Annotated in this window: 61 protein-coding genes (1 of these 61 only partly in view); 40 read left to right on the plus strand and 21 right to left on the minus strand. The window is 71.2% G+C overall.

From position 1 onward, the window contains the following. The first annotated feature begins 70 nt into the window (after nt 1-70). Genes C4U03_RS25245 through C4U03_RS25255 form a run of 3 tightly spaced genes read left to right on the plus strand, consistent with a single transcriptional unit; the run spans nt 71 to nt 1,661 of the window. Nucleotides 71-646 carry a nucleotidyltransferase family protein gene (locus tag C4U03_RS25245; RefSeq protein WP_103940740.1) on the plus strand — a complete coding sequence of 192 codons (576 nt, stop codon included), beginning with the start codon at nt 71-73 and terminating at the stop codon, nt 644-646. Next, nucleotides 643-897 carry a BON domain-containing protein gene (locus C4U03_RS25250; protein WP_103940742.1) on the plus strand — a complete coding sequence of 85 codons (255 nt, stop codon included), beginning with the start codon at nt 643-645 and terminating at the stop codon, nt 895-897. The genes C4U03_RS25245 and C4U03_RS25250 overlap by 4 nt, the downstream gene beginning before the upstream one ends. Next, nucleotides 894-1,661, plus strand: a complete 768-nt coding sequence (locus C4U03_RS25255; protein WP_103940744.1) for a metallophosphoesterase family protein — start codon at nt 894-896, stop codon at nt 1,659-1,661. The genes C4U03_RS25250 and C4U03_RS25255 overlap by 4 nt, the downstream gene beginning before the upstream one ends. A gap of 53 nt (nt 1,662-1,714) precedes the next feature. Here the strand turns inward: C4U03_RS25255 and C4U03_RS25260 are convergent, their stop codons facing one another. After that, nucleotides 1,715-2,746, minus strand: a complete 1,032-nt coding sequence (locus C4U03_RS25260) for a DNA topoisomerase IB (protein WP_103940746.1) — start codon at nt 2,744-2,746, stop codon at nt 1,715-1,717. Between the two features lie 58 nt (nt 2,747-2,804). On the opposite strand from C4U03_RS25260, the gene C4U03_RS25265 reads away from it, so the two are divergent. Continuing rightward, nucleotides 2,805-3,002, plus strand: a complete 198-nt coding sequence (locus tag C4U03_RS25265) for a hypothetical protein (RefSeq protein ID WP_103940748.1) — start codon at nt 2,805-2,807, stop codon at nt 3,000-3,002. Nucleotides 3,003-3,062: 60 nt separating this feature from the next. Here C4U03_RS25265 and C4U03_RS25270 read toward each other — a convergent pair whose 3' ends face one another. Beyond that, a complete protein-coding gene (locus C4U03_RS25270) occupies nt 3,063-3,257 on the minus strand; it encodes a DUF2795 domain-containing protein (protein ID WP_103940750.1) in 195 nt (64 codons plus the stop codon). Nucleotides 3,258-3,376: 119 nt separating this feature from the next. Next, on the minus strand, nt 3,377-4,225 hold the full coding sequence (locus tag C4U03_RS25275; RefSeq protein WP_103940752.1) for an SDR family oxidoreductase: 849 nt from the start codon (nt 4,223-4,225) through the stop codon (nt 3,377-3,379). Between the two features lie 187 nt (nt 4,226-4,412). Between C4U03_RS25275 and C4U03_RS25280 the strand changes: the two genes are divergently transcribed. The 5 genes from C4U03_RS25280 to C4U03_RS25300 all read left to right on the plus strand — a co-directional run bounded on the left by C4U03_RS25280 (nt 4,413) and on the right by C4U03_RS25300 (nt 9,595). Beyond that, the gene (locus C4U03_RS25280; protein ID WP_103940754.1) at nt 4,413-5,186 is read left to right on the plus strand and encodes an SDR family oxidoreductase; all 774 of its coding nucleotides are present in this window, start codon (nt 4,413-4,415) and stop codon (nt 5,184-5,186) included. Nucleotides 5,187-5,200: 14 nt separating this feature from the next. After that, nucleotides 5,201-5,965, plus strand: a complete 765-nt coding sequence (locus C4U03_RS25285) for a crotonase/enoyl-CoA hydratase family protein (RefSeq protein WP_103940756.1) — start codon at nt 5,201-5,203, stop codon at nt 5,963-5,965. Between the two features lie 127 nt (nt 5,966-6,092). Further along, nucleotides 6,093-6,845 (plus strand): response regulator transcription factor, encoded by a 753-nt coding sequence (locus tag C4U03_RS25290; protein WP_235018107.1) that lies wholly within the window; start codon nt 6,093-6,095, stop codon nt 6,843-6,845. Then, the gene (locus tag C4U03_RS25295; protein WP_103940760.1) at nt 6,842-8,338 is read left to right on the plus strand and encodes a sensor histidine kinase; all 1,497 of its coding nucleotides are present in this window, start codon (nt 6,842-6,844) and stop codon (nt 8,336-8,338) included. The genes C4U03_RS25290 and C4U03_RS25295 overlap by 4 nt, the downstream gene beginning before the upstream one ends. Nucleotides 8,339-8,428: 90 nt before the next feature. Next, the gene (locus C4U03_RS25300; protein ID WP_235018108.1) at nt 8,429-9,595 is read left to right on the plus strand and encodes a S1C family serine protease; all 1,167 of its coding nucleotides are present in this window, start codon (nt 8,429-8,431) and stop codon (nt 9,593-9,595) included. A gap of 87 nt (nt 9,596-9,682) precedes the next feature. Here C4U03_RS25300 and C4U03_RS25305 read toward each other — a convergent pair whose 3' ends face one another. Further along, on the minus strand, nt 9,683-10,516 hold the full coding sequence (locus C4U03_RS25305) for an oxygenase MpaB family protein (RefSeq protein ID WP_103940762.1): 834 nt from the start codon (nt 10,514-10,516) through the stop codon (nt 9,683-9,685). A 140-nt stretch (nt 10,517-10,656) separates the two neighbouring features. Between C4U03_RS25305 and arfB the strand changes: the two genes are divergently transcribed. Then, nucleotides 10,657-11,088 (plus strand): alternative ribosome rescue aminoacyl-tRNA hydrolase ArfB, encoded by a 432-nt coding sequence (gene arfB, locus C4U03_RS25310; RefSeq protein WP_103940764.1) that lies wholly within the window; start codon nt 10,657-10,659, stop codon nt 11,086-11,088. A 36-nt stretch (nt 11,089-11,124) separates the two neighbouring features. Here arfB and def read toward each other — a convergent pair whose 3' ends face one another. Both def and C4U03_RS25320 read right to left on the minus strand, forming a co-directional pair. After that, entirely contained in the window at nt 11,125-11,655 is a 531-nt protein-coding gene (gene def / locus C4U03_RS25315) for a peptide deformylase (RefSeq protein WP_103940766.1), read from the minus strand. A gap of 103 nt (nt 11,656-11,758) precedes the next feature. Continuing rightward, nucleotides 11,759-12,961, minus strand: coding sequence for a DivIVA domain-containing protein (locus C4U03_RS25320; RefSeq protein WP_235018109.1), 1,203 nt, complete (start codon nt 12,959-12,961; stop codon nt 11,759-11,761). 549 nt (nt 12,962-13,510) lie between these two features. On the opposite strand from C4U03_RS25320, the gene C4U03_RS25325 reads away from it, so the two are divergent. The 5 genes from C4U03_RS25325 (at nt 13,511) to C4U03_RS25345 (ending at nt 21,008) form a co-directional block, all read left to right on the plus strand. Then, on the plus strand, nt 13,511-14,050 hold the full coding sequence (locus C4U03_RS25325) for a gamma carbonic anhydrase family protein (RefSeq protein WP_407701449.1): 540 nt from the start codon (nt 13,511-13,513) through the stop codon (nt 14,048-14,050). A gap of 324 nt (nt 14,051-14,374) precedes the next feature. Next, nucleotides 14,375-18,328 carry an AAA family ATPase gene (locus tag C4U03_RS25330; RefSeq protein ID WP_146087518.1) on the plus strand — a complete coding sequence of 1,318 codons (3,954 nt, stop codon included), beginning with the start codon at nt 14,375-14,377 and terminating at the stop codon, nt 18,326-18,328. A 177-nt stretch (nt 18,329-18,505) separates the two neighbouring features. Continuing rightward, complete coding sequence (locus C4U03_RS25335) at nt 18,506-18,751, plus strand: hypothetical protein (RefSeq protein WP_235018110.1); 246 nt, start codon at nt 18,506-18,508, stop codon at nt 18,749-18,751. 423 nt (nt 18,752-19,174) lie between these two features. Further along, nucleotides 19,175-19,792, plus strand: a complete 618-nt coding sequence (locus tag C4U03_RS25340; protein WP_103940772.1) for a DUF47 domain-containing protein — start codon at nt 19,175-19,177, stop codon at nt 19,790-19,792. A 55-nt stretch (nt 19,793-19,847) separates the two neighbouring features. After that, the gene (locus tag C4U03_RS25345) at nt 19,848-21,008 is read left to right on the plus strand and encodes an inorganic phosphate transporter (protein ID WP_456119806.1); all 1,161 of its coding nucleotides are present in this window, start codon (nt 19,848-19,850) and stop codon (nt 21,006-21,008) included. Nucleotides 21,009-21,193: 185 nt separating this feature from the next. On the opposite strand, the gene pstB is transcribed toward C4U03_RS25345, so the two are convergent. From pstB to C4U03_RS25375, 6 genes are all read right to left on the minus strand, one after another. Next, nucleotides 21,194-21,970 carry a phosphate ABC transporter ATP-binding protein PstB gene (gene pstB, locus C4U03_RS25350; RefSeq protein ID WP_103940774.1) on the minus strand — a complete coding sequence of 259 codons (777 nt, stop codon included), beginning with the start codon at nt 21,968-21,970 and terminating at the stop codon, nt 21,194-21,196. A gap of 10 nt (nt 21,971-21,980) precedes the next feature. After that, the gene (gene pstA, locus C4U03_RS25355) at nt 21,981-22,880 is read right to left on the minus strand and encodes a phosphate ABC transporter permease PstA (protein ID WP_327373622.1); all 900 of its coding nucleotides are present in this window, start codon (nt 22,878-22,880) and stop codon (nt 21,981-21,983) included. Next, complete coding sequence (gene pstC / locus C4U03_RS25360; RefSeq protein WP_103940776.1) at nt 22,877-23,863, minus strand: phosphate ABC transporter permease subunit PstC; 987 nt, start codon at nt 23,861-23,863, stop codon at nt 22,877-22,879. The genes pstA and pstC overlap by 4 nt, the downstream gene beginning before the upstream one ends. A gap of 98 nt (nt 23,864-23,961) precedes the next feature. Continuing rightward, nucleotides 23,962-25,068, minus strand: a complete 1,107-nt coding sequence (gene pstS, locus C4U03_RS25365) for a phosphate ABC transporter substrate-binding protein PstS (RefSeq protein WP_103940778.1) — start codon at nt 25,066-25,068, stop codon at nt 23,962-23,964. Nucleotides 25,069-25,330: 262 nt separating this feature from the next. Next, nucleotides 25,331-26,230, minus strand: a complete 900-nt coding sequence (gene mshD, locus C4U03_RS25370) for a mycothiol synthase (RefSeq protein ID WP_103940780.1) — start codon at nt 26,228-26,230, stop codon at nt 25,331-25,333. A gap of 103 nt (nt 26,231-26,333) precedes the next feature. After that, nucleotides 26,334-27,047, minus strand: a complete 714-nt coding sequence (locus C4U03_RS25375; protein WP_103940782.1) for a winged helix-turn-helix transcriptional regulator — start codon at nt 27,045-27,047, stop codon at nt 26,334-26,336. A gap of 148 nt (nt 27,048-27,195) precedes the next feature. Here C4U03_RS25375 and C4U03_RS25380 point away from each other — a divergent pair, with 148 nt between their 5' ends. The 9 genes from C4U03_RS25380 (at nt 27,196) to C4U03_RS25415 (ending at nt 32,110) form a co-directional block, all read left to right on the plus strand. Then, entirely contained in the window at nt 27,196-27,450 is a 255-nt protein-coding gene (locus tag C4U03_RS25380) for a MoaD/ThiS family protein (protein ID WP_103940784.1), read from the plus strand. Nucleotides 27,451-27,618: 168 nt separating this feature from the next. Further along, entirely contained in the window at nt 27,619-28,317 is a 699-nt protein-coding gene (locus C4U03_RS25385) for an LmeA family phospholipid-binding protein (RefSeq protein WP_103940786.1), read from the plus strand. Between the two features lie 43 nt (nt 28,318-28,360). Further along, complete coding sequence (locus C4U03_RS25390; RefSeq protein ID WP_327373626.1) at nt 28,361-28,873, plus strand: sigma-70 family RNA polymerase sigma factor; 513 nt, start codon at nt 28,361-28,363, stop codon at nt 28,871-28,873. Beyond that, nucleotides 28,870-29,625, plus strand: coding sequence for an anti-sigma factor family protein (locus C4U03_RS25395; RefSeq protein ID WP_103940788.1), 756 nt, complete (start codon nt 28,870-28,872; stop codon nt 29,623-29,625). Before C4U03_RS25390 ends, C4U03_RS25395 begins: the two co-directional genes overlap by 4 nt. Nucleotides 29,626-29,721: 96 nt before the next feature. Next, on the plus strand, nt 29,722-30,150 hold the full coding sequence (locus C4U03_RS25400; RefSeq protein ID WP_103940790.1) for a thioredoxin family protein: 429 nt from the start codon (nt 29,722-29,724) through the stop codon (nt 30,148-30,150). Nucleotides 30,151-30,289: 139 nt separating this feature from the next. Further along, the gene (locus C4U03_RS43030) at nt 30,290-30,355 is read left to right on the plus strand and encodes a putative leader peptide (protein WP_407701453.1); all 66 of its coding nucleotides are present in this window, start codon (nt 30,290-30,292) and stop codon (nt 30,353-30,355) included. Nucleotides 30,356-30,431: 76 nt separating this feature from the next. Then, on the plus strand, nt 30,432-30,869 hold the full coding sequence (locus C4U03_RS25405) for a DUF4395 domain-containing protein (protein WP_103940792.1): 438 nt from the start codon (nt 30,432-30,434) through the stop codon (nt 30,867-30,869). Continuing rightward, nucleotides 30,866-31,705 carry a sulfurtransferase gene (locus tag C4U03_RS25410; RefSeq protein WP_103940794.1) on the plus strand — a complete coding sequence of 280 codons (840 nt, stop codon included), beginning with the start codon at nt 30,866-30,868 and terminating at the stop codon, nt 31,703-31,705. Before C4U03_RS25405 ends, C4U03_RS25410 begins: the two co-directional genes overlap by 4 nt. A 96-nt stretch (nt 31,706-31,801) precedes the next feature. After that, entirely contained in the window at nt 31,802-32,110 is a 309-nt protein-coding gene (locus C4U03_RS25415; RefSeq protein WP_103940796.1) for a DUF1416 domain-containing protein, read from the plus strand. An 82-nt stretch (nt 32,111-32,192) separates the two neighbouring features. Here the strand turns inward: C4U03_RS25415 and C4U03_RS25420 are convergent, their stop codons facing one another. The 4 genes from C4U03_RS25420 to C4U03_RS25435 are packed head-to-tail and all read right to left on the minus strand — an operon-like array spanning nt 32,193 to nt 34,337. After that, entirely contained in the window at nt 32,193-32,660 is a 468-nt protein-coding gene (locus C4U03_RS25420) for a hypothetical protein (RefSeq protein WP_103940798.1), read from the minus strand. Nucleotides 32,661-32,679: 19 nt separating this feature from the next. After that, on the minus strand, nt 32,680-33,666 hold the full coding sequence (locus C4U03_RS25425; protein WP_103940800.1) for a WXG100-like domain-containing protein: 987 nt from the start codon (nt 33,664-33,666) through the stop codon (nt 32,680-32,682). Beyond that, nucleotides 33,663-33,962, minus strand: a complete 300-nt coding sequence (locus tag C4U03_RS25430; RefSeq protein ID WP_146087519.1) for a hypothetical protein — start codon at nt 33,960-33,962, stop codon at nt 33,663-33,665. Before C4U03_RS25430 ends, C4U03_RS25425 begins: the two co-directional genes overlap by 4 nt. A 30-nt stretch (nt 33,963-33,992) precedes the next feature. Further along, nucleotides 33,993-34,337, minus strand: coding sequence for a YbaB/EbfC family nucleoid-associated protein (locus C4U03_RS25435; RefSeq protein ID WP_103940910.1), 345 nt, complete (start codon nt 34,335-34,337; stop codon nt 33,993-33,995). A gap of 162 nt (nt 34,338-34,499) precedes the next feature. On the opposite strand from C4U03_RS25435, the gene C4U03_RS25440 reads away from it, so the two are divergent. Beyond that, nucleotides 34,500-35,801 (plus strand): S8 family peptidase, encoded by a 1,302-nt coding sequence (locus tag C4U03_RS25440; RefSeq protein WP_103940804.1) that lies wholly within the window; start codon nt 34,500-34,502, stop codon nt 35,799-35,801. A gap of 75 nt (nt 35,802-35,876) precedes the next feature. Here the strand turns inward: C4U03_RS25440 and eccCa are convergent, their stop codons facing one another. Further along, a complete protein-coding gene (gene eccCa / locus C4U03_RS25445; RefSeq protein WP_103940806.1) occupies nt 35,877-39,851 on the minus strand; it encodes a type VII secretion protein EccCa in 3,975 nt (1,324 codons plus the stop codon). A gap of 170 nt (nt 39,852-40,021) precedes the next feature. Between eccCa and eccD the strand changes: the two genes are divergently transcribed. The 12 genes from eccD (at nt 40,022) to C4U03_RS25505 (ending at nt 51,021) form a co-directional block, all read left to right on the plus strand. Further along, complete coding sequence (gene eccD, locus C4U03_RS25450; RefSeq protein ID WP_103940808.1) at nt 40,022-41,422, plus strand: type VII secretion integral membrane protein EccD; 1,401 nt, start codon at nt 40,022-40,024, stop codon at nt 41,420-41,422. Between the two features lie 7 nt (nt 41,423-41,429). Continuing rightward, nucleotides 41,430-42,863, plus strand: coding sequence for a type VII secretion protein EccB (gene eccB, locus C4U03_RS25455; protein ID WP_103940810.1), 1,434 nt, complete (start codon nt 41,430-41,432; stop codon nt 42,861-42,863). Nucleotides 42,864-43,078: 215 nt separating this feature from the next. Next, nucleotides 43,079-43,399 carry a WXG100 family type VII secretion target gene (locus tag C4U03_RS25460; RefSeq protein WP_268817535.1) on the plus strand — a complete coding sequence of 107 codons (321 nt, stop codon included), beginning with the start codon at nt 43,079-43,081 and terminating at the stop codon, nt 43,397-43,399. A gap of 37 nt (nt 43,400-43,436) precedes the next feature. Next, nucleotides 43,437-43,730, plus strand: coding sequence for a WXG100 family type VII secretion target (locus C4U03_RS25465; RefSeq protein ID WP_103940814.1), 294 nt, complete (start codon nt 43,437-43,439; stop codon nt 43,728-43,730). Between the two features lie 104 nt (nt 43,731-43,834). Continuing rightward, nucleotides 43,835-44,374 carry a hypothetical protein gene (locus C4U03_RS25470; RefSeq protein WP_103940816.1) on the plus strand — a complete coding sequence of 180 codons (540 nt, stop codon included), beginning with the start codon at nt 43,835-43,837 and terminating at the stop codon, nt 44,372-44,374. 566 nt (nt 44,375-44,940) lie between these two features. Beyond that, entirely contained in the window at nt 44,941-45,354 is a 414-nt protein-coding gene (locus C4U03_RS40610) for a hypothetical protein (RefSeq protein WP_160147096.1), read from the plus strand. A gap of 101 nt (nt 45,355-45,455) precedes the next feature. After that, nucleotides 45,456-45,593, plus strand: coding sequence for a hypothetical protein (locus C4U03_RS40615; protein WP_160147097.1), 138 nt, complete (start codon nt 45,456-45,458; stop codon nt 45,591-45,593). An 89-nt stretch (nt 45,594-45,682) separates the two neighbouring features. Next, the gene (locus tag C4U03_RS25480; RefSeq protein WP_103940820.1) at nt 45,683-46,993 is read left to right on the plus strand and encodes a S8 family serine peptidase; all 1,311 of its coding nucleotides are present in this window, start codon (nt 45,683-45,685) and stop codon (nt 46,991-46,993) included. Between the two features lie 1,024 nt (nt 46,994-48,017). Further along, complete coding sequence (locus C4U03_RS41255; RefSeq protein WP_200827456.1) at nt 48,018-48,788, plus strand: hypothetical protein; 771 nt, start codon at nt 48,018-48,020, stop codon at nt 48,786-48,788. Between the two features lie 16 nt (nt 48,789-48,804). Next, nucleotides 48,805-49,482 (plus strand): WXG100 family type VII secretion target, encoded by a 678-nt coding sequence (locus C4U03_RS25495; protein WP_103940826.1) that lies wholly within the window; start codon nt 48,805-48,807, stop codon nt 49,480-49,482. An 83-nt stretch (nt 49,483-49,565) separates the two neighbouring features. Continuing rightward, nucleotides 49,566-50,330 (plus strand): FkbM family methyltransferase, encoded by a 765-nt coding sequence (locus C4U03_RS25500; protein WP_103940828.1) that lies wholly within the window; start codon nt 49,566-49,568, stop codon nt 50,328-50,330. Between the two features lie 250 nt (nt 50,331-50,580). Continuing rightward, nucleotides 50,581-51,021: a YbaB/EbfC family nucleoid-associated protein gene (locus C4U03_RS25505; RefSeq protein ID WP_235018111.1), complete on the plus strand. Its 441-nt coding sequence runs from the start codon at nt 50,581-50,583 to the stop codon at nt 51,019-51,021. Between the two features lie 63 nt (nt 51,022-51,084). Here C4U03_RS25505 and C4U03_RS25510 read toward each other — a convergent pair whose 3' ends face one another. After that, nucleotides 51,085-51,525, minus strand: coding sequence for a YbaB/EbfC family nucleoid-associated protein (locus C4U03_RS25510; protein ID WP_103940830.1), 441 nt, complete (start codon nt 51,523-51,525; stop codon nt 51,085-51,087). Between the two features lie 196 nt (nt 51,526-51,721). On the opposite strand from C4U03_RS25510, the gene C4U03_RS25515 reads away from it, so the two are divergent. Continuing rightward, on the plus strand, nt 51,722-52,024 hold the full coding sequence (locus C4U03_RS25515) for a hypothetical protein (protein WP_103940832.1): 303 nt from the start codon (nt 51,722-51,724) through the stop codon (nt 52,022-52,024). Between the two features lie 21 nt (nt 52,025-52,045). Next, nucleotides 52,046-52,792, plus strand: a complete 747-nt coding sequence (locus C4U03_RS25520; RefSeq protein WP_103940834.1) for a hypothetical protein — start codon at nt 52,046-52,048, stop codon at nt 52,790-52,792. Nucleotides 52,793-52,890: 98 nt separating this feature from the next. Here the strand turns inward: C4U03_RS25520 and C4U03_RS25525 are convergent, their stop codons facing one another. After that, a complete protein-coding gene (locus C4U03_RS25525; protein WP_103940836.1) occupies nt 52,891-53,475 on the minus strand; it encodes a YceI family protein in 585 nt (194 codons plus the stop codon). A gap of 139 nt (nt 53,476-53,614) precedes the next feature. Here C4U03_RS25525 and C4U03_RS25530 point away from each other — a divergent pair, with 139 nt between their 5' ends. Next, nucleotides 53,615-54,004 (plus strand): winged helix-turn-helix transcriptional regulator, encoded by a 390-nt coding sequence (locus C4U03_RS25530; RefSeq protein ID WP_103940838.1) that lies wholly within the window; start codon nt 53,615-53,617, stop codon nt 54,002-54,004. A gap of 132 nt (nt 54,005-54,136) precedes the next feature. Here the strand turns inward: C4U03_RS25530 and C4U03_RS25535 are convergent, their stop codons facing one another. Together C4U03_RS25535 and C4U03_RS25540 are read right to left on the minus strand one after the other, a co-directional pair. Continuing rightward, on the minus strand, nt 54,137-55,069 hold the full coding sequence (locus C4U03_RS25535; RefSeq protein ID WP_146087523.1) for a trypsin-like serine peptidase: 933 nt from the start codon (nt 55,067-55,069) through the stop codon (nt 54,137-54,139). Nucleotides 55,070-55,167: 98 nt separating this feature from the next. Then, nucleotides 55,168-55,222, minus strand: the 3' portion of a protein-coding gene (locus C4U03_RS25540) for a DUF6177 family protein (RefSeq protein WP_103940914.1). It continues 884 nt past the right edge of the window; only the last 55 of its 939 coding nucleotides appear in the window; the start codon falls outside the window, past its right edge; the stop codon is at nt 55,168-55,170.

The following is a 55,222-nucleotide window of genomic DNA, read 5'->3' on the forward strand; positions in this document are numbered from 1 at the left end:
AGGTGAATGGGGCGCGGTCATCGGGGTACTGCGTCGGCATTGTCCGTCGCTTGGGAGCGCAGGGGTACGCATGTCGCAAGTCGATTCGCAGTCCGATGACGAGACGCTGCTCACCACACTGAAGCGGGCGGCGAGCGCGCTGAAGGAGGCGGGCGTGGAGTTCGCGCTGGCCGGTGGGTTCGCCGCCTACGCGCGGGGCGCCGCGATCTCCACCCACGACGTGGACTTCATCGTTCGCGAACAGGACGTGGACGCCGCGGTGAACGCGCTGACCGCCGTGGGGATGCGGTATCAGGACTGCCCGGAGGACTGGCTGGCCAAGGTCTACGACGACGACCGGCTGATCGACCTGATCTTCCGGCCGTCCGCGCGGCCGGTGGACGGCGGGCTGCTGGCCAGGGCGGAGGAACTGCCGGTGGCGGCGGTCAACATGCCGGTGCTGCCCGCCGACGACCTGATGATCATGCGGTTGCTGGCGTTCACCGAGACCGCCTGCGACTTCAGTGACTTCCTGCACGTGTGCCGGGCGCTGCGCGAGCAGGTGGACTGGCCGAAGGTGGCCAAGGAGACCGCGCACTCCCCGTACGCGTACGCGTTCCTGACATTGCTGCACCGGCTGGACGTGATCGAGGGGGATTTCCTGTGACCAGAGCTGGGGAGGCGCCGCACTACCTGGTCGAGCGCATCCGCGACCGGGTCGCCGAGCAGGCGCACGAGCTGGGCATCCACGTCGAGGTCTGCGGAGATGTGGTCTACCTGCGCGGCGGGGTGGTCTCCGAGGAACGCCGGCGGGAGGTGGAGGAGGCCGCCCGCGCGGCCGCCGGCGGATGCACCATCCGCAACGAGGTGTCCGTGATCCCGGCGGCGGTCCCGGACGGAGAGGAGCGCCTGACATGATCCGGGTCGCGGCGGTGGGCGACATCCATCTCGGCCCCGACGTGGCGGGACAGTACCGGGAGCGGCTGACCGGGCTGGCGGACCACGCCGACGTGCTGCTGGTCGCCGGGGACCTCACCCGGCACGGCACCCTGGAGGAGGGGCGGATCGTGGCCGACGAGTTGCGGGATGCTCCGGTGCCGGTGATCGCCGTGCTCGGCAACCACGACTACCACTCCGAGGCCGAGAACGAGATCACCGAGATGCTGGGCGAGGCGGGCGTCACCGTGCTCCACAGCGGGGGCACGATGATCGACTGCGGCGGCGTTCGGCTGGGCGTGGCCGGCTGCAAGGGGTTCGGCGGCGGCTTCGCCGGCAGCAGCGGCGACGAGTTCGGCGAGCGGGAGATGAAGGCGTTCATCCGGCACACCAGGGAGCTCAGCGACGGGCTGTACGAGTCGCTGGCCGCGCTGGACGACCAGGGCGCGGACCTGAAGGTCGCGCTGACCCACTACTCGCCGGTCAAGGACACCCTGACCGGGGAGCCGCTGGAGATCTACCCGTTCCTGGGCAGCTACCTGCTGGCGGAGGCGATCGACCGGGCCGGGGCCGACCTGGCCGTGCACGGGCACGCGCACATGGGCAGCGAGAAGGGCGTCACCCCCAACGGCGTCCGCGTCCGCAACGTCGCGCTGCCGGTGATCAAGCAGGCGTACGCGGTCTACGGCCTCGAAAAGCGCGACTCGTCCCGCCCCCCCGCCGAAGCCGGCCGCAGCGCCCGCTGACTCCCACTCACGCCCTTCCTGCAACGCCCGCGGCCTGCACGATGCGCGGGCCGTCAGGGGGAGTCGTTCTGGTGGCGGCGCAGCATCTTCAGCACGGCGGTTTCGGCGCGGCCCTGGGTGGCCAGTTCGCCGAAGTCGGCGTCGTGGCCCAGTTCGGTGAGGGCCGGGGCGATCGTCACGTTCCGTTCGTACAGCTCAATGACCCGCGGGTCGATGTAGGAGGCGCGCGCCACCGCCGGGGTGTTGCCCAGGTAGTCGGCGACCTCCTGCACGACCCGGCTGACGGCGCGCTTGCGGGCGGACTCGGACGTGGCGGCCGGGGTGGACACGGCCAGGCCTACGGCGGCCAGCACGGTGGCGTGCCAGGTGCGGAAGTCCTTGGCGGTGAAGTCGCCGCCGGAGATCTCCCGCAGGTACTCGTTGATGTCCCCGGCGGTCACGTCGTGCCAGCCGCCCGGTGTGCGGTACGCGAGCAGTTCCGGGCCGTCGTCGCGGCGCCGCTTGAGCCCGGAGACGACCTTGCAGACGTCCTCCTCGGCGACCGCCTGGTAGCGGTCCTTGGCGCCCTTGGCCGGATACTCGAAGATCACCTCGCCGCCGCGCCGGCAGGTGACGTGCTCGCGCAGCACGGTGGCCATCCCGTACGTGCCGTTCTCCTCGGCGTACTCCTCGCCGCCGGCGCGGAAGAAGCCCAGGTCGATCAGGCGGACGGCGGCGGCCAGCACCCGTTCCCGGGTGAAGTCGCGCCCGGTCAGGTGCTCGGTGACCTGCTTGCGGACGCGCGGCAGCGCCTCGGCGAAGTCCAGCACCCGGTCGTGTTTCTCGCGGTCCCGCTGCACGCGCCACTGCGGGTGGTACAGGTACTGGCGGCGGCCCGCGGCGTCGGTGCCGGTCGCCTGGATGTGCCCGTCCGGGTCGGGGCAGATCCAGACGTCCTGCCAGGCCGGCGGGATCACCAGGTCCTTGATCCGGGCGACCTCCGCGGGGCCGACCGGCCGGCCGTCCGGGCCCAGATAGCGGAAACCCCGGCCGCACCGACGCCGGCTGATGCCGGGCTCGGCCGGGTCGCTGCGCTGAAGTTCCATTGACAGGGGGATCCCCGGTACCCGGGTTTAAAACCTCGTCAGGGGTCAGATAGCGGGCATGACAGAAGAGCGGAGACCCGAGCAGTCCACGTCGCTGGCGGATCGGCGGGCCGAGGCCGGCGCGCCGGTCGACTCCGGCGCTGAGCCCGACATCGCCGAGGAGTGGGAGCCCGGCCCCACCGACCCGCCCAATGCGGAGGCGGACACCCCCGGCGGTGAGGCGGAGGGCTACACCCCGCACACCCGGGCGCCCTGACGCCCTCGCAACGGCGTGGCCGGGCGACCCGGGGCCGCCCGGCCACCACGGATCCTCCCGTCAGGAGGACTTCGCGACGGCCTGGCTGACCTTGTTCGGGCCGTCGTACTCCTGGTCCGGGAGGGCCTCTAGGGCCTCCATGGCCTGCTTGTCGGCGCCCTTGCTCTTGGCGTGCTGGACGAGCTGTTCCTTGCTGGCCGGGTAGTCGACCCCGGACAGGAACTTCTGGACCTCGATGAAACTGGCCTGTGCCATCGGGCACTCCTTTCCTCACGGGTCCTCACGAGCCCCCACGAGTCCTCACGAGGGCTCCCGCCCGTCCGCCTACCCGGCTGGGCGGGCCGAAACGGACGGCGCCCACCAGACGGGAGAGGTCAGCCGGGGTGGATCTCGCCGCCCGCCGGGACGAGCGTCTGGCCGGTGTAGTACGACGACGTCCGCCCGGCGGCGAAGAACACGTACGACGGCGCGATCTCGTCCGGGTCGGCGGCGCGGCCCATCGGGGCCTGCTGCCCGAAGCTCTCCACCCGTTCCTCGGGCATGGTGGCCGGGATGAGCGGCGTCCAGACCGGGCCGGGGGCCACGGAGTTGACCCGGATGCCGCGATCCATCAGGTTCTGTGCCAGCGACTGGGTGAGGTTCATCGCGGCGGCCTTGCTGGCCGCGTAGTCGATGAGCGTCTTGTTGCCGCGCAGCCCGTTGATGGAGCCGGTGACGACGATGGAGGAGCCCTCGCCCAGGTGGTCCAGCGCGGCCTGCACGACCCAGAACAGGCTGAACACGTTGACGTCGAAGGTACGCCGCAACTGGGCGTCGTCGATCTCCCGCAGGTCCTCGACCGGCTCCTGGGTGCCGTGGTGGAGCACCAGGACGTCCAGCCCGCCGAGGTCGCGGACGGTGTGCTCGACCACCTCGCGGCAGTGCCGCCGCTCGGCCAGGTCGCCGCCGAAGGTGACGCAGCGGCGGCCCTCCTGCTCGACCAGCTTGGCGGTGTGCCGGGCGTCGCCGTCCTCGCTCAGGTAGGTCAGCGCCACGTCGGCGCCCTCCTTGGCGAACGCGACCGAGACCGCCCGGCCGATGCCGGAGTCGCCGCCGGTGACGAGGGCCCGCTTGCCGGCGAGCAGCCCGCTACCGGTGTAGCCGCGCATCTCGTCCTTGGGCTCGGGCGTCATATCCGCGGTCCGTCCCGGGTAGGGCTGGCTCTGGGGCGGTCGTTCGCTCATGGGTCCCCCTGCTGGTGCTCGGGTGGGCGGCAGTGCCCGCCGTGTTCTCCGTCTCCAGGTGGGCGGGTACGGCGGGCCGGGACTGTGGCGCCTGCCCGGTGGATGGGGGGCCAAACATTCCCGGTAATTTGACCTCTGGGTAACATCGACCCGAACCACATTCGGTCCCTGACGTAAGGTGCTGCTTATGGACCTGAACGGAGTCTCCGCCGTCATCTCCGGGGGCGCGAGCGGCCTCGGCGAGGCCACCGCCCGCGACCTCGCCGCCCACGGCGTCAAGGTGGTCATAGCCGACCTCAACGAAGCCAAGGGCAAGGCGCTGGCCGACGAGCTCGGCGGCGTGTTCGTCAAGACCGACGTCTCCGACGAGGCGCAGGTGCAGGCCGCGGTGCAGGCCGCCGTGGACACCGGCGCGCCGCTGCGCATCGTCATCAACAGCGCCGGCATCGGCTGGGCGTCGCGCACCGTCGGCCGCGACGGCAGCCCGCACGACCTGGCCTCCTTCCAGAAGGTCATCGCCATCAACCTGGTCGGCACCTTCAACCTGATGCGGATCGGCGCCGCCGCGATCGCCAAGACCGAGCCCGCCGACGCCGACGGCCTGCGCGGCGTGGTCATCAACACCGCCTCCGTGGCGGCCCTGGAGGGTCAGACCGGCCAGGTCGCCTACTCGGCCTCCAAGGGCGGCATCGTCGGCATGACGCTGCCGGCCGCCCGTGACCTGTCCGCCATCGGCGTGCGGGTCAACACCATCTGCCCGGGCATCATCGACACCCCCATCTACGGCGAGGGCGAGGCCGCCGAGGCGTTCAAGGCCAAGCTGGCCGCGCCGGTGCCCTTCCCCAAGCGGATGGGCAAGGCCTCGGAGTTCGCCCAGCTGGTGCGGGCGCTCGTCGAGAACGACTACATGAACGGCGAGACCATCCGCTTCGACGGCGGCATTCGCTTCCAGCCCAAGTAAAACGGGAGACCGGTATGTCCGACGCCGTACTGACCGAGACCGATGGCGCGGTCCTGGTCATCACCATCAACCGTCCCGAGGCCAAGAACGCGGTGAACGCGTCCGTGGCGCAGGGCATCGGGGCCGCCCTCGACGAGTTCGACGGCCGCAAGGATCTGTCGGTGGCCGTCATCACCGGCGCGGGTGGCACGTTCTGCTCCGGGATGGACCTCAAGGCGTTCCTGAAGGGTGAGTTCCCGTTCGTCGAGGGCCGCGGCTTCGCCGGCATCGTGGAGCGGCCGCCGGCCAAGCCGATCATCGCCGCGATCGAGGGCTACGCGCTGGCCGGCGGCTGTGAGGTGGCGCTGTCCTGCGACATGGTCGTGGCCTCCCGGGAGGCCAAGTTCGGTCTGCCCGAGCCCAAGCGCGGGCTGGTCGCGGCGGCCGGCGGGCTGATGCGGCTGCCGCAGCGGATCCCGTACCACATCGCCATGGAGATCGCCCTGACCGGCGACTTCTACGGTGCGGAGCGGATGGCCGAGCTGGGCTTCGTCAACCGGCTGGTCGAGCCCGGCGGCGCGCTGGCCGGGGCCAAGGAGCTGGCGCTGAAGATCGCCGAGAACGCTCCGCTGGCGCTGGCCGGGACCAAGCAGATCATCGTCGAGTCGCCCAAGTGGCCGGCCGGGGAGATCTGGCAGCGGCAGAACGAGATCTCCGGCCCGATCTTCGCCTCCAAGGACGCCCAGGAGGGCCCGGCGGCCTTCGCCGAGAAGCGCAAGCCGCAGTGGAAGGGCGAGTAGCCCCGACCTGAGGTATCGCATGCCGTACAGGGCGCCCGGCCACCGTGCCGGGCGCCCTGCCGGTCTTCCGGGCGGGTTTCGGTGTCCTTTCAGGTCGCGTTCAGGTTCGCCGGGCACTCTTGCGATGATGGACGGGGGAGCCGAGGCATTGACCGAGCACACCACGCGCAGGCAGGCCCAGGAAGGGGCGGGCACCCGGCTGCTGGTCGTCGAGGACGACGCCAACATCCTGGAACTGCTGGCGGGCAGCCTGCGCTTCGCCGGATTCGACGTGGTCACCGCCACCAGCGGCGCCACGGCGGTGGAGGCCGCCCTGCGGCACCGGCCGGACCTGATCGTGCTGGACGTGATGCTGCCGGACTTCGACGGCTTCGCGGTCGTCCGGCGGCTGCGCTCGGGCGGCACGCACACCCCGGTGCTGTTCCTGACCGCGCGCGACGCCGTCGCCGACCGCGTCACCGGCCTGACCATCGGCGGCGACGACTACGTCACCAAGCCGTTCAGCCTGGAGGAGGTCATCGCCCGCATCCACGCCGTGCTGCGCCGGGCCAGGGGCGGCGTTCCCGAGCCGTCCCCCCGGATGGCGTTCGCCGACATCGAACTGGACGAGGACAGCCACGAGGTGTGGCGCGGCGGCCGGCCGATCGCGCTGTCGCCGACCGAGTTCAAGCTGCTGCGCTACTTCATGGCCAACGCCGGCCGGGTGCTGTCCAAGGCGCAGATCCTCGACCACGTGTGGAACTACGACTTCCGCGGAGACGCCGGCATCGTCGAGTCGTACGTGTCGGCGCTGCGCCGCAAGGTGGATAACACCGAGCCGAGACTGATCCACACTCTGCGCGGGGTCGGGTACGTGCTGCGCCCGCCCCAGGACCCATGATCGCTGCCCCTGCCCGCAAGCCCGGCCCGCTGCGCTCCCTGTCCGACCGCACCCCGCTGCGGGTCAAGCTGATCGCGGCGGTGTTGGTGCTGGTCACGGTGGGCCTGACGGTGATCAGCGTGGCCGGGGTCGGGGTGCTGCGCGGCTATCTGGTGGAGCAGACCGACGAGCAGTTGCGCCAGACCGCCACCCGGATGGCCGAGCAGCTCACCCATCCGCAGTTCGACCGCTCCGGCCGCATCCTGCTGCGCGTTCCCAGCGACGTGTACGGGCAGATCCGCGAGCCGGACGGGACCGTCAGCAGCGACATCCAGGCCCTGGAGGCCAGCGGCAGCCCCCGCGTCCCCGACCACCTGTCGGGCCACTACGGCGAGCCGTTCACCGTGCCGGGCACGGGCCCGTCCTGGCGGGTGCTGGCCATCCCGCTGGACAGTGGCGGCAGCGTGGTCGCCGGGGTGAGCCTGGACGAGGTCGACCGCACCGTCGGCCGGCTGATCGTCATCGACCTGCTGGTGGGCCTGGCGGTGCTGGTGGTGCTGGCCGGGGTGGGCGTGTGGGCGGTACGGGTCAGCCTGCGCCCGCTGACCGCCATCGAGGAGACCGCGGGGGCCATCGCCGCCGGCGACCTGTCGCGCCGGGTGCCGCACGCCGACCCGCGCACCGAGGTGGGCCGGCTCGGCGGCTCGCTGAACGGGATGCTCGCCCAGATCGAGACCGCGTTCCGGGCCCGTGAGGCGTCCGAGAGCACCGCCCGCGAGTCGGAGCGGCGGATGCGCCGGTTCGTCGCCGACGCCGGGCACGAACTGCGCACCCCGCTGACCGCCATCCGCGGCTTCGCCGAGCTCTACCGGCAGGGGGCCGCCGGCGGCCCAGCCGAGGTGGACCGGTTGATCGGCCGGATCGAGAACGCCGCCGCCCGGATGGGCCTGCTGGTGGAGGACCTGCTGCTGCTGGCCCGCCTGGACCGGCAGCGGCCCCTGGATCGGCGCCCGGTGGACCTGCTGGCGGTGGCGGCCGAGTCCGTCCAGGAGGCCCGGGTCGTCGCCCCCGACCGTGAGATCGACCTGGCGGTCGAGGGCGGCATGGCCTACCAGGTGCTGGGGGACGAGGCGCGGCTCCGCCAGGTGCTCGGCAACCTGCTGGGCAACGCGGTGCAGCACACCCCGTCCGGCACTCCCGTGCAGGTACGGCTGCGTCCCGGCACGCCCGCCGAAGTCCGGGCACTGCAGCAGAGGGGAGCCCCGCCCGGCATTCCCACGGTGGTGTGCGAGGTCGCCGACACCGGCCCGGGCCTGACCCCCGAGCAGGCCGAACGGGTTTTTGAGCGCTTCTACCGGGCCGACGAGTCCCGCAACCGCCAGGACGGCGGCACCGGCCTCGGCCTGGCCATCGTGGCGGCCCTGACGGCCGCGCACGGCGGCGCCGTTCAGGTCGAGACGGCACCCGGCCAAGGAGCGGTCTTCCGCGTTGTGCTGCCGCTCGCCCCGGACTGATCCCGCCCCCGCGGTACGGGCTCGCGGACATTCAGCGTACTTTCAGGTTCGTTCCAGGGGCCGTGCAGTCCCCCTGCCGATGCTCAGAGTGTGAGCGAAGGACTGGGGGATCACATGGACGCCATCAACCCGCACCAGGCCACCGGCCACCGGCCGCCGCACGACACCCACGCGGCGAACCCACACCCCCACCAGCCCGGCCCACAGGACGTCGGCGTCGGCTCGGACGCCTCCCAGCACGGCTCGCAGGGCTCTGAGGCGGGTTCGTACACCCATCAGACCCGTCCGGAGGGCTTTGCCGCGGGGCCGTGGCCGCTCCAGAACGGCCCGCAGCCTCAGGCCGGGGTGCCGGGGCAGCAGCAGGGGCAGGGCTGGGCAGGGGTGCCGGGGTTCGGGACGGGCCCGTACGCCCAGCAGGACGGGCGGCAGGGGGCGGCCTGGACGTGGACGGCGCGGCGCAAGCTGATGGCCGCCGGGGCCGCCATGCTGATCGCCGTCGGGGCCGGCGGCGCCGGGGCGCTGGGCACGATGGCGCTGACCGGGAACGAGTCGTCCGCCACCGGTATCGCGGGCACGCCGGTGGCGGCCCCGGGCAAGAGCACGATCGCCCAGATCGCGGCGGCCGTGCAGCCGAGCGTGGTGGCCGTCGCCGTCAGCACGCCGGGCCGCTCCAGCGAGGGTTCGGGGGTGGTGCTGCGCCCGGACGGGACGATCATCACCAACGCCCACGTGGTCTCGAACGCGGCCCGGATCCAGGTGAAGTTCAGCGACGGCCGGACCGCTCCCGCCGAGGTGCTCGGCACCGACACCGGGCACGACATCGCGGTGATCAAGGCCCGGGGGGTCTCCGGGCTGAAGGCCGCCGCGCTGGGCGACAGCGGCCGGCTGGCGGTCGGCGACACGGTGCTGGCGATGGGCAACCCGCTGGGCCTGGACGGCTCGGTCACCGCCGGCATCGTCAGCGCGCTGGGCCGCACCCTGGAGGAGGGCGACTCCCCGGACCAGCAGGGCCTGCCGCCCGGCTTCGGCCGCCAGGTCCGGCAGGAGTCCACGACCATCCGCAACGCCATCCAGACCGACGCCGCGATCAATCCGGGCAACTCCGGGGGCGCGCTGGTCAACGGGTCCGGCCAGGTGGTGGGGATCAACACCGCCATCGCGACCACCGGTCAGGGTGATGGCAGCATCGGGGTCGGCTTCGCCATCCCGATCAACGACGCGGTGAAGGTGGTCAACGAGATCATCTCCGCGTCCTGAGCCCGGTCGCCTCCTGCCGGGGGAGATAAGGACGTCCCGCCCTGCCGGGGGCGGGACGTCCGGCCGTTCACCGGTTCTGGACGCGCGTCAGGCGGCGGTGGAGCGCACCTTCAGGCGGGGCCTGCCGTTGATCTGCCTGCGCAGGATCTTGCGGGTCTGGCGCAGATAGATCTCGCGCGGCAGGGTGCGCACCCGCTCGGGCAGGCGCGGGTAGACCAGCGAGAGCCCCCTCATCAACAGGTGGAACTGGAACTCGCGGAAGGCGTTCCACTTCCAGCCGTACTGCTCGCGGATCGGCGGCGGCATCAGCCCCGAGGTGATCAGCCGGATCGGCACGAGCGCCGGCCGCATGATCAGCGGCAGGTTCGTGGGGTGGAGCACACCGTCGGCGATGTACCGCGAGGCGTCGTTGATCTGCAGCGTGTTGACCATGTGGGCGTAGTACTCGCGGAACTCGCGATAGCCGGCCGGCATGGCGTCCTCGGGGCAGCCGAGGATCGTCGCGTAGATCTTGGACTGCTGGTAGAACTCCTCCAGTTCGTCCTCGGTGAACCTGCGCCGGAACAGCAGCTGGTAGGTCTGGGCCGCCACCGAGAACAGCGTCGCGGCCACCCACACCTGCAGTTCGGGGTCGTTGGCCCGGTAGCCGGGCCCGGTCACCCCGTCGTGCATCCGGGTGACCATGGCACTGAGCTTCTCGGCCTCCTCACGGGTGCCGAACACGACCATGTAGACCCAGCCCATGGTGTTGCGCAGGCGGACCATCGGGTCGTCGAAGGTGTAGCTGTGGTCACGCACCCCTTGCCCGACCTGGGGGTGGGAGGTCTGCAGCAGTGAGGCCACCCCGCCGGCCGCGATCAGCACTCCCTCCTGGCTCACCCGGCGAATGATGTCGTCGTCCCGGAACAGCTCGTCGCTCATGGCGACTAGTGTAAGTAACCACTTGCTTTCGCGCCAGGCAATTGCGGAACCGGATCCCGCGCCGGCGGCGCGCACCCCGGTGAGCCGGCCGTCCGGAAAACGAGACGACATGATCCGCACCCGCCGGGGATAATCGGGACATGCCCGCAACGATCCCCGTCCGCGGCTCGGTCGCCATCCCGGAGACCGAGCTCCGCTGGCGTTTCTCCCGGTCGTCGGGTCCCGGCGGGCAGCACGTGAACACCAGCGCCACCGCCGCCGAGTTGTCCTTCGACGTGGCCGGCTCGCCCTCGCTGCCCGAGCCCTACAAGCGCCGCGCGCTGGAACGGCTGGCGGGCCGGCTGACCGGCGGAGTGCTCACCATCCGGGCCGAGGAGTACCGCTCCCAACTGCGCAACCGGGACGCCGCACGGGCCCGGCTGGCCGCGCTGCTGGCCGAGGCGACCGCCCCGCCGCCCAAGAGCCGCCGTCCCACCAAGCCCAGCCGCCGCGTCCACGAGCGCAGGCTGGAGAGCAAGCGCCGCCGCGGCGCGGTCAAACGCGAACGCTCGGGCCGCTGGCAGTCGGACTGAACGCCCACGGCGCGAGGCCGGGCGGCAGGCAGGGGATCAGGACCAGTCGGCCGAGCGGATGGCGCGCATGGCCTCGCGACGGGTGTCGCCCTTGAGGACGTCGATGTAGACGCCGCCGCGCAGATGGTGGGTCTCGTGCTGCAGGCAGCGGGCGAAGTAACCGGTGCCCTCGACGCGGACCGGCTTGTTGTCGAGGTCCACGCCCTCCACCACGGCGTGCGCGTGCCGGGGGGTGGGGAAGTTCAGGCCGGGCACCGACAGGCAGCCCTCGGCGTCGGTGACGATATCGCCGTCCGCGGCCACCAGCACGGGGTTGATCACGTGCCCGATGTGCCGGCGTCCCTCGTCGTCGTTGCAGTCGTACACGAAGACCTGCAGCGACACCCCGATCTGGTTGGCCGCCAGGCCCACGCCCTCGGCCGCGTACATCGAGGCGAACATGTCGTCCACCAGCCGCCCCAGCGCGGCGTCGAAGGCGCGCACCGGGTCACACTCGGTGCGCAGGACGGGGTCGCCGAGCCGCCGGATCGGGCGTACGGAGCCGTTGCCCTTGGTCGATGAGGCCATGATCGAAGTCTACGCAACGCCGTCGGGCGCCCCCGCCGTGCGCGTCGGCACGGCGGGAGCGCCCGCGAGCGGAGCCCCGACTCCCGGTTCGACCGGTCCCGCCTCAGACGTTGTCCGTCCCGGGGGGCGGTGCCTGCGGCGGCACGGGCCGGACGGGTGCGACGGCGGGCTTGTCCAGGCCCGGCCTGTCGTCGGCGGCCTTGGCCGGAGCGGGCACCGCCGGAGCCGCCGGGGCGACGGGCCGGTCGGCCGGACCCGTGGGCTCGGCGGCGCGCACGGGCTCGGCCCTCCGGACGGAGTCGGCCGCACCGGCGGGCTCCGGTGCGGCCTTGGCCGGGGCGGGCGTCGCCGGGGTCGGCGAGACGGCGTGCTTGGGAGCCGGCGCGGGCTTGGCCGAGACCGGAACGGCCGGCTTGGCGGCCGGGGCCGCGGGCGCGCTCGCGGGCTTGGCGGCGGCCGGGCCCGTGGCCGGGCTCGCGACCGGGCTCGTGGCGGTGGCCGGGCTCGCGGCCGGGGCGGCGGTCGCGGGCTTGGCGGCGGCGGGGGCGGCGGGCTTGGCCGGGGCCGTGGGCTTGCGCGCCGCCGGGGCGGCCTGCCGGACCGCGTCGTCGACCATCTTCTCCAGCGGGCCGGCTTCGTTCTCGGCGCGCAGCAGCGTGTTGAGGGTCTCGCTGATCTCGGTGAGCCGCTGCAGCGCCTGGGTGTGGTTGCGGGTCAGCTGCGTCAGTCGTCGGGTGGCGTCATCGTTGATCACGCCGGCCCGCCGCTCGGCCGCCGTCAGCGTGCGCTCGGCCTCCAGCCGGGCGCTGGTGACGGTCTGCTCGGCCTCCTGCTTGGCGGCCGTCAGCACCGCCTCGGACTCCTTCTTGGCCGTGCCCAGCACCTGGCCGGCCTTGTCCTGGGCCTCGGCGACGTTCTTGGCGGCCGCCTCGCGGGCCTCCTCGATGATCCGCCGGGACTCGTGCTCGGCGTCCTTGCGGATCTGCGCGCCCTTGGACTCGGCCTCGGCGACCTTGTCGCGCGCCTCGTCCTCGGCCAGGTTGATGATCTGGCGGAGCCGGTCGCTCAGGTCGTCGCCGGTGGGCTTGCGGGCCTCGCGGACCTCGGCCATCTCACGGCGGGTGCGCTCGACGTCGTCGAGGGCGCGGGCCAGCCGGGCCTCCAGGTCGCGGATCTGGTTCTGGTAGTCGGACTTGAGCCGGTGGAGGCGGTCCTCCACCTGGCGGCGGTTGTAACCGCGCATCACGATCTCGAACTCCTCCTCCTCGCGGAGAAGGTTCGGCAGGATCTCAGCTTCGTTGCTCATGGGCCTAAGGGGGTCGTTGGCGGGCCGTGCCCGTCAGGGGTCGGAGTCAACGTCGGGCGGGCGGGGTGGGCCCGCTCTGGGACCTGTACTAGCACAGAGACGTCAAGACTCGACTCTTGCCCCGCCGACCCCACTCGCGCAACCGGAATGCCCGTTCTCGCTGCGATTTCTTGGTCCGGCCGTCTCACCCGCGCGTACCCGGCCGTCCGCCTTCCCGAATCGGGGGTTTTTGTCGTCCCGATGTGGATGGTTCGTCTTTCGGCGGGGGCGATCCGTTGTTCCGCCCCGTACGACTCGCCGTTTTCGGTCTGGACGGTTCGCCGGTACGGCCTGGGCGGTGTCCGCGCATCGGTTCGCCGGCGAGCGCAACCCCCGTACGCGCGGACGGCGTCTTTCAAGACGTGAGCCCCGTCGTGCGCCAAGGGTGCGCGTCGGCCGAACCGCCGTCCTTTCCGCACCCTGTCCACTGGGACGGGCATCGGACCGGCACGGCCGCGCGCGACGGGGCTCACTGCCGTCCGTACCGGGCGCCTCCGTACGATCGCCACCATGAGCGACATGAGCTACGTGGGGTCCCTGGGAGCCGATGCGCCGGACATCCACCCGCAGGCGTGGGTCGCGCCGGGCGCGGTGGTCGTCGGCAAGGTCAGGCTCGGCCGGGCGTCCAGCGTCTGGTACGGGTCGGTGCTGCGCGGCGAGGACGAGGAGATCGTCGTCGGCGACGAGTGCAACATCCAGGACCTGAGCTGCCTGCACGCCGACCCTGGGATGCCGGCCGTCCTGGAGGACCGGGTGAGCCTGGGCCACAAGGCGATGGTGCACGGCGCGCACGTGGAGACCGGTTCCCTGATCGGCATCGGCGCGATCGTGCTGAACGGGGCGCGGATCGGGGCCGGCACGCTCGTCGCCGCCGGGGCCGTGGTCGGGCCCGGCAAGCAGATCCCCTCCGGCGTGCTGGTGGCGGGGGTGCCCGGCCGGGTGGTCCGCGAGCTCAACGACGCCGACCGGTTGGTGCTCGCCCACACCTGGGAGGTCTATGTGCACAAGGCCGAGCGGCACCGCGCCGCCGACTGGCGGTCCGCCCCCTGATCCGTTCCGGTGGTCCCGCCGCGCGGCGCGGCGGTCCGGTGGGCGACGTGGATTTCGGGTGTCCTGGGGCGCCGTGAGCTGGACGAACGTGATCCTTCCGGGCAAGTGGGGGAGTGCGCCGGGCCGCGCCGGATCTAACATGACCTCGTGGTGTGGGGACCGGGATACGGCGCTCCGCCCCCGGTAGGGCAGGGTCCGGGACCTCAACCCCCGATGGGCCGGGACCCGTTCACGGCGGCAGAGCAAGACACGAAAGCCATGGTGTCCGCCGGCTGGTGGCCGTCGGCGCCTCCGCAGCAGCGCCAGCACGCGATTGCCGGGCGCATGCTCGCCCTGCCCGACGGCACCTGGTGGCTGTTCGGCGCGTGGGCCCGCTGGTACCGCCTGCATCCATCTGACGGGCAGTGGTACCTGTGCCCGCCGCCGCAGTCCCCGGCCACCCGGATGACGGCGCGGCCCGCCCAGCAGGCGGGGCAGATACCGGTGCTGCCGCCGCACGTGCTGCCCGCCGGCCCGGACTTCGCATTCCAGGCGCCCACCCCGCTGCCGTTCGTCAGGCACGGCTTCTCGCCGGAGGTGACCGCGCGGGTGCGGGCCACCATCGAGCAGGCCGCAGCGCTGCCGGCTGCCGACTACCCGCACTGGTGGGCGCTGTTCGCCTCAGAGACCCCCAGCACCGTCGCCGTGACCTGGGGCGTGATGCTGTGGTGCGCCGCCGCTCCGGTGTTCGACTCCCGGCTCGACGCGCAGATGCTCCAGCTGTGGACCCCGTACCGCGCCAGGCCGTTGCCGGAGGTGGACGGCCCTCGCTGGCTCACCCCGCCGCCGCTGGAGGCTCTGGTCGGCCTGTACGCCGAGCGGCTGCGGGCCGGGCGGGTGGACGCGGCCGTGTCGGTGCTGCGCACGATGTGGGCGATGGCCAGCGCGCTGCGCGACGACCCGCGTTTCCAGGCCCGTGCGGACGCGCTGCTGGCGATCCTCAACTCCACCCTCAGCAACCCGCAGGTGGACTATGGCGCGCTGCCGTACGGTGACCAGGCGCTCGTCCAGCAGTGGCTGACCCGCTGCCCGCCCAACCTGGCGCCGGCGCTGCGCCACGAGAGCTCGCCCGGCGACAACGTCCGCCACGCCTACTACGAGCTGGCCGAGGCCGTCGTCCAGATCGCCGGCGACCCCTCCGACCCCGCCTACATGGAGCCGCGGCTGGTGGCCGCCGCGCTGGTGGCCGCCGACCTGGCGAAGGTGCGCCAGGACGTGGCGGGCAACGTCGTGCCGTGGCTGGACCCGGAGATCCGCTACACCGTTCAGGCGGTGCACGGGCAGGGCGGGCATCCGCTGCGCCGGCTGTGGCCGCAGGACACCCGGCTGCCCGAGCCGCTGCGTACCCACCTGGCCGCCGCGGACGACGGCGCGGAGCCGCTGCTGGCCGCCGCCTACGCCGTTGACCTGGCCTGGTGCCGGCTGGTCGGGATCCCGGCCCGGCCCCGCGGCTTCCCCGTCCCCACCGCGATCCTCGCGGAGATCATCGGGGCGACCCGGGCGCGGGCCGCGGGGTCGGCCGCGCCGATGACCCCGCCGCCGGGGGTCTCCCAGCCGCTGCAGCAGCCGGGCCACCCCGCCCAGCCGGGCGTACCGGCCCAGCCGGGCGCGGGGGCGCCGGGCCTACCCCAGGTGTCCGGGCAGTCGGGCGGGTACGGCGGGCAGCCGCCGGGTTCGGCGGGCGTGCCTGGGGTCCCCGACTTCGGCGGTCCGGGCGCCGTGGGGCCGCAGGCCGAGCCGGGACGGCCGTTCATGCAGGCGCCCGCCCAGCCTCCGGCGCAGGACCCGACCGCTCAGCCGTCGCCTGCGGGACAGGTCCAGCCAGGTCAGCAGGCGTTCGGGATCGAGCCGCCCGAGTCGTTCCACCGGCCGGCCGAGGCGGACGCCGAGCACAATGACAACTTTGCCGTCCCCTACACCCAGCTCGGCTTCGCCGCCCAGCCGGGCGGTGGGCCTCAGTGGAACCAGCCGCAGCAGCCCGCGTCCTCCCCCTACGACGGGGGAGCCCAGCAGCAACCGGCCGGCTGGAACGCCCAGCAGCCCGCCGGAGAGAACTGGTCTTCTCCCCATGAGGCGGGTGCCCAGCAGCAGCCGGCCGGCTGGAACGCGCCGCAGCCCGCCGCGGGCAACTGGTCCTCCCCGTACGACGGGGGAGCCCAGCAGCAACCCGCCGATCAGAGCCAGCAGGGCTGGAACGCGCCGCAGCAGCCTCCGTACGCCCAGCCGCACCCCTCGGCACCCGATTCGTCCGCACAGCCGCCCCAGGGCGCTGTGAGCCCTGCGCAGGGTGCGTCCGGTGGTGCCGCAGAGCCCGTGGATCCCCTGGCGACCCGGATCGAGGGCGGGCCGGTCCCCGGTCGCCCCGCGCAGGCGGGGCCGCCCCGGACCCGCATCCTCGGCCAGGGGGACATCGCCGACGATGGTGCGGCGGAACGGCCCGCCCGGCATGGCCCGCCCGTGCCGCCCGCACCGTCCGCCGCCGGGCCGGGTACCCGGATCATGTCCGAGACCATGATCGGGGACTTCGACTTCCTGGACGAGGCCCCGATGCCGGCCCGCCCGGTGGACCAGATCGCCCCGCCGGCGGACCACTCCGACCGCCGGGTCGTCGAGCGCCACGGCATCAGCTTCGTGTCCGGCGAGGAGGACGCCACCGGCCTGCTGGACGAGCTGCGCGCCCATCCGGCCTGGTCGGCCGGTGCCGAGGCCGAACAGGACATGGAGGCCACCCGGGTCGACGGCCGGCCGGGCGCGGGCACCCCGCCCAGCGTGCTGCTGGTGGGCAGCCCGCACACCGGGCAACGCCGGCTGGCCCGGATGATCGCGCTGACCCTGGCCGAGGCCGGGATCGGCGACGGCGCGATCCGCACCGCCGACGCGGCCGACGTGCGCGGCGCGCCCGCCGAGCGGCTGGCCGCGGTGCTGGAGCCGGGCGGCCCGACGCTGCTGTTCGAACGGCTGGACACCGCGATCCTGGAGGCGGCCGACCCGGAGGCCATGGTCCGGGTGGTGCGGTCGGTGCGCACCCGGCCCGGCCGGACCACGCTGATCGCCACCTGCGAGCCGCGGCACTTCAAGCGGCTGTCGCAGGACCATCCGAAGCTGGCCGAGACGTTCCGCGTCTACCGGCTGCCGGACCTGACCCGGACGCGGAACCGGATGACGCTGCTGCACCTGCTGGCCGACGAGCGCCGGGTCACCCTCGGCGGGGACGCGCTGGCGGTCGCCGAGCAGGACCTCGAACGCCTGCGCGGCCCCGGCGACCTGGTCAACGCCCGGCTGGTGGAGGCCTACCTGGACCAGGCGTGCCAGCGTCACCTGGACCGGGCCGGCGCCGCCCAGAACCGGCTGGTGCTGACGGCCCAGGACTTCTCCGGGGTGGCCGAGGCGATCGAGCCCGCGCTGCGCCCGCCCGGCGACATCGACGGCTACCTGGCCCAGCTCGACGCCCTGATGGGACTGGAGGACGTCAAGGCGGCCGTGGAGGAGCTGGTCGCCGACGCCGAGGTGGCGGCCGAGCGGGCCAGGCACGGTGTCGGCTCCGGCGGGCAGGGGCACCTGCTGTTCCTCGGCCCGCCCGGTAGCGGCAAGACCACCGTGGCCGGGCTGGTGGGCGGCGTCTACGCGGCGCTCGGGCTGCTGGACTCCGGCCATGTGGTGGCCTGCCGTCCCGTCCACCTGGCGGGCCGGGACGCGGTCGATACCGAGAACCGGGTCGCGGGCATGGTCGAGCAGGCGGCGGGCGGGGTGCTGCTGATCCAGGAGGCGTACCGGCTGGACCGCTCTCCGCAGGTGGTGACCGAGCTGCTGCGGCAGCTCGACGAGCACCGGGACAGGCTGCTGATGATCTGCACCGGCCCGCCGGCCGAGATGGAGGGCTTCCTGGCCGGTAATCCCGCGTTCAAGTCCCGGTTCGGCCGGACGCTGGAGTTCGAGGGGCTTGACGACCGGCAGCTTGTCCGGCTCTTCCAGGGGTACGCCGAGCGTGACCTGTACCTGCTGGACGAGGAGCTGCGGGTGGAGTTGCTGGCGCGGTTCGGCCGGATGCGCGAGGATCCCTCGTTCGCCTACGCCCGTACGGCCCGCCAGATGTTCGAGCAGACCGTGGCCCGGCAGGCCGCCCGGCTGGCCGGGGCGGACGTCAACGCCGCCACCGTCGCCCGGCTGACAGCCCGCGACCTGCCCGAATCCGCGCTGGAGCAGATGCTCGGGAACTTCCACCCCGACCAACGGCACTGATCCCGCCGTTTCGGGATGACCCTCCCGGACCCCCGGGGACCGGTGTCCGGGGGAGGAGCCGGGTGGACCCGCAGCACCCCTCTCGCGGTGGGATGGACCCTTCTTAAGGGTGGCTACCGAATGGCCCTCTTGGGTCATGTGCCGCGCGGGGCGCGGCGCGTAGCCTCGGCTGTGGGTGTGGAGGAACGAACGGAGGCTGCCCCCCGCGTACGCGGGGATGATCCCCTGGAGGTGGACGCGGTGCGCCAGCAGATCGACCTGCGCGTCCACGACCGTGTCGCGCTGGACGAGATCGAGCTCTACTCCGAGATCCTGAGCGCGGTGGCCTCGGCCGAGCGGCCGCTGACCACCGACGAGATCGACATGGTGCTCGGGGTTCGTCCTGAGGACGTGACCGGTCGTCGCGAGCTGACGCCACAGTAGTAGTTCTTCCCGGTACGGCCGGGGCGCGCCCCGCCGGGGACGCGCCCCGGCCGTTTCGCATGTCCGCCTCGGGCACCTGGCCGGTTTGTTATGAATGTCACCGGTCCGGACGACCGCTCGGCGGCCACCGACGGCCCCGGCGGCACGTACCCCGGGCCGGTATCCGGACATCCGGCGGGGGCGGGCCGCGAAAGGCCCGATGTCGTGGGAAATCCCGGGGCGGCGATCGCCGGGCCGAGGGCATACGGCACCATGTGATGCCCGGAGGGCGTCCCACCTCCCGGCGTGTGCACAGCGTGATCTAGGGCAACCTGGAAGGTAAGGGGAGGGCGTCCACCTTCCGAAGAACAGGAGAAGGTTCTTTTTCGGGCTGGTAACGCCTACGATCCTCTGCGGATTGTTCCGGCACTTCAGGAGTACGACGTGCGACTGCGTCTCACGCCGCGTGAGGACAGCTTCTACGACATGTTCGCCGACTCGGCGAACAACCTGGTCACGGCGGCCAGGCTGCTCGTGGAACTCATCAGCGACGGCGCCGACCGGGAAGCCATCGCGGAGAAGATGCGCGCCTGCGAGCATGCGGGCGACGAGTGCACTCACGCGATCATGCACCGGTTGAACGAAACGTTCATCACCCCCTTCGACCGGGAGGACATCTACCGGCTGGCCTCCCGGATAGACGACGTGATGGACGAGATGGAGGAGGCCGCCGACCTGGTCGTGCTCTACAAGATCGAGCAGCTGCCCAAAGAGATCGTGCAGCAGGTCGAGATCCTGGAGCGGGCCGCCGAGCTGACCGCCGAGGCGATGCCCCGGCTGCGTTCGATGAAGGAGCTCAACGAGTACTGGATCGAGATCAACCGGCTGGAGAACCAGGGCGACCAGGTCTACCGCCGGCTGCTGGCCCAGCTGTTCGGTGGCGGCTACGACGCGCTGATGGTGATGAAGCTCAAGGAGGTCATCGACCGGCTGGAGGAGGCCGCCGACGCCTTCGAGCAGGTGGCCAACACCATCGAGACCATCGCGGTCAAGGAATCATGACGACGCGATGTCGGCGGACCGCGCGGTGCCGTCCGGTGCTCGTGGAGGAACGGCCGTGAGCGCGCCCGAGAAGGAGGACCTGGTCCTGGCCAGGCCGGCCGATCCCAAGGTTCCTCCGCCGCTGAGCGAGCAGGCCGCCAGAGTGCCGGGCAAAGCGTGGCTGGGGCTGCTGGCCCTGATCCTGCTGGTCATCCTCGGCGGGGCGGTCGGGCTCCGCTCGGACGCGCAGACCGCGGTGCTGGTGCTGGTCATCGTGATCGCGCTGGGCTTCGACTACACCAACGGCTTCCACGACGCGGCCAACGCCATCGCCACCTCGGTGTCCACCCGGGCGCTGACCCCGCGCGCCGCGCTGCTGATGGCCGCGGTGATGAACCTGCTGGGCGCGCTGCTCGGGGTGGAGGTCGCCAAGACCGTCAGTGAGGTGATCACCCCGCCGACCGGACTGCACGGGCTGACCGTGGTGGCCGCCGGGGTGCTCGGCGCGATCACCTGGAACCTGATCACCTGGTACTTCGGGCTGCCCTCCTCGTCCTCGCACGCCCTGATCGGCGGCGTGGTGGGCGCGGGCCTGGCCTCGGCGTCCACGGTGAGCTGGGACAAGGTCGTCGACAAGGTGGCCATCCCGATGGTGGTCTCCCCGGTCGTCGGCTTCTGCCTGGCCTACCTGGTGATGGTGGCCCTGCTGTGGACCTTCCGCCGGGCCAGCCCGCGCAAGGTGGGCCGCCGGTTCCGCATCGCCCAGTCGCTGTCGGCGGCGTCGATGGCGCTGGGCCACGGCCTGCAGGACGCGCAGAAGACGATGGGCATCATCGTGCTGGCGCTGGTCACCACCGGTCACTCCAACGGTGAGGGAGTGCCGCTGTGGGTGGTCTTCGCCTGCGCGAGCGTGCTGGCGGCCGGCACCTACGCGGGCGGCTGGCGCATCATGCGCACGCTGGGCCGCAAGGTGATCGAACTGGACCCGCCCAAGGGCTTCGCGGCCGAGGCGACCGCCTCCTCGATCCTGTACCTGGCCGCTTACGTCTGGCACGCTCCAATCTCCACCACCCACACGATCACGTCCTGCATCATGGGCGTCGGCGCCACCAAGCGGCTGTCGGCCGTGCGCTGGGGCGTGGCGGGCAACATCGTGATGGCCTGGGTGCTGACCATGCCGATGGCCGCCCTGGTGGCCGCAGTCGTCTACTGGATCGTCCACCTCTTCGGCGCCTGAGCGTGCTCATGACCGCGGCTCCGCCGTGACGGAGCGCGGGCCCGCCGGCGAGGTCTCTGGGACCGAGGACCGCAAAGCCCCGGGGCTTTGCGGTCTCCGACAGGGTCGTTCGCCCACGGTCGTGTGAGGGGCGGGGCGCACCGCACTCGGTGCGGTGCGCCCCGCCCCTTTCGCATCAGCCGAGGTCAGCCGAAGCGGCCGGTGATGTAGTCCTCGGTGGCCTTCTCCGACGGGTTGGTGAAGATCTTGCTGGTGTCGTCGATCTCGATCAGCTTGCCGGGCTTGCCGGTGCCGGCGATGTTGAAGAACGCGGTGCGGTCGCTGACCCGGGCGGCCTGCTGCATGTTGTGGGTCACGATCACGATGGTGTACTGGCTCTTCAGCTCCGCGATCAGGTCCTCGATGGCCAGTGTGGAGATCGGGTCCAGCGCCGAGCAGGGCTCGTCCATCAGCAGCACCTGCGGCTGCACCGCGATGGCGCGGGCGATGCACAGCCGCTGCTGCTGACCGCCCGACAGGCCGGCGCCCGGCCGGCTCAGCCGGTCCTTGACCTCGTTCCACAGGTTGGCGCCCTTGAGTGAGCGCTCGACGATCTCGTCGAGCTGGGACTTGCGGCGCACCCCGTTGAGCTTCAGCCCGGCGGCCACGTTGTCGTAGATCGACATGGTGGGGAACGGGTTGGGCCGCTGGAACACCATGCCGACCACCCGCCGCACCGCGACCGGGTCGACGTCCGACCCGTACAGGTCCTCGTCGTCGAGCATCACCTTGCCCTCGACGCGGGCGCCCGGGATCACCTCGTGCATCCGGTTGAGGGTGCGCAGGAACGTGGACTTTCCGCAGCCCGACGGGCCGATGAACGCGGTGACGGAACGCGGCTCGACCGTCATCGAGATGTCCTCGATGGCGTGGACCGCACCGTAGTAGGCGTGCAGCCCGGAGATTTCGATGCGCTTGGCCATGGGGCGGCTCCTAACGGGACACGGGCTTGCGCAGCCGGGCGAGCAGCCGCGCGCCCAGGTTGAGCAGCATGATGATCAGGATCAGGGTGAGCGCGGCGGCCCAGGCCCGCTCGATCGCCTGCGGGTTGGGGTCACCGGCCTGGTACCAGATGAAGGTCGGCAGCGAGCCCTGTGGTCCCTCGAAGGGGTTGGAGTTGATCGCGTCGGTGATGAAGACCAGCAGCAGCAGCGGGGCGGTCTCGCCCATCACCCGGGCCACCGCCAGCATCACGCCGGTGACGATGCCGGTCAGCGCGGTGGGCAGCACCACGAAGCAGATGGTGCGCCAGCGCGGCACGCCCAGCGCGTACGACGCCTCGCGCAGGTCGTTCGGGACCAGCTTGAGCATCTCCTCGGTGGCCCGCACCACCGTCGGCATCATCAGGATGGCCAGCGCCAGCGCCCCGGCGAAGCCGGAGTACTCAAAGCCCAGCGCCAGCAGCCAGAAGGCCAGGATGAACAGGCCCGCGACGATGGACGGGATGCCGGTCATGACGTCCACGAAGAACGTGATGACCCGGGCCAGCCGGCTGTTGCCGCCGTACTCCACCAGGTAGACGCCGGTCAGGATGCCCAGCGGCACCGCCATCACGGCGGTCAGCCCGACCTGTTGCAGCGTTCCCACGATCGCGTGGTTGGCGCCGCCGCCCTCGTCGCTGCTGGACAGCCCGTTCATGGAGAACGTCAGGAAGTCCAGGTCCAGTCGTTCCATGCCGCGGGTGACGACCATCCACAGCACCGACACCAGCGGGATGATCGCGATGACGAACGCCGCGTAGACCAGGCTCTGCACGGTGCGGTCGGCCATCCTGCGCCGAGCCGAGACCCTCGGCAGGCTCTTCAGCTCGAGTTCGGCGCCTTTGACGCTCACACGAACTCCTTCCGCCGGGCCACGATCGCGCGGGCGCCCATGTTGACGATCAGGGTGATGACGAACAGCACCAGACCGGAGGCGATCAGCGCCCCCCGCCCGGTCTCGCCGGCCTCGGCGAAGCTGTTGGCGATGTTGGCGGCGATGGTGTTGCCGCCGTCCTTGAGGATGTGGATGCTGATCCCGCTGGCGGTGGACAGCACCATGGCCACCGCGATGGTCTCGCCCAGCGCCCGGCCCAGCCCGAGCATCGCGGCGCTGATCATGCCGGAGCGGCCGAACGGCAGCACCGCCATCCGGATCGTCTCCCAGCGGGTGGCGCCCAGTGCCAGCGCGGCCTCCACGTTGGCCGTCGGAACCTGCAGGAACACCTCGCGGGTGATGGACGAGATGATCGGCAGGATCATGATCGCCAGAATCACCGAGGCGGTCAGCAGCGAGCGGCCGCCCACGCTGTCCCCGCCGAACAGCGGGATCCAGCTGAAGTAGTCGTTGAGGAAGCGGCCGACGTCGTCCATCTTGGTGCCGAAGTAGTGCAGGCCCCACAGCCCGTACACGATGCTCGGCACCGCGGCCAGCAGGTCCACCAGGTAGCCGAGCCCGGACGCCAGCCGGCGGGGCGCGTAGAAGGAGATGAACAACGCGATCCCGATCGCCACCGGGGTGGCCATCAGCAGCGCCAGGAACGACGACATCAGCGTGCCGAAGGCCAGTTGCGCGATGCCGAACACCGGCGGGGTGGCGTTGGGGTTCCACTCCTGTTCTGTCAGGAAGTTGGCCTCATTGGCCCGCAGGGCGGGGACCGCCCGCCAGATCAGGAACACCGCGATCGCGGCCATGATGGCCAGCAGCACGACGCCGGAACCCCGGGCGGAGTGTGCGAAGATCTGGTCACCCAGGCGGCCGGTGCTCATCCGGCGGCCACCGGCCCGGCCGTTGCCCGCTGTGTCGGTCCGCTGGCCGACGTCGATCTCGCTGGTCACGGAACTGTCTCCTTCTCGGTTACCGGGTGCCGAACCCGCGGCGGCCCCGCTACCGAGATCACCGGTGGCGGGGCTGCGGAACGGGTGGTCGTCGTCCGTCAGGACAACGCCTCGATGGACGCGCGGACCTTGGTGGCCAGGCCGTCGGACAGCGGCGCGTAACCGGCCTCGGTCAGCACCTTCTGGCCGTCCTCGCTGGCGGTGTACTTCAGGAAGGCCTTGACGAACTGGGCCTGGTCGGCGGGCAGGCCCTTGGAGCAGACGACCTCGTAGGTGACCAGGAAGATCGGGTAGGCCCCGGCCGTCTTGGTGTTGTAGTCCAGCTCCATCGCCAGGTCGTTGCCCTGGCCGACGATCTTGGCCCCGTCCAGCGCGCTGCCCACGCTCTGCTCGGAGACCTCCACGAACTCACCCGCACCGTTGGCGATCTTGGCGGTCTGCAGGCTGTTCTTGGTGGCGAAGGACATCTCGACGTAGGAAATGCCGCCCTGGGTCTGCTTGAGGACGGTCACCACACCGTCGGACTTGGGCGCGCCCTGGCCGCCGGCCTCGGTCGGCCACTTCTTCTCGGCCTCCCACTTCCACACGTCCCCGGCGACGTTACCGAGGTAGTCGGTGAAGTTCTCGGTGGTGCCCGACTCGTCGGCCCGGTGGATCGGCTTGATGTCGTTGTCGGGCAGCTGGGCGTCCGGGTTGTCCTTGGCGATCGCCGGGTCGTTCCACTTCTTGATCTTGCCGGCGAAGATCGACGCCAGCGTCTCCGGCTTGAGCTGCAGGCCGTCCACGCCCTGCAGGTTGTAGATCACCGCGACCGGGCCGACCACCATGGGAAGGTTCCAAGCGGGGTTGCCCTGGCAACGCTGCTGCGCCTTGGGGGCCTCCTCGGCATCCAGCGCCGAGTCCGAACCGGCAAAGGACACCTGGCCGGCCAGGAACGCCTGAATGCCGGCCCCCGAGCCGGCCGGGTTGTAGTTGAGGGTGGCGCCCGCGCACTGCTGGGCGTAGATCTTCTTCCACTCCTCAATGGCGTTCTTCTGGGAACTGGCGCCGGCGGCGTTCACCGTGCCCTTGACGCAGTCGACCTTGCCGGTCGGCGCGTTGGAGGCGTCGGTGCCCGCGTTGTTGTCGGAGCCACACGCGGACAGCGCCAGCGCGCCCGCAACGACCACACCACCGAGGGCAGCGAGTCGAGAGCCGTTCTTCACCGGGGGTTCTCCTCTTAGTCGTCGTGCGGTGCATCCCCGTTGTCGTTGCAGGCATGGGGTCACCGTCGCAGGCGACGCTAAGCAGGTCAGGTGTATAGCCACCCTGATCCAGATGAACGACGAGTGAACTGGACTGGGCAGTGCCGCGAAGAATGCCCCGATTCGGCATGGACAGCGGGTTAACACCCCTGGTCAACCCGGAGGGACCGGAGGTGCCCGGGACATCTGTGGGGCCGGTGGGCCGGCCCTCGCTCCGCCGCGGTCAGGCGACCGGCGGGGCTCCGTACATCACGTCGACCGCGTGGCGGGTGAAGCCGAGGGACTCGTACAGGCGGACCGCCGGCCGGTTGGCCTCGTCCACGTACAGCATGACCGCCGGCAGCCCGCGCTCGCGCAGGTGGTGCAGGCCGACCAGAGTGAGGACGCGGCCCAGGCCCAGGCCCTGGGCGGACGGGTCGACCCCCACCACGTAGACCTCGCCGACGGGTTCGGGATGGACCTTGGTCCAGTGGAAGCCGATCACCTGGCCGTCCCGTTCGGCCAGGAACAGGCCCGCCGGGTCGAACCAGGGCTCGTTCTGGCGGGCGCGCACGTCCTCCAGGGTCCACGCCCCCTGCTCGGGGTGGTCGGCGAAGGCGCGTCCGTTGACCCGCAGCCAGGCGTCCTCGTCACGGCCGACCTCGAACGCGCGGATCTGCACCCCGTCCGGGACGGTCACCTCCGGCAGCGGAGTCCCGTCGAAGGGGCGCCGCATCTGGAGCAGCACCCGCACCCGCCGCAGGCCCTCGGAGCCGGCCAGCGCCGCGGCGGCGGGCAGGTCGCCGTGCGCCCACACCCGCAGCGGCCCGCGGGCCTCCTCCCGCAGCGCCCGCAGCAGCGCCCGCCCGTGCCCCCGGCCCCGCCGGTCGGGGTGGACGACGAGCTCGCCCGACGCGCCCCCGCCGTCCTCCTCGGGAACGGGGTCGACATGGGCGTAGGCGGCGACGGCGCCGTCCTCCAGGACCAGCAGCGCGTGGGCCCGGCCGGCGCGCAGGGTCAGCAGCGACTGCTCCGACAGCGGGGCCACGCCGTCCCGCCGGGTGGCGGCCTCCGCCAGCGCGAGCACCTCGCCCGCCTGCGGTTCCCCCAGACCGTCCGTGATGACCAGATCGCGCTCGCCCATGAGCGCCACCCTAGTCAGGCCCGGATCGTCCCGCGGACACCAGGTCGCTTCGGGGACTCCGGCCGATCCGGCCGCCTCGGGAGGCGGGCGGATCGTTCCAATGTCAGGAGCGCACCGGCTCCCGGGCCTCCGCCTCGCCCGGACGGTGGTCCGGGACGAACCGGTAGCCGACGTTGCGGACCGTTCCGATCAGCGACTCGTACTCGGCGCCGAGCTTGGCCCGCAGCCGCCGTACGTGCACGTCCACGGTCCGGGTGCCGCCGAAGTAGTCGTAGCCCCATACCTCCTGCAGCAGCTGGGCGCGGGTGAACACCCGTCCCGGATGCTGCGCGAGGTACTTCAGCAGCTCGAACTCCTTGAACGTCAGGTCCAGTACGCGCCCACGCAGCCGCGCCGTGTAGGTCGCCTCGTCGATGGTCAGGTCACCGCTGCGGATCTCGCCGGGCACGTCGTCGGCTTCGCCGGCGGCGACCCTGCCGACGGCCAGCCGCAGCCGGGCCTCCACCTCGGCGGGACCGGCGCTCTGCAGCAGTACGTCGTCCAGGCCCCACTCGGGGCTGAGCGCGGCCAGCCCCCCCTCGGTGACGACGGCCAGCAGCGGACAGTCCAGCCCGGTCGTCCGCAGCAGCCGGCACAGGCTCTTGGCCTGCACCAGGTCACGGCGGGCGTCGACCAGGACCACGTCGGCCGGCGGTGCGTCGATCAGCGCGGAAGCCTCCGCGGGGGCAACGCGTGTCGAGTGCAACAACAACCCCAGCGCGGGGAGCACCTCATCGGAGGGCTCAAGTGCGTTGGTGAGCAAGAGCAAGCTGCTCAAAGGGCCGCCTCCCGCCCATAAAAGACGTCAAGGACCCGGGGGCCTCATCGCCCGGATCCCTCGACACGAGGATATCCGAGGCGTCCCTTGGGGCAATGGCGGGTGTCCGCCCGGTTTCGGACGTTGCGAGAATGAGATCCTGGGACGCATGGCCAGGGGAACGATCAGGTACTGGGCGGCGGCGCGCGCCGCCGCGGGGGTCGAGGCCGAGCCGTACGAGGCCGCCACGCTGGCCGAGGCTCTGCACAACGCCCTGCGGGCAAGGGATGCGGAATTCGCCCGGGTGGTGGGTCGCAGCTCCTTCCTCATCGACGGCGCCCCGGTCGGCGTCCGCCCACACGAGGGCGTGCTGCTGCCCGAGGGCGGCACGATCGAGGTGCTGCCACCGTTCGCGGGTGGCTGATCTCACACTGTCCCGCCATCGGGCGGACGCCTCGAACCTGCGGCCGGATTCGGCGATCTGACCCTGAATACGGACCGATGACCGGCCGCCGGAGCCCGCTGTCGTGAACTCGGCGGGGCCGGGCAGCGTTTATGTTGGCGGGCACGGTCGGCGGCGTGAGGAGAGCGTATGCGCAAGGTTCTGGTCGTGTTCCTGATCCTGCTGGTCGGCGGCGTGATCGCGGCCGACCGGATCGGGGTGCGGATGGTGCAGAACGAGATCGGCGAACGCGTCGCCGCCCAGTACGACCTGCCGCGCCGGCCGGAGGTGACCATCCACGGCTTCCCGTTCCTCACCCAGGCCATCGGCGGCGAGTACGACCGGATCGACGTGGCGGTCGGCGACTACACCCAGCAGCGCGTCACGGTGAAGGACGTGCGCATCGAGATGCGCGGTGTCCAGGCGCCGCTCGACCAGGTCACCGCCGGCAACACCGCCAACGTCGTGGTACGCGCCGCCAACGCCTCGGCGGTCATCCCCTACGAGCTGATGCGGCAGTACGCGCCCAAGCAGGTCACCGGGATCAAGGCCAACGGCCCCGACCTACAGGTGGACCTGTCCGGCTCGCTCGGCGGCCTCCCGGTCAGCGGCACCGCGGTGGTCTCGGTGGAGGCCACGGAGGGAGGGGTGCGGTTCACCCCCCGCTCCGTCGGTACCGGCGGCGTGCAGATCCCGGTGAACCTGGTGCGCCAGCAGCTCGCCTGGACAGTGCCCGTCCGGGACCTGCCGATCGGCTCGCGCATCAGCCGGGTCGAGGTCACCCCCGACGGAGTACGGGTCGCCGCCACCGCCCAGAACGTCAACCTGGGTGCCCTCGCGGCGGGCTGATCCTCCCGGTGAACCGGACCGGGCGGACATACGTGTCACCGGCGTGGGATCCACCGCGGACGAACGGCTGCTGCGCGCGCTCTACGCCGAGCACGGCGGCCCGCTGCTCGGATACGCCCTGCGGCTGACCGGCGGAGACCGGCAGCAGGCCGAGGACGTCGTCCAGGAGACCCTGGTGCGGGCCTGGCGGCATCCCGAGGCCCTCACCGGGCGGCCGGTGCGCCCGTGGCTGTTCACCGTGGCCCGCAACCTGGTGGTGGACGCGCACCGGGCCCGGCAGTCCAGGCCGCCGGAGACCGGGCTGCACGAGCACGCCGCGCTGCCCGACGGCGGCGACGACATCGACCGGGCGCTGGAGTCCTGGATGGTGGCCGAGGCGCTGGCGGACCTGAGCCCGCCGCACCGCGCGGTGCTTCTGGAGACCTACTACCGGGGGCGGTCGGTGGCCGAGGCCGCCAAGGTGCTGGGCATTCCGGCCGGCACCGTGAAGTCGCGGACTTACTACGCGCTGCGTGCGCTGAAGCTCGCCTTGGAGGAGCGGGGGTTGGCGCCATGAGCATGGCGTGCGAGGACGTGCGCGTCTCGCTGGGGGTCTACGTGCTCGGCGCCATCGACCCGGCCGAGCGGTCCATGGTGGACGCGCACCTGACCGCCTGCCCGGCCTGCCGGGACGAGTTGGCCGGCCTGGCGGGGCTGCCCGCGCTGCTGGGCCGGGTCAGCGAGAGCCAGCTCACCGCGCTGGCCGAGCCGCCGGGTGAGTTGCTGGAACCGCTGCTGGCGCGGGCGGCGGCCGAACGCCGCGGCCGCCTGCCGCGGCTCGGCCGGCGGGACGGGCAGGGGCGCGGCCACTGGAGCGGGCGCTGGACCCCCTTGATCGCCGCCGCGGCCGTGGCGCTGGTGGTGGTGGCACTGTTCGGCGGGTTCCTCAGCGGCAGGTTCGACGGCTCGCCGCCCCCGGTGGCCCAGCCCCCAAGCCCGTCCCAGACCCGTCCCCAGCCGTCGCCGTCGCACGAGGTGGAGGAGCTGTACGCCTCTGACGCCCGTACGGGTGCGTCGGCCAGGCTGGTGGTGACCACGAAGCGGTCGGGCACCCAGGCCGAGCTGCACCTCAAGGGGGTTCCGCTGGGAAGCCACTGCCGGCTGGAGGCGGTGGACCGTTACGGGCGGCGGGACTCCATGGGCAGCTGGGAGGTGGCCTACCGGAGCTACAGCACGTTCACCGGATCGACCATGTTCCAGCGCGATCGGGTGACCTCCTTCCAGGTCGTCACCGACGACGGCCGGAAGCTGCTCGTCATCCCCGCCTGACCGCCCCGGCCGGACACGGCGCCCACGCACGCGCGTGCGGGCGAAGGTGACCGGCTCCGGGAAGAATCCGGCGGGCCGGTAGGTTGTCCGGTCACGATGACCGGTGCATTCGTCGCGGCCCTGGTGCTGCTCACAGCCACGGTGTTCGGACTCGTCCGGCGGCGCCGTGACGGCCGGCTGCGCGCGGGAAAGGGGAGCGGCCTGGACGGGTCACGGGACCGGCTGAGCCCCGCCGAGCTGGGCGCCGAGCTGGGTGAACGGGCGACGCTGGTGCAGTTCTCCACCGCGTTCTGCGCGCCCTGCCGGACCACCCGCCGGGTGCTGGCGGACGTCGCCGCCATGGTGGACGGGGTCGCGCACGTCGAGATCGACGCCGAGGCGCACCTGGACCTGGTCCGGCGGCTCGGCATCGTCCGCACCCCCACCGTCCTGGTGCTCGACGCCGCCGGGAACGTCGTCCGGCGGGCCGCCGGGGCGCCCCGCCGAGCCGACGTGATCGCCGCCCTCGGCGCCGCGATCGGCTGACCGGCCACCCGCCCGATTCGACGGCCCCGGGGCGCCGACCTGCGCGGAGACGAACGTCACCGTCTCGCGACCCGAGACAGAAGTGACATCGTGCGAGACAACGCCTACCATCGGGAACGTGCGTTACTGGACAGAGCAGATGCTCACGAAGCGTCGCGCGGTGGACTTCTGCCGCGTGTCCGCCTCGCTCTGTCGCGTGGTCTGAGGCATCGAGCCCTTTTTCAGAGCCCCTCTGAGTCTCCTCCCACCCGCCTTCCAGTCTCAGCACCTGGAGCACCCTGATGCAGGTCGATCCGCGTGGGCAGCGCATGGCCGCAGGCATCACCACCGTCATCCTGGTGATCGTGCTGGTGACCGGCAGCTGGGAGCTGCTCGCCGCCCAGGCCGTGGTGTTCGCCGTCGGAGCCCTTGCCGGCCTGCGGTACGCCCCGTACGGGCTGATCTACCAGGCCCTGGTCAGGCCCCGGATCGGCCCGCCCGCGGAGTTGGAGGCCGCCGCACCGCCCCGGTTCGCCCAGGGGGTCGGTTTGGTCTTCGCCGTGGTGGGGACGGCCGGATACGCCTTGGGGACCGAGTGGCTCGGCATTGGTGCCACCGCCTTCGCGCTGGGGGCGGCGTTCCTGAACGCGGCGTTCGGGTTCTGCCTCGGCTGCGAGATGTATCTGCTGATCCGCCGTGTGATTCCACTCAACCGCTCCGAGAGGGAGGTCTCCGTATGAGCCGCTCCGACGTCCTGGTGGACGCCGAATGGGTGCAGAGCCACCTGGACGACCCGGGCCTGGTCCTCGTCGAGGTCGACGAGGACGTGTCCGCCTACGACAAGGGCCACATCCGTGGCGCCATCAAGATCGACTGGAAGACCGAGCTGCAGGACCCGGTGCGGCGCGACTTCGTCGACAAGACCGGCTTCGAGCAGCTGCTGTCGGCCAAGGGCATCGCCAACGACGACCTGGTCATCCTCTACGGCGGCAACAACAACTGGTTCGCGGCCTACGCGTACTGGTACTTCAAGCTCTACGGCCACGACAAGGTCAAGCTGCTGGACGGCGGCCGTAAGAAGTGGGAGCTGGACTCCCGCGAGCTGGTGACCGACGTGCCGTCCCGGCCGGCCACCCAGTACCAGGCCAAGGACCAGGACCTGGCGATCCGCGCCTTCCGCGACGAGGTCGTCGAGGCGATCGGCACCAAGGGCCTGATCGACGTCCGCTCGCCCGACGAGTTCTCCGGCAAGCTGCTGGCCCCGGCCCACCTGCCGCAGGAGCAGGCGCAGCGCGCCGGCCACGTGCCGACCGCGCGCAGCATCCCGTGGTCCAAGGCGGCCAACGACGACGGCACGTTCAAGTCCGACGAGGAGTTGCGCGCCCTCTACAGCGAGGCCGGGGTGGACCTGAACAAGCCCATCATCGCCTACTGCCGGATCGGTGAGCGCTCCTCGCACACCTGGTTCGCGCTGCGCGAGCTGCTGGGTCTGCCGGACGTGAAGAACTACGACGGATCCTGGACCGAGTACGGCTCGCTGGTCGGCGTCCCGATCGAGCTCGGCGAGGCCAAGTAAGGAGCCGCGGGCGCCCGCGCCCGCGCAGGGCGCCCCTCCAGGCGAGGGGCCCCTCCCCACAAGCGATCAGGTCTCTCAGCGGAGATTGGAGTAACGATGACTCAGGGATGCGCGGCGCCCGCCCAGACGGCGCACCTGCCCGCCACGGTCGACCTGGCCAACGAGGCGGTCATCCAGGGCACGGTCACCCGTGACGGCGCCCCGGTGTCCAGCGCCTATGCCCGGCTGCTGGACTCCTCCGGCGAGTTCACCGCCGAGGTCGTGACCGGCGAGGAGGGCGTGTTCCGCTTCTTCGCCGCCGACGGCGACTGGACGGTGCGGGTGCTGGCCGCCGGCGGCGTCAGCGTCGACAACACCGTGACCGCCAAGGTCGGCGAGGTCGCCAACCTCGAGGTCGCCATCTGACCCGGCCCCAGGCCGTCCGAAGGCCCCGTCCCCGGCTCCGCCCGGCGACGGGGCCTTCGTGTTCCACCCCGCCCTGAGCCGTTCAGCGGACGTCCGGGCGACCGCGCCACAGCCCGAGGCCGGTGCCGGTCGCGGTCACTCCGGCGAGCAGCAGGACGGCCGCGAAGCCCAGGGGGACCATCCAGTCGCCGCTGCCGCCGGTGTACGCGCGCCGTGAGCCCTCCGGGAGCCTGGCCCGGCGGATGTCCCCGGCCGACCAGGGCCGCACCGGTCCGCTGAGGCTGACCCCCGGGACGGCGGGCCCGGACCGGTCGGGGGTGAAGGTCCCCACGCACCTCATCGTCGGCGGGGTGCCGCCCGCCGGGGGCCCGGCCGTGCACCGTTCGACGATCAACGTGCCCGGCCGGCCGGGGCTGCCCCAGGGCCCGTCCATGGAGCGCACCGTCCAGGCGCCGAGCAGCGCCGCCGCCGTCAGCAGCGCTGCCCCGAGGGCCACGGCGGCGCCCCGGCGGGCGCCGGAGCGCGACGGCACCCGCCGTGCCCGGATCACGGAGCTCCGATGGGGCCCATCACGGAGCTCCGATGGGTCCCTTGGCGGGGTTCTTGGCGAGCCGGGGGACGTGCATGAACAACTTGGCCACCTCCTGCTGGCCGCTGGGCAGCCAGTCCTCCGGAGGCTTGCCCTGCAGCCAGTTGTCGGTGATCGTGTACATGTTCGTGCCCACCATCCGGCCGCCGAGCGAGAGCAGGCGGTTGGGCAGGCCGCTCTTCCCGGCGGAGTCGAAGAAGGCGGCGGCCCCGGGGACACGGCGCATGAGCGGCGTGGCGCCGTCCATGCTGGCGTCGAAGGCCATGTTCGCCAGGAACCCCCTGCCGAACTGCTCGAGGTTGGCCTTCCCGGAGTAGGGGTCGAACCCGAGGACCCGCTTGGTGTCGTCGTCGTAGTCCATGAACAGGTCGCCCACGGCGAAGGTGCCCAGCTGCACGATCTGCTGGCCGGCCGCGTAACCGAGGGAGTCGAGCATCCACTCGACGATCTTCAGCATGATCCGCCGGAACAGGGTCTGCTGGGCCGCCACCGCCACCGCGGTCCGGTTGCGGATCAGCAGCAACTGGGCGCCGATCCCGGCCCAGCCGGTGACCCATCCCCAGGAGATGGTGAACAGGATGTTGGTCCAGGTGACCCAGGCGATGATCGTCAGCGCGTTCTCGTGCTTCTCGATCGCTTCGGCGTAGGCCTCGCAGGCCTGCGCGACCCGGCGGGCGTGCTCGGCCACCTGCTGGGGGTACGGCTCGGCGAGGGAGGGGCCCATGATCTGGCCGCCGAAGTTCTTGGTCCAGAACTTCTTGAAGGCCTCGACGCCCTCGCCCTCGTTCCTGAGCCAGACCGAGGCGACGTCCGAGGTGGCCTGATCGGCGTTCGTCTCCACCTTCTCGGCGAGCTGGTTCCAGATCCGCGCCGCCTCGCGGGCCTGGTCGGCGTCGCCCTCCGGCCAGGCGGTCGCACCACCGACCCAGGCCAGGATCTGCAGGACCAGATTGTCCGGGGCGCTCACTTCGACACCTTGGGCAGCGAGATGACGACGTTCCAGTTCGCCTGGTCGGTGTTGCGGGACATCTGCTGCAGGCCCAGGGCCGTCTTCTCGTAGCCGTCGATGATCGCTTCGATCTCGGTGACGATGGCCTGGGACCGGGTCTGGTAACCGCCGCCTCCGCCCTGGCCTGTATAGAAGGCCTGCCCCGCCTCGTCGCCTCCCCAGAAGGCGCCCAGACCGTTGAGGGCACTGACGGCGAGGGACAGTTCCCTGCTGAGCTCGCCCTTTCGCCCGAGCAGGTCCGTGGCGGCGTCCATCAGGACCTTCCCATGGAGCTCCAACATCGATCAGCGCCCCTCTCGGTCCTGACCCGGCAGGGTGAACATCTCCCCGACGCCTTCCGGCATCAGTGTCTGGACGGTTTCCGCGGTCGCCTCCTGAAGCAGTTCGGTGGCCTCGTTCACCATGGTGACGATGCGCTCGGCGAGTTCGTGCGTCTCCAGCCTGCGCACTCTGGGATCGAGCTTCAGCTCGTACAGGCGGCCTCCAGGGCCCACCGTCGCGCTGATGAGCTTGTCCTCGCTCTCGGCGGTGACGGCCAGGTTGCGAATCCGGTCCTGCACCTCTTCGAGGTGACCCATGCGCTCTTGAAGGTCGCGCAGCGAACTGCCAAAGAGATCCTCGGCTTTCATGGGGCCGAACATATTACGTTCATCTGGACATAAGCCAGGTTCACCGAGAGTTCACCGGTGGTCCGGCGCGTCCGACGTGGACGCCGGAGCCATGCCCGGTGCGCCGGGATTGGGTTAGAGTCTGGCCTCGGATCGGCCAGGACACCGCCAGGGAGTTGGGGCATGCGAACAGCGGGGGTCGCGGCGGGGATCTGTGTCGGACTGGTGGCCGCCGTGGCGGTGCCGCCGGCGCTGGCATCGGCGCCCGACGCGGGGACGCGCCCGCAGGCGGCGCCCACCGCGTCCAGGACGCCCAGCCGGTCGGCCGAGCCGAACGAGCCCGATGATCCGGGCGACCGGCGGCCCGCCCCGCAGGTCCAGTGCAACCCGCAGCAGGGATTTCCGGCCGGCCAGATCACCGAGGAGCCCTGGCCGCAGCGGCGGCTGGATTTCGAGCAGGCATGGGATCTCACCAAGGGCGCGGGCGTCACGGTCGCCGTGGTCGACAGCGGGGTGGCGCCCGGCCATCCCCAGTACGCCGACCGGCTGGTCAAGAGCCACACCACCGTCGGAACGCTCACCCAGGACTGCAACGGGCACGGCACGCAGGTCGCCGGCATCATCGCCGCCGCCGACCACCGGCGGCGGAACGTGCCCTTCCTGGGCGTGGCCCCGGAGGTCAAGCTGGTCTCGGCGAAGTTCACCGACGGCTCCTCCACCTCCGACAACACCCAGCTGCCCCGGGCGATCCGGTGGGCGGCCGAGCAGGGCGCCCAGGTGATCAACGTGTCGGCGGCGGCGCCGGACACCCGGGCGCTGCGGGACGCCGTGCGGTTCGCGCAGTCAAAGGACGCGCTGATCGTGGCCGCGGCGGGCAACGTCCCCGACGAGCGCAAGGGCACCGAGACCCCGGCCTACCCCGCCAGCTACCGGGGGGTGCTGTCGGTGGCCGCGGCCGACGAGACGGGCAGCATCTCCGGCTTCTCCAACATCAAGTCGCGGGTGGACGTGGCGGCGCCGGGGCAGAACGTGATCTCCACCCAGCCCCCCAGGGGCTACGCGGCCGGACTGAACGGCACCAGTTACGGCGCCCCCTACGCCGCCGGGGTCGCCGCGCTGGTCCGCTCCCGCTTCCCCAAACTGACCTACCAGCAGGTCATCCGCCAGATCATGGCCACCGCCGACGGCGACATCGGCCTCGGCAGTGGCCGCGGCATGATCAGCCCGCTGCGCGCGGTCAGCGAGGAGGTCAAGCCCGGCCAGGACCTCCCGCGGCAGGGCGGGCAGGCCACCCCGATCCCGATCGCCGGGGTGCCGCCGGTCGACCACCGCACCCGCAACCTGGGGCTGGGCATCGCGGGCGGCGCCGTCGGCGCCGCACTGCTGCTGCTGTTCGGCGGCGTGGTGATCCCGCTCGGCCGCCGCCGCGGCTGGCGCCCCGGCCGCGCCTCCCGCCCGACCGACCCGAACCCCGGCGGCGCCTAGCCGCACGGCCGGCGGCCTGCGGACGCCGAACGGCCGGTTCCGGGCAGGACCCGGAACCGGCCGTTCGGCGTGCGGTCAGTGCTCGGTGAGCGCGGCGGTCTGCATGAGCCGGGTGCCGGTGCGCCGGTCGACGTACGTGCCGCGGCCCACGGGCAGCGGCTGCGGACGGACGTTGCCGAACAGGGCGCCCTCGTCCTTGGAGCCGGACATGATCAGCGCCGGGCTGGCCATGTCCTTCAGCCGCTGCAGACAGGGGTCGAACAGCGCCCGGCCGGCACCGCCCATGGACCGCGCCACGATCAGGTGCATGCCGATGTCGCGGGCCTGCGGCAGCAGTTCGGCCAGCGGGGCCAGCGGGTTGCCCGACGGGGTGGCGACCAGGTCGTAGTCGTCGACCACCAGGAACAGCTCCGGCCCGTTCCACCAGGAGCGGTTGCGCAGCTGCTCGGGGGTCAGGTCGGACGGCGGCAGCCGGTTGACCAGCGCCTCGCGGGTGTCGTTCATCAGCGAGGTCGCCGCGGTCGAGGACGCCGCGTACCCGATGACGTGGTCGCCCTCGGCCCAGTCCAGCAGCGAGCGGTGGTAGTCCAGGATCATCAGCCGCGCCTCGGTGAGCGAGTAGCGCGCCTTGACCGACTCCACGACCAGCCGCAGCAGGTTGGACTTGCCGCACTCGTTGTCGCCGAGGACCACGAAGTGCGGGTCGTTGTCGAAGTCCAGCAGCACCGGCGCCAGGTTGTCCTCGTCGATGCCGATCGGGATCCGCCGCCCGGTCTCGGCCGCCTGCGGCAGCGCGGAGGCCGGCAGCAGCTCCGGCAGCATCCGCACCTGAGGCGCGCCCGGCCGGTCCCGCCAGGCGGTGCGGACGGTGTCCACCAGGTTTCGCACCCCGGCGGCCAGGTCGTCGGTCTGCGGCACTCCGTCGATGCGCGGCAGCGCCGACAGGAAGTGCAGCCCCTCACGGGTCAGCCCGCGGCCGGGCCGCCCCTCAGGGACGTTGGCGGCCAGCTTGCGGTCCATCTCCGACTCGTAGGCATCACCGAGCCGCAGCTCCAGCCGCGTGCCGAACAGGTCGCGGATGGTGGTGCGGAACTCCGACCACTTGTTGGTGGCCGCCACCACGTGGATGCCGTACCCCAGGCCCCGCGCGGCCACGTCGGTGATGGCCGTCTCCACCTGCTCGAACTCCTGGCGGACGGTCAGCCAGTTGTCCACCACCAGGAACACGTCGCCGAAGCCGTCCCCGCCGATCTCGCCGGCGGCCCGCATCCGCCGGTAGGTGGCGATCGAGTCGATGCCCCGCTCGGTGAAGAACCGCTCCCGCTGCTCCAGCAGCGTGGTGACCTCCGCGACCGTCCGCCGCACCCGGTCGGGGTCCAGCCGGGACGCCACCCCGCCCACGTGCGGCAGGTCGGCCAGGGCCGCCAGCGTGCCACCGCCGAAGTCCAGGCAGTAGAACTGCACCTCCTGCGGGGTGTGCATCAGCGCCAGCGACGTGACGATCGTCCGCAGCACGGTGGACTTGCCGCTCTGCGGGGCGCCCGCCACCGCCACATGGCCGGCCGCGCCCGACAGGTCCAGCCACATCGGGTCCCGGCGCTGGTCGAACGGCCGGTCCACGATGCCCGCCGCCGCGTGCAGCCGGCCCCGGCCGTCCCAGCCCGCCGTGGTGAACCCGTACTCGGGGGTCTCGGCCAGGCCGGGCAGCATCTCATCCAGCGTCGCCGGCTCGTCCAGTGGCGGCAGCCAGATCGCGTGCGCCGGCGGGCCCTGCCCGGCCAGCCGCTTGACCACCAGGTCGAACAGGCTCTCCTGGGGACCGCCGCTCGCCTCCTCCGCCGGCGGCTGCTGCGGCGGCTGCTCGATCTGCGGCGGGACGTAGGCCGGGCCGAACTGCACGATCTGCGGGATCAGCCGGGGACCGCCGGCGTCGGCCCGCTGCTGCTGCGGCTTGTGCGCCCCGGACACGTACGCGGCGCGGAACCGCACCATCGTCTCCGTGCCCACCTTCAGGTAGCCGTTGCCGGGCGCCTGCGGCAGCTCGTAGGCGTCCGGGACGCCCAGCACCACCCGCGACTCCATCGCCGAGAACGTCCGCAGGCCGATCCGGTACGACAGGTGCGTGTCCAGGCCGCGCAGCTTGCCCTCCTCCAGCCGCTGCGAAGCCAGCAGCAGGTGCACGCCCAGCGAACGGCCCAGCCGCCCGATCATCACGAACAGCTCGATGAAGTCGGGCTTGGCGCTCAGCAGCTCGGAGAACTCGTCCAGCACCACGAACAGCGTCGGCATCGGACGCAGCGGGGCGCCCTGCTCGCGCGCCTTCTCGTAGTCGCGCAGCGAGGCGTAGTTGCCGGCCTGCCGCAGCCACTCCTGCCGCCGCACCATCTCGCCGTGCAGCGCGTCGTACATGCGGTCGACCAGCGGAAGCTCGTCCTCCAGGTTGGTGATGATGGCCGACACGTGCTGTAGGCCGTCCATCCCCAGGAACGTCGCGCCGCCCTTGAAGTCGACCAGCACGAAGTTCAGCACCTCCGACGAGTGCGTCATCGCCAGGCCCAGCACCAGCGTCCGCAGCAGCTCCGACTTACCGGAACCGGTCGCCCCGATGCACAGCCCGTGCGGGCCGAAACCGCCCTGCGCGGCCTCCTTGATGTCCAGGTCGACCGGGCGGCCCTCGGTGTCCACCCCGATCGGCACCCGCAGCCGGTTGCGCGGCGCCCGCGGTCGCCACACCTGCGCCACGTCCAGCCGGTCCGGCTCGTCCACGCCCAGCAGCGAGGTCAAGGTGGTCGCCGACGACAGCACGTCGTGCTCCACCTCGCCGGAGGCGGCGCTGGCGCGCAGCGGGGCCAGCTGCCGGGCCAGCCCCTCGGCCTGGACGATGCCCATCTGGTCGGGCCTGCCCAGCGCGGTCGCCACGTCCTTGCCGGTGCGGTCGCGCCGCAGCATCGCCATCCGGTCGGCGGCCACCCGCAGCCGCAGCATGGTGTTGTCGGCGGTCGGCGCCACCGAGCCGGACAGGTCGATCACGCACACGTTCTTGATGCCGTCCGCGCCGATCTGCGAGTCGGCGGTCACCGACCCGCCGTCCACGACCACGACGTGGTACGGCATGTCGTTGCCGTTCAGCCCCGGCGAGAACCGGGCCCGGTCCTTGACCTCGGCGCCGAGCACGGCCTCCAGCCCCGACAGCGTGGTCGACATCAGCCGCACCGGGCCCGCCGCGTCCGTCTCGGCCGGGTGCATGGCGTGCGGCAGCCACTTGACCCAGTCCCAGTGCGGCATCGCCTCCGCCGACGCGCAGATCGAGATCCGCAGGTCGTCGGGGGAGTGGAAGGACGCCATCTGGGCGAGCATCGCGCGCACCATGGCCCGCACCGGCTCCGGCTCGCCCATCGGCACGATCCGCGCGAACGACGGCATCGACACCGCCACCGGCAGGTTCGGCACCGTCGAGTGCGCCCGGACGAACCGGCGCAGCGCCCCGGCCGTCATCGGCTCCAGGTCCTCGATCGGCTTGGTCTCCGGCGGCACCAGCTCCACCGCCAGTTTCTGCGGGCCGACGCCGATCCGCACATTGCCGAAGTCCTGGTCGTGCGGGCGGCGCTCCCAGATCCGCGCGCTCATCACCAGCGACCACAGCGACTCCGGGTGCGGGCTGTTCCACTCCAGCGCCTCGCGCTGCTGCTCGGCCGCCCGGCGCACCCGGCGCCGCGCCTGCCCGAGATAGCGGTAGTAGTCACGGCGGGCGCCGTTCAGCTTGAACTTGCGCTCCCCGGCGCCCCGCCCCATCTGGCCGACCATCATCGCGCCCATGGCCAGCGCCATGCCGCCGCTGCTGATCATCATGAGCGGATTGCGGGTTCCGCCGCCCAGGAACATCAGGCCCATCATGACCGGCATCACGGCCATCGGCAGATACATCAGGACGGCCTGGAAACCGCCGCTCTGTGCTTCCGGGATTTCCGGCGGGGACTCCAGCAGCAGCTCACCGCGGGGGGTGGGGGGAGGCTGGCGGCGTTCCTGACGTCGGATGAGGATGGTGCCCATGTGCTCCTCCCCAGGCGGCCACCGCGAACGCCGCCCTTGTCGCCTCTAGCGCAGCCGGCGGGACCGGATGATGTCATATACGGACAGGACTGGATACGCCGATTGATTTCACGGGATCCGAGCCATCATCCTAAGCTGCGCGCTGTTGTCGTCTAGGAGGACGGGACCTCGTGAACCCCCCCGCTGGCCTCGAACTGTGCAGGGTGACAATCGTCGCGCCCCGCCGCCGGATAGACCTGTCCCTGCCGTCGGACGTGCCTCTGGCGCATATGCTGCCCACCCTGCTGCGGGCGGCCGGAGCGGAGCTGGCCGACACTGGCCTGGCGCACTCCGGCTGGGTGCTGCAGCGGCTGGACGAAGCGCCCTTCGACCTCGCCCAGAACCTCGGCCAGCTCGGCGTCAAGGACGGCGAGATCCTCTACTTCCGGCCCCGGCTGGCCCAGCTGCCCGAGCTGTCGTTCGACGACGTGGCCGACGTCATCGCCAGCGGCATCCGGGAACGCCCCGACCGCTGGCGGCCCGCCACCACCAGGTCGTTCTGGCTGGGCTCCGCCGCCGCGGCGCTGCTGGTCGGCGCCGCGGTCATCGCGCTGTCCGGGCCGCCGTGGATCGCCCCCGCCATCGCCGCCGGTGCGGTCGCGCTGGTCGCGCTGATCGGCGCCGCCACCCTGTCGCGGGCGTTCGGCGACTCCGGCGCGGGCACCATGCTCGGCTATGTGGCGCTGCCGCACGCGTTCCTGGCCGGGCTGCTCGGCCCGGCCGAGTCGGACCTGCCGATCCTGCACACCGGTGCCCCCCATCTGCTGGCCGCCTGCGGGGTGACCGCACTGGCCGCGCTGATCGCCGCGTTCGTTGTGGCGGACGGGCTGCCGCCGTTCCTCGGGGTGTTCTTCGCCGGGATGTTCGGGCTGCTCGGCGCGGGCATCGCGCTCTTCTTCGAGGACACCGAACCGGCCGGGATCGCCGCCACCATCGCGGTGCTGCTGATGGCCTTCGCCGCCCTGGTGCCATCCCTGTCGTTCAAGCTGGCCCGGCTGCCGCTGCCGCCCGTTCCGGCCAACGCCGACGAACTGCGCAACGACACCGAGGTGGTGGACGGCCGCACCGTGCTGACCCGCACCGCCGCCGCCGACCGCTTCGCCACCGGGCTGGTCGCCTGCATCGCCCTGGTATCCATCGGCGCGCTGCTGTTCCTGTTCACCGAGGACGGCTGGATCGCCCCGACCCTCACCGCCGCCATGTCGGTGTCCCTGCTGCTGCGCGCCCGGGTCTTCCGCGGCATCGCCCAGCGGGCCTGGCTGCTGGTCGCCGGGCTGGTCGGGCTCGGCCTGCTGGAGGTGCACACCGCGCTGCACGGCGGTCAGGTGGCCGCGCTGGCGATGGCGCTGGTGCCGCTGGTGGTCCTCACCGGCATCGTGATCGGGGTGGTGCTGTGGCTGCCGGGCCACCGGCCCACCCCGTTCTGGGGACGGGCCGGCGACATCGTCGACCTGCTCGTGGTGATCACGCTGATCCCGCTGGCCCTGGCCGTCCTGGACGTCTACGCCCGCGTGCGCGGGCTGGCGGGGTGAGGCGCTGATGCAAAGCCGCCGAGACCTCTACCAGGCCCACCGGCTGATGATGCAGCGGGTCGGGCTGGCGCTGCTGCAGGGCGAGCCCGACACCGCCGAGTCGCCGATGAAGCGGCTGTCCATCGGCGCGTTCTCCGGCGCGATGGTCGCGCTGCTGATCGCCGGTGTCTTCGGCATCTGGGGCCTGCTGTCGCCCGGCGGCGCCAAGGGCCTGGACAAGCCCGGCATCCTCATCATCGAGAAGGAGACCGGCACCAAGTACATCTACGACGCCAACAGCAAGAAGATGCTGCCGGTGGCCAATTACGCCTCGGCGCTGCTGGCCCTGCAGTCGGGTAAGCCCGAGCGACGCACCGTCTCCCGCAAGTCGCTGGCCAAGTTCGAGCGCGGCCCGATGATCGGCATTCCCGACGCCCCCGACTCGCTGCCCGACCCCAAGCAGCTCATCAAGGGCCCCTGGTCGGTGTGCGTGCGCAACGCCAAGGGGGCGACCGGCGTCCCGCAGAACTTCACCACCCTGGTGGCCGGGCGCAGCGTCGGCGGACGCGCCCTCGGCGAGGCGGAGGCACTGGTGGTGCAGTCGGGCGGCCAGCCCTGGGTGATCTGGAAGGGCAGGAAGATGAAGCTCGGCCTGGCCGCCGACCAGGTCCCCACCATCACCGGCGGCACCCTGGCCATGGAGGTGGACGACACCTGGCTGAACGCCGTCCAGCCGGCCAGGGACTTCGCCGCCCCGACGATCCCCGGCCTGGGGCGGCCGGTGGACTGGGCCCGGGGGCGGGGACGCGTCGGGCAGATCTTCCGCGCCGACTCCGGCGGGGGAGGCGTCCTGTGGTACGTGCTGCTGGGCGACGGCCGGCTGGCGCTGATCTCCGACACCCAGGCCCAGCTGCTGCTCAGAAACCCGCAGACCGCCAAGGCCTACCCCGGCGAGCAGGTCGCCTTCCAGGAGGTGGACGTGGCGACGGCCAGCACGATCAAGTCGTCCACCCAGCTCTACGACCAGGAACTGCCGCGCACCCTGCCGCGCTTCGCCACCTGGGACACCACGGACCCGCTGTGCGCGGTGTTCGCGGCCGGGTCCTCCACCGAGGCCTCGCTGACCATCGGCGGCACCCTTCCGCCGCCGTCCGGCACCGAGCTCGGCGCCGGCGCGGGCGGCGGTACGTCCGTCGACCAGGTGGTGCTGCCCCCGGGCGGGGCCGCGCTGGTCGGGCAGGCGGTGGGCAACGGGGCGGTCAGCAGTCTGGCCCTCGTCAGCGACCAGGGGATTCGCTACGCGTTGCCATCCGGGGAAATCGCGTCCAAACTGGGCTTTGACCCGTCCAAGGCGACTCCGGTGCCGTCCAGTGTTCTGCATCTCATTCGCGAAGGTCCCGCACTGGAGCCGCGACGGGCCGTCACCCCTCTGCAAATCCGCACTTCAGCCGGGGGGCAGTAGGTAAGACGCCGACGGCGCCGGATTGGTTCGCCGGTGTCCGCATGAGGCATCGTTTTCTTTTCCGCCTCGACACGCCGTGGGGCAAGCCGTAGTGTTACATGCGCTTTCGGGTCACAAGGGTTGTGCCGATGTCGTGTGTCCAGCGGGCGAGTGCGGCTCGTGTACGGGGTGCTTGTGACACGCTCAGATCAACAACGCTCCCACGGAGGTGAACTGTGGCCCCGCAGTCAGCAGCTGACAGGGCGGCAATGGCCCAGGCCGCGCAGCGGATCGACCAGTCCGCCGGCGTCATCAAGGGCCTGCAGAGCAAGCTCGACGGCCACAAGGCCCAGCTGATGTCCGGCTGGGCGGGCAACGCGTCCGTCTCGTTCGACCGGGTCTTCAACGAGTTCCACACCAAGATGGGGCAGATCCTGCAGGAACTCGAGGGCATCCACGTCAAGCTGGTGGACACCCGCATCCGCTACGAGAGCACCGAGCAGGAGCAGGCCGACGCGGTCAACAAGATCAACGCCCTGCTGAACGGCACCACCTGACCGCCGCCCCGGCATCTGATCTCGGAGGACGAGGAACGTGACGGACTACACCAAGGTCAACTTCGGCGCGATGCAGCAGGCCCAGGCCGACTTCACCCTGGCCTACCGGGCGCTGGTCGACGAGCTCGACGACCTCGAGGCCACCCTGGAGCGCTCGCTGTCCCAGTGGGAGGGCGACGCGGTCCAGGCCTACTGGGAGGCCAAGGCCAAGTGGGATGCCGCCGCCGCCCACATCGGCAACGTGCTCAACCAGCTCGGCGTCGTGATCGGTGAGGCGCACTCCAACTACAGCGCCGCCGAGCAGGCCAACGCCGGCATCTGGGGCGGCTGATCCGACCGGCGGCATGACGTCGTGCGGCCCGGAGCTCCCAGCGCCGCACGACGTCGGTCGCGTCAGCGGCCGGCCGCCCTCGAACCGGGGAAGGGGTGTGTGCAATGGGCGCCCAGTACGAATATCCCGAGAAGCTGAAGGAACTCGGGATCAGCGAGCAGGACTTCGGGGAGATGGACCCCGACCTGCAGCGGTGGTACTACCTGGAATACCACGGTGCCGCCGCCAGGCCGCAGGACATCCACTTCCCGCGCGGCACCGCGCCGAGCGGGGACTTCAAGTTCGAAGCGGGGGACGGCTTCGACGTCAAGCCGCAGAAGCTCCGCGACCTCGCCGACGCTCTCGAGTCGGACCTGAACGAGTTGAAGCCGCTGCTGTCACGCATTCAGAGCGAGGGCCTGATCAGCACGTCGCATGTCGGCGAGTGGCCGTCCGGCGCGGAGTTCGCCCGGGTGGCGAGCAACACGCAGACGGGTTTCAACCAGTACCTGACCGACGTCGTCGCCGGGTACAACGGTGTGATCAGCAGGCTCCGCACCACGGCCGACAACTACGACAAGGCCGAGAAGAAGACCAACGAGCAGGCGAACAGCGTCAACACGAACGGTCCCAGCCCGACCACCAACGGCAACGTGGCGCTGTAGCAGGGTCGTGTGAGGAAGGCAGGCGAAAGGCAGTCGGATGGGGAAAGTCGACTTCCGGATCCACAATGGAACCTCACAGTGCCATACGACCAACGGTGAGAGTTTCGAAGAGGTCAAGCGGCGGCTGAAGTCACTCCAGCCCGAGCCCGTGGAGAAGGCCAGCAAGGCGTACAACGACGCCTCTGTCGTGCTCGCCAGAATGTCCAACCGGCTGCTGGACCATGCCAAGGCGCTGGTCGACAACTGGAGCGGCAAGGAGGCGCAGAAGGCTCTGGACCAGCTCAAGCAGGTCCACTGGACCACGACCGAGCTGTCGAACAAGAGCTTCAAGGTCGCGCACTCCTACCACTGGTACAGCTCAGAGATCCTGACGTGGTACAAGAACGTCGGCGAGACGATGAGCGACGGCATGTTCACCACTGGCGGCGACCACGAGTTCGCCCGCCAGTACCTCGGCAAGCTCTACATGCGCACCGGGGAAGCCCAGATGGTCATCCCCACCAGCATCACCAAGGATTTGCCAAGCGACAACCGAGGCGGATTCGAGGAACCTAAGGGTCCCGGCGGTGGACCTGGTGGCGGTCCTGGTGGCGGTCCTGGTGGTCTGCCAGGCGGCGGTCCTGGTGGCCTCCCAGGAGGCGGTCCAGGCGGATCAGGTGATCCATTTGCGCCTAAGGGAAACGGGCCCAACCTTCCAGGTGGACCTGGTGACCCGAACTATCCGGGTGGACCTGGTGGCCCAAATTACCCAGGCGGGCCTGGTGACCCGAACTATCCAGGTGGACCTGGTGGTCCCAATTACCCAGGCGGGCCTGGTAGCCCGAATTATCCAGGCGGGCCGACCGATCCGTTCGGCCGTGGTGGCGGCGATACCGACCTGTCGAACCTGCCCGGTGGTGGCGGTGGCGGTCTCGGTGGTCTTCCAGGCGGTGGCGGCGGTGGTCTGCCAGGCGGTGGCCCTGGCGGCCTCGGCCCCGTAGGCGCTGGACCGGGTGGTCTCGGAGCCGGTGGTCTCGGGCCCGGCGGCATGGGACCGGGCGGCTTCGGGCCCGTCGGCGCAGGGGTGGCTGGACGAAACGGCATGAGTGGTATGCCCATGATGCCCGGTGCCGGCGGCGGCAAGGACGGTGAGAAGGAGCGCGAGCGCACCACCTGGCTGACCGAGGACGAGGACGTCTGGGGCGCCGACGGTGACACCGCTCCACCAGTGATCGGCTGACTGGCTCCGCGCCCGAGTATGGCCGGGGTCGTGATGTGGGCGGATGGCAGGCCCTGCCGTCCGCCCACAGCGGCGTACGGAAGAGGTGGATGGTGCGACGCCTGATACGAGTAGCCGCGGCAACGCTCGCAATAGCTTTGGCCGGAGCGCCTACGGCTGCGGCAGAGGCGGTACCTCGGCCGAATATAAACGTTCAGTGGTGGTTCGATTCATGGGCGATCGAACAACTGGTCTGGCCTGCGACTAAAGGTCGCGGAGTTACTGTTGCGGTAATTGATACTGGTGTCAATGCCCAACTTCCTGACCTTCAGGGTGTGCTTCTGCCTGGCAAAAATTTTCTGGGCGGCGGAAACGTGGTTCGCCGGGACACCGATGAAGAGAAATTTGGCCACGGCACGGGCATGATAAGTCTGATTGCCGCTCAGGGGGGAAGAACGGGCTTTGTTGGTCTGGCCCCGGAGGCTAAGGTTCTTCCGATCGTTGCTAATACTGGAGAAGACACGATAGGTCCTGCGGTCCGCTATGCTGCGGACCAGGGAGCCAAGGTTATTAATATCTCCAAAGGGGCCTCTGCGGGTAATATAGAATGTCCGCCAGGCTTGCAGGCTGCCGTAGTCTATGCGGCAAAGAAAGACGCAATCGTCGTAGCGTCGGCCGGCAATAGTGGAAATCTATCAAATTTCCCAGAGTACCCGGCTTCGTGTCCCGGAGTGGTAGGTGTTGGGGCTATTGACAACCAGGGTGCTCCATGGGAACAGACTCAGCGCCAAGACTATGTCGTGATGGCTGCACCAGGTGTCGGAATCTCGGCCATCAGTAGGGATGGACGAGTCTGGGGGAATGGAGAGGGAACAAGCCAAGCGGCCGCGCTGGCATCTGGGGCGTTTGCGCTTGTGCGGAGTCGGTTCCCGGACATGTCGGCTCGGGAGGTCGTGCAGCTCGTCACCAACACGACTGTGGATGTCGGTCCCAAGGGGCGGGATGACATGACCGGGTTCGGAGCCATCAGTCTGCGGCGGGCGTTGCGGGAAAAGGTGCCGGCGAGCGCACCCAACCCCGTCTATGAGCGGCTTGACAAGGTGATGGCGCAGTCCTCGCCCGGTTCGTCCGGGGCGCCGTCCTCGGCGGATGACGGGGACGACGGCGGTTCCGGGAATCTCACGTTGATCCTGGTCGTCGGCCTGGTGCTGGTCGGTATCGCCGTGGTCGGAGTGCCGATCTCCATCGCTCGCGACCGTAAGAAGAAGCGAGGACGCGACCAGCCGCCGCCGCCCGGTGGGGGGCCGGGGACGCCGCCGTCGTTTGGGGCGCCTCCTGGTGGTCAGCCGCCGTACACGCAGGCGCCTTACGGGCCACCGTCGGGGCCGCAGCCGCCGTACCCACCGCATCGGGGAGGGTGAAGTGACCGAACAGCCCAACAGGATCGCGACGCTGCTCAACCCTGGGGACGTTCAGCAGGCCGCGCCCGTGCAGCCCGCTCCGCCGCCGCCCGCCTACGTTCCCCAGCCCGCGCTGGACGGCGACGGGCTCGGCGCGCAGATCTACATCGGCGGGAACGAGGTCGAGGCCGACGACGGCGGCGTCGAGATCCGGTTCAACCGGGACGGCTCCACGGCCGTCGGCCTGCCGGAGTCCGGGCCGGGCCTGCCTGGCGGTGGAACGGCGGCGCCCATGCCGGCGGGTGCTCCCGGAACCCCGGAGGGGGCTTCGCTCGCCCCGCATCAGGAGGGCGTTCCGCCGGCGGCAGGGCAGGGACCGGGCGAAGCGGCCCCGATGCCCGCCCCGGCACCTTCACCGCCATCAGCGTCCGGGATGCCGGGAGAGGCGGTCCAGCTTCCGCACCGGGTAGGCGACGGCGGATCCAGGGCGAACCTGGAGGGCGAGACGGCGACCCTGCCCCATCACCAGGCAGGCGGTGTTCCGCCCGCCCCCTCGGATGCCTCCGGCGGCCATCTCGCGGGCGGCCCGGGCCCGGTGCAGACAATGCCCGCGCCGGGGGCTGCGGGTGGTGCCGCCGGTTCCGGCGGTTCCGCCGAGAGCCACCTTGCCGGTGGACCTGGCCAAGTTGAGGCAATGCCCGCACCCGTTGGTACGGAGGGGGCCGGTGGCGTTGTCGGCAGCCACCTTGCGGGCGGACCTGGACAGGTGGAGATGATGCCCGCGCCCGCGCCGGGCGGGCCGGGCAACCTGGCGGATCCGGGTGCGGCGATGCCAGCGCCCGCGCCAGGGGCTGCGGGTGGTTCCGCCGAGAGCCATCTTGCCGGTGGGCCTGGTCAGGTGGAGACGATGCCCGCACCCGCGCCGGGTGGACCGGGGAATCTAGTAGATCCTGGTGTGCCGATGCCGGCGGGTGAACCTGGGGCGTCGGGCGGACGACCGGGGGACCCGGGTGGGCAGGCCGGGGCCCAAGAGGCGGCACAGCATGTGACCGGGACCGGGCCGAACGCGGCGTCGGCGGACGTTCATGTCGATCCGGACAGCGGGCTGAAGCCGGAGATCCGCAAGAATCCCGACGGCAGCCTGGACGTGGTCGTTCCGAAGGGGCCGGGACATCCGGAGGATGTCCGGATCCATGTGGATCCGGGCAAGCACGTCAGGATCGACCTGGACAAGAACCCGGACGGCACCCTCAAGGTCAAGGTGGGGAAGGCACCGCCGCATCCCGAGGGGCCGGCGCCGGGCGCCGACCCGGCCAAGCTGCCGGGTGGCCAGTCGTCGCCGGAGATGCCCAAGCCCCCCGGCGGCGGCCCTCCCGGCGGAGGCGGAATGCCGCCGGGCGGTGGAGGCGGCATGCCCTCCGGCGGCGGCGGGCCGTCCGGTGGTGGGGGGCCGTCGGGCGGCGGTGGGCCGTCCGGTGGTGGAATGCCCCGGATGCCGCAGGGGCCGCCGGGTCCGGGCGGCCCCGGCGGCGGTGACCGCCAGGTCGACTCCACCGCCGTGCGCAAGCTGGGTGACGACATCGACATCCAGGCCGGCGGCAAGATGGACGCCGCCAAACGCCGGATGGACAACACCGAGGTGTCCTGGCCGGCCTTCGGGGTGCTGGGCTTCCCGCTGAACATGGCGCACGGCCAGGTGAAGGGGAGCGCGTCACAGTATCTGGCCGACGGGCGCAGCACGCTGACCGACTGGAAGCGGTCGCTGCACCGCAACGCCGACACCTGGAAGGGCGCCGAGGATGCCAACACGCTGTGACGAAGGGGGCCGGTGAATGAGCTTCGTGGAGAGCGGCAAGTGGCTGTGCATGATGGCGATCGCCGAGGCGACGGCGGCCTCGTTCGTGATCCCGGCGGCGATCCCGATGACCGTCATGATCGGGCTGTCCTACTCCGACCCGGGTGCGATGGAGACCGCCGGCGCCGAGTGGAAGCAGACCGCCAAGGAGCTCGAGAACATGAAGGACGAGCTCAAGCAGATGGCGGCCGGGGTGCCGGAGGAGAAGTGGTCCGCCAAGGACCGCGAGGCGTTCAACAAGGCCCTGGAGCAGTACTCGCAGGAACTGGACAAGGTGCACGGCTTCACCGGCGACGTCGGTGACATGCTCGATATGGCGTCCAAGATCTTCTTCGCGTTCGCGGTGCTGGCCTTCGCGCTGGCGCAGATCCTGGCGATCCAGGCGCTGGCGATCATCGCGGCGTCCTGGACGGTGGTGGGCGCCGCCGCGCTGATGGCCGCGGCCAACGCCACGGCCGGGGTCTTCGACGGGATCATCGCGGCGTCCTCGATCAGCCTGAAGACCGCCGTCCTGCTGATCGGCGGCATCATCGGCGCCGGCATGATCGTCTACTCGCAGACCGCGGGCAAGGGCGCCAACCCGGACGGCTCCGGCCCGGTCATGTTCAAGAAGGCCCAGATCGCTCCGGGCGGCATGCCGAACCTGTCCGTCTGAGCGAAGGCTCGTTCCGCGGGGTGCTCGGGCCGTCTCCCGAAAGACGACCGTAGGGAGAGGGCCCCGCGCGGTAGGGTCGGCGGATGCTCCTGCGTGCCCGGGGGATCGCACGATCCCTGGTGATGTACTACGGGGTGCCGGGTAAGCACCGGCGCTCGCTGCGTCTGTACCGCGAGTTCCTCGGGCCGGGTGATCTGGCCTTCGACGTCGGCGCCCATGTGGGCGGCCGGGTGCGCGTCTGGCGGCGCGTGGGGGCGCGGGTGGTCGCGGTCGAGCCGCAGCCCGACTGCCTGCGCGTCCTGCGGCTGCTCTTCGGCCGCGACCGCGCGGTCACCATCGTGCCGACGGCCGCCGGGGCGCGGGCCGGGCGGGCGCGGCTGGCGCTGTCCACCGCGACGCCGACGGTTTCGTCGATGTCGGCCGACTGGCGGGAGTCGGTGGCGACGGACCGCAGTTTCGCCCGCGTACGGTGGGACCGCTCCGTCGAGGTGGAGGTGGTGACCCTCGACGACCTCATCGCGGCCCACGGCGTGCCGGCCTTCTGCAAGATCGACGTCGAGGGCTTCGAGGCCGACGTGCTGGCCGGGCTCACCCGGCCCCTGCCCGCGCTGTCGCTGGAGTACGTGCCCTCGGCGCACGACGCCGCCTTGGCCGCGCTGGACATCGTGGAACGGCTCGGCGCGACGGCGGGCGGCTATCTCTACAACTACTCGCCCGTCGAGACGATGCGGTTCGCCGGCGAACGCTGGGTCGACGCGGCCGCCCTGGTGCGGTTTCTGGAACGCATCCGCCCGCTGGGTCGCTCCGGTGACGTCTACGCGCGCCTGCGGAACCCGGCGGGGGAGTGAACGGCCGCTCGGCCCCGTCCGCGACCGCGGGCGGGCACCGGGTGATCGTTGCGGGGTCGTCGGCGGTGGTGCGGCTCCGGGCCGTCCCGTCGAGGTGCGCCTGCCGGTCCGCCGCCCCCCGTCCCGTTCGCGTCGGCCGGATGTGCCGCATCATGGTCGGCACGCGAGAATCCAATCTTTGCGACAAGATGGACACCCGGCAGGCGACGCCGTCATCCGGGCGGAAACGGCGGGATGAAATGGGGGTTTCGTGACTGCAGGATTCGGCGATTTCGCCAACATCGACGTGGACAAGTTGCTGGGCGGCGCCAAGGAGCGGTTCGCGCGCATCCAGGAAATGCAGGAACGCGCCCAGGAACTGGTGGGACGTGCGGAGGGGGCCGAGGGCAGGGTCCGGGCCGAGTTCACCTTCACCGGCGGGCTGACCGAGCTGGTGATCGATCCGCGCGCCATGCGGCTGAGCTCGGTGGAACTGGCCGAGGTCATCAAGACCGTGATCGCGGAGGCCTCCGCCGACCTGCAGCGCAAGTCCAACGAGCTGATGGCGGAGGTCTACGGCACCGACGTACGGGAGCTGATGGACCCGGAGAACGCCATCGCCAGGGCCCGCGAGGCCCAGGCGTCCTACGACCGGACCATGGCCGACGTGATGGGCCAGCTCGAAAGCATGCGACGCCGCATGGGGCTGTGAGCACGGCGGCCGACCGGGCCCGCCGCACCCGCCCGTCCGCACCGGGCGGGCGGGTGCGGTCGTTCAGCGGGCGCGGCGCTGGACGTCCTGGGCGCGGACGTCCATCTCGCGGGCGAACGAGTCGGTGAGGCTGTCGAGCTGCTTGCGGATCCGGTCCTGGTCCACGGCGGTGCCCGGGTCGAAGCCGACGCCGCCCATCGCCTCGCCGAGTAGTTCGCCGATCTGCCGCTGGGCGTCGTCCTGCGCGGCGTTGACGCCGGTGGTCAGCTGCTCGGCCAGTGTCTGGCTGTCCAGCCGCATCGCCCGGGGGTTCAGCTCGATCTGCTCGACCCTGCCCTGGCCGTTGCAGGTCACCCTGATGTGGCCGTCGGCCGCCTCGCCGATCCCGCGGATCTCCTCCAGCCTGCCCTGTGCCGCCTCGATCCTCCCGACGATCTCCTGGCTCTGGGCGAGGACCTTGTCGAGGTCCTCGAGCTGGAAACGGTCCGGATCGAAATTGAGCACGGCGGAACTCCTGGTGACCTGAGAGCGATGTCCGGCGATCCTGCCGACCCGGCATGATCAACTTCGGAACGCGGGGCGACGGTTGCTCTTCCGCCGTTTGAACACCAGGTGACTCCGTCGTCGGACGGCCGGCCGGTGGTCTACTGTCCGATTCCGAGGCGGAGCGACCGTCCGCGGCAGTCGGCGAAGGAGCACGATGACGCAGGATCGCCATGTCACCTCCGAGGGCATCGGCAAGGTCCGGGCGAAGGTCGTCGGTGATCTGAAGAGGATGATCGACGAGATGAGGACCGACATCGATTCCACCGATGTCGGCCCTCCCGGTTTCGGCCTGCTCGGTGAGATCGTCTTCGGCTGGAAATACCGCGAGATCCAGGAGCACTGCCGGGAGATTCTCGGTCAGGCCGGCGAGACCCTGGACGCGTGGGGCACGTCGCTCACCGTTATCCAGCAGAACTGGCGTAACGCCGAGAACGCGAACACCGTTCAATATCGCTGAGCATTCGGCCGGGAGGCAGAAATGGTAGCTGTCGGTTATGCGGCGGGCACGGCCGGCGCCGCCCTGGGGCTGCTGCGCACCAGCGCCACGATGTCCCAGCTCATCAACGTGGGGGTGGCCATCGCGGCGACCGCGGTCGCCAACGTGCCGGCCATGGGCGACGCCGCCGCGAACTGGACCGCGATCGCCGCCCGGATGGACGGCGGGGTCAAGGGCACCGAGAGCGACATCATCCGGCAGGTCCGTCAGGACTGGATCGCCGACGACGGCCGCGCCTTCATCGAGGTGGTCAACCGGTTCACTGCCGAGACCGAGGCCACCCGCAAGTTCTTCGACCAGGTCGAGAAGTCGCTGGACGACATCGGCGACGCCTACCGCACCTACTGGTACTCGATCCTGGTGATGGCGGGCACCGCCCTGTCGGTCTGCCTGGTCGCCTTCGCGATGCTGTTCACGCCCCTGTTCCCGCAGGGGATGGCCATCCTGCAGTGGATGGGCGCGCTGGCCTGCAAGATCATCGCCTTGCTGACCACGATGCTGAAGGGGTTCCTGGCCATCGCGGCGACGACGCTGGCCACCGGCGCCAAGGGCATGATGCAGCTGTTCAACATCAAGCCGACCGGCGGCGCCGCCATCGACTTCACGCAGACGCGGGTCGACATGAACAGATTCAACGACGACTTCTACCAGAATCCGAACAGGCCCAACACGGCGGGCGGATTCCACTGGGTGGCCCCCAAGCGGGACGAGCCCGAGCCCATCAAGTGACGGCGGCAGGCGCTCCGGCCGCCGGCCTGCCGCGCGTCCTTCCGCCCGAGGGCCGGTGAGAGCATCCGCGACACGGCGGGGTACGCGGACACAGGTCCCTATCGCGTGGCGCGGGTCCGCAGGGCGGCCTGGATCTCCAAGACGATTTGGACCTTCTCGCTCAGCCCCACCCCGCCGCCGGGGATCGGGCCGTTGTAGCTGACGCCGAAGTCCATCCGGTTGATCTCACCGGTGGCGGTGAAGCCGACCCGGGCCCCGGCGAACGGGTCGGGCACGAAGGGGTCCGGGCCGAAGCCGTGCACCTCCAGTCGGAGCGGGACCGGCAGGGTCACGCCCTTGAGGGTGAGTTCGCCGTCGAGGAGGAAGTCGTCACCGTCCGGGCGCAGCCCCGTGGAGCGGTACGTCATGGCCGGGTACTTGTCGACCTCGAGGAAGTCGGCGTTGCGGACGTGGTCGTCGCGCTGCTTGTTGCCGGTGTCCACCGAGGACAGGTCGATGGTGGCGGTCACGCTGGACTCCCGTGGGTCGGCGGCGGTGACGATCCGCCCCTCGAACGTCCGGAACCGTCCCCGGACCTTGCTGATCATCAGATGGCGGACGGTGAAGCCGACCTCCGAGTGGACCGGGTCGATGTCCCAGGTGCCGGCGACGTATCCGGGAATCTCGACGAGTTCGGCGGGCATGGTGTCTCCTGTGGTTCCGAAGGATAAGAAAGTTCCCATCGATGGTCTAGTTCCGATCGGGAACTGCTCTTATCCTGGGCAGACCCGTCTCACGGCACAAGAAGGCACTTTCTTCTGCCTCGGTCACCCGGAGGTAACCATGCAGGCCATCGACCCGACAGCGCATTCGCCCGGTGCCTGCCAGGCCCGCGAGGTCCTCGACCGGGTCGGGGACAAGTGGTCGCTGTACGTGATCTCCCAGCTGGGCTCCGGGACCAAGCGGTTCAACGAGCTCAAACGCGAGATCGACGGCATCAGCCAGCGCATGCTCACCGTCACCTTGCGCGGGCTCGAACGCGACGGCATCGTCACCAGGACCATGTATCCGGTGATGCCGCCCCGCGTGGAGTACTCCCTGACCGACCTGGGCCGCACGCTGCTGGAGACGGTGGGCACGTTCGTGCGCTGGGCGGAGGAGAACCTCGACCAGATCGAGGCCGCCCGCGCCCGGTACGACGCCCGCGCCGGGGAGATCGAGGCGTTCGGCTGACCCGCCGGACGTTCGGCGCGGCTGACCTGCCGGAGGTTCGGCGCGGCCGTATGAGGCTGATCCACCGGACGTTCGGCGCGGCCGTACGGGGACTACCCCGGCGAGCCCGACGGCGTCCGGCGGATCCGTTCCCTACGCGTTGTTGCTGGCGTACTTGCGCAGGTTGGCGACGTCCTTGTCGAAGTACGAGGTGTAGGAGACCCAGTGCACGCTGCCGCCGCCGCGGTAGCCGCCGATGACCCCGTTGATGTACCCCTTCTTGGTCTTGCTGTTGTACTTCAGCAGCCAGGGACTGCCGCTGACGCCGCCGTAGAAGCCGTTGCACTCCAGCCGGACCTGGTAGCGGGCGTACTTGGCGGTCCCGGTCCGGCACCAGATGGGCCGGTCGCGCGAGTCGAACTTGATCTTCGGGTAGCCGGTCACGTTGACCGTGTTGCGGTAACCCTGGTCGATGGCCAGCGGGTTGCCGCCGACCCGCTGCTGGATCAGCCTGCCGTCCTTGGCGTGCAGCGAGATGAACCCGTAGTCCAGGTCGGCGTCGCTGCGGTTGGCCCACAGTCGGTGCACGAACAGCTTGCGGGCCGTCCAGATCCCATAGGGCTTCTTGCCCCTGTCGTACTTGGGCACGAAGGCGACGTTCTTGTAGTAGGTGCGGCCCATGCCGCCGTGGATGCAGTGCGCCGCCGTGATGACCAGCCGCTGCGACGTGCTGTTGATGACCGCGCCGGTGCAGTAGCGGTCGCCCGAGCCGTTGTTGAAGAACAGCGCCCCCACCGAGGGGATGCCGCCGTAGGCCTGCGCAGTCCGCGCGGCCGCGGTCGTGGTGACCCCGCCGGACGTGGCGGTCCGGCCGTCCACCGGCGTGGCCTTGGCCATCCGCTCGGGGGTCCAGTACGACTCGACGCTGCGCGCCGCGGTCGCGCTGATCACACCGCTGTCGGCCGCCTGCCGGACCTGCGCGACGGGCTCGTCGTCCCCGGTGAACGCCATCGCGCCCACGGTGGCCGCGACCACCCCGCAGCCAGAACCCAGCGCCACCCACAGCCGCATACGTCTCACGCGCATTCCCCGGAAACTACCCACTTTTCCGGTGGCCCGGCAATCTCAAACATCACAGAATGATCACTTTGGTCGGAGGTGGTGCCGCCGCCCGCACGGTCTGCTCACGAGGCGGTCAGATGGCGCAGCAGCGCCTGGTGCCGCTGCCAGCCCTCCGGG

Origin of the sequence: Thermomonospora echinospora (assembly GCF_900108175.1) — a bacterium.
Taxonomy (GTDB): domain Bacteria; phylum Actinomycetota; class Actinomycetes; order Streptosporangiales; family Streptosporangiaceae; genus Thermomonospora; species Thermomonospora echinospora.

Coding starts and splice junctions, on each gene's coding strand:
- C4U03_RS25330 (WP_146087518.1), top strand. CDS start 14,375: ATGCTCGCCCTGCCCGACGGCACCTGGTGGCTGTTCGGCGCGTGGGCC.
- eccCa (WP_103940806.1), bottom strand. CDS start 39,851: ATGGGCACCATCCTCATCCGACGTCAGGAACGCCGCCAGCCTCCCCCC.
- eccB (WP_103940810.1), top strand. CDS start 41,430: ATGCAAAGCCGCCGAGACCTCTACCAGGCCCACCGGCTGATGATGCAG.
- C4U03_RS25530 (WP_103940838.1), top strand. CDS start 53,615: ATGCAGGCCATCGACCCGACAGCGCATTCGCCCGGTGCCTGCCAGGCC.
- C4U03_RS25525 (WP_103940836.1), bottom strand. CDS start 53,475: ATGCCCGCCGAACTCGTCGAGATTCCCGGATACGTCGCCGGCACCTGG.
- C4U03_RS25480 (WP_103940820.1), top strand. CDS start 45,683: ATGGTGCGACGCCTGATACGAGTAGCCGCGGCAACGCTCGCAATAGCT.
- C4U03_RS25440 (WP_103940804.1), top strand. CDS start 34,500: ATGCGAACAGCGGGGGTCGCGGCGGGGATCTGTGTCGGACTGGTGGCC.
- C4U03_RS25320 (WP_235018109.1), bottom strand. CDS start 12,961: ATGAGCAACGAAGCTGAGATCCTGCCGAACCTTCTCCGCGAGGAGGAG.
- C4U03_RS25520 (WP_103940834.1), top strand. CDS start 52,046: ATGGTAGCTGTCGGTTATGCGGCGGGCACGGCCGGCGCCGCCCTGGGG.
- C4U03_RS25410 (WP_103940794.1), top strand. CDS start 30,866: ATGAGCCGCTCCGACGTCCTGGTGGACGCCGAATGGGTGCAGAGCCAC.
- C4U03_RS25385 (WP_103940786.1), top strand. CDS start 27,619: ATGCGCAAGGTTCTGGTCGTGTTCCTGATCCTGCTGGTCGGCGGCGTG.
- C4U03_RS25500 (WP_103940828.1), top strand. CDS start 49,566: ATGCTCCTGCGTGCCCGGGGGATCGCACGATCCCTGGTGATGTACTAC.
- C4U03_RS25325 (WP_407701449.1), top strand. CDS start 13,511: ATGAGCGACATGAGCTACGTGGGGTCCCTGGGAGCCGATGCGCCGGAC.
- C4U03_RS25400 (WP_103940790.1), top strand. CDS start 29,722: ATGACCGGTGCATTCGTCGCGGCCCTGGTGCTGCTCACAGCCACGGTG.
- pstB (WP_103940774.1), bottom strand. CDS start 21,970: ATGGCCAAGCGCATCGAAATCTCCGGGCTGCACGCCTACTACGGTGCG.
- def (WP_103940766.1), bottom strand. CDS start 11,655: ATGGCCTCATCGACCAAGGGCAACGGCTCCGTACGCCCGATCCGGCGG.
- C4U03_RS25430 (WP_146087519.1), bottom strand. CDS start 33,962: ATGGACGCCGCCACGGACCTGCTCGGGCGAAAGGGCGAGCTCAGCAGG.
- C4U03_RS25290 (WP_235018107.1), top strand. CDS start 6,093: ATGGACGGGGGAGCCGAGGCATTGACCGAGCACACCACGCGCAGGCAG.
- C4U03_RS40615 (WP_160147097.1), top strand. CDS start 45,456: ATGAGTGGTATGCCCATGATGCCCGGTGCCGGCGGCGGCAAGGACGGT.
- C4U03_RS25265 (WP_103940748.1), top strand. CDS start 2,805: ATGACAGAAGAGCGGAGACCCGAGCAGTCCACGTCGCTGGCGGATCGG.
- C4U03_RS25305 (WP_103940762.1), bottom strand. CDS start 10,516: ATGAGCGACGAGCTGTTCCGGGACGACGACATCATTCGCCGGGTGAGC.
- C4U03_RS25260 (WP_103940746.1), bottom strand. CDS start 2,746: ATGGAACTTCAGCGCAGCGACCCGGCCGAGCCCGGCATCAGCCGGCGT.
- C4U03_RS25535 (WP_146087523.1), bottom strand. CDS start 55,069: ATGCGCGTGAGACGTATGCGGCTGTGGGTGGCGCTGGGTTCTGGCTGC.
- C4U03_RS25515 (WP_103940832.1), top strand. CDS start 51,722: ATGACGCAGGATCGCCATGTCACCTCCGAGGGCATCGGCAAGGTCCGG.
- C4U03_RS25245 (WP_103940740.1), top strand. CDS start 71: ATGTCGCAAGTCGATTCGCAGTCCGATGACGAGACGCTGCTCACCACA.
- arfB (WP_103940764.1), top strand. CDS start 10,657: ATGCCCGCAACGATCCCCGTCCGCGGCTCGGTCGCCATCCCGGAGACC.
- C4U03_RS25380 (WP_103940784.1), top strand. CDS start 27,196: ATGGCCAGGGGAACGATCAGGTACTGGGCGGCGGCGCGCGCCGCCGCG.
- C4U03_RS25415 (WP_103940796.1), top strand. CDS start 31,802: ATGACTCAGGGATGCGCGGCGCCCGCCCAGACGGCGCACCTGCCCGCC.
- C4U03_RS25270 (WP_103940750.1), bottom strand. CDS start 3,257: ATGGCACAGGCCAGTTTCATCGAGGTCCAGAAGTTCCTGTCCGGGGTC.
- C4U03_RS25295 (WP_103940760.1), top strand. CDS start 6,842: ATGATCGCTGCCCCTGCCCGCAAGCCCGGCCCGCTGCGCTCCCTGTCC.
- C4U03_RS25285 (WP_103940756.1), top strand. CDS start 5,201: ATGTCCGACGCCGTACTGACCGAGACCGATGGCGCGGTCCTGGTCATC.
- C4U03_RS25275 (WP_103940752.1), bottom strand. CDS start 4,225: ATGAGCGAACGACCGCCCCAGAGCCAGCCCTACCCGGGACGGACCGCG.
- C4U03_RS25405 (WP_103940792.1), top strand. CDS start 30,432: ATGCAGGTCGATCCGCGTGGGCAGCGCATGGCCGCAGGCATCACCACC.
- C4U03_RS25255 (WP_103940744.1), top strand. CDS start 894: ATGATCCGGGTCGCGGCGGTGGGCGACATCCATCTCGGCCCCGACGTG.
- C4U03_RS25435 (WP_103940910.1), bottom strand. CDS start 34,337: ATGAAAGCCGAGGATCTCTTTGGCAGTTCGCTGCGCGACCTTCAAGAG.
- C4U03_RS25470 (WP_103940816.1), top strand. CDS start 43,835: ATGGGCGCCCAGTACGAATATCCCGAGAAGCTGAAGGAACTCGGGATC.
- C4U03_RS25495 (WP_103940826.1), top strand. CDS start 48,805: ATGAGCTTCGTGGAGAGCGGCAAGTGGCTGTGCATGATGGCGATCGCC.
- C4U03_RS25280 (WP_103940754.1), top strand. CDS start 4,413: ATGGACCTGAACGGAGTCTCCGCCGTCATCTCCGGGGGCGCGAGCGGC.
- mshD (WP_103940780.1), bottom strand. CDS start 26,230: ATGGGCGAGCGCGATCTGGTCATCACGGACGGTCTGGGGGAACCGCAG.
- C4U03_RS25395 (WP_103940788.1), top strand. CDS start 28,870: ATGAGCATGGCGTGCGAGGACGTGCGCGTCTCGCTGGGGGTCTACGTG.